The organism is Cupriavidus alkaliphilus, assembly GCF_900094595.1.
Taxonomy (GTDB): Bacteria; Pseudomonadota; Gammaproteobacteria; order Burkholderiales; family Burkholderiaceae; genus Cupriavidus; species Cupriavidus alkaliphilus.
Genome location: NZ_FMAD01000011.1, coordinates 1 through 56,058, shown reverse-complemented (window position 1 = coordinate 56,058; position 56,058 = coordinate 1). Strand labels below are relative to the sequence as shown.

Here is a 56,058-nt window from a genome sequence, read left to right as displayed (position 1 = left end):
AGCCGTTCATAGACCAGCGCCACGGTCGTGCTGGGAAACTTGTAGGACACGCCCGCCTTGATCGCATCGTCATTGCGCCCAGCGGTCTGGTAGTGCTGGTGGAGTTCGTACGCCAGCACCACGTTCAGCGGACCGTTGTCATACGCCGCGGAGAAGGAATACAGCCCCGGATTGCGCGGCACGCTGAGCTTTTCCTCGTTGACGCCCCAGGCCGCGGCACCGCTGAACCCTGCCAGCGAGGGCGTCTTGTAGACGATGATGTTCTTCTGGCGACGGTCGAAGGCGCTGGTGTCCTGCACGTTGTCCGTGCTCGACGCCGACCCGTTGCCCATCAGCGCCATATATCCGGCGGTGGTGGGGTAATACGGGTCATAGCCCGCGGTCGCCTCGGTATAGGGCGTCTGCCAGTGGCCCATGAACAAGGTGCCGGCCTTGCCCTGCAGGCCGATGCGCGAATTGCGGCCAGCGATCTGGCCCTGGCCGTTATCCAGCGACAGATTGCTTTCGATCTGCCAGATGGCCTTCAGGCTGCCGCCCAGGCCCTCTTCTCCGCGCATGCCGAAGACAGAGCGGTTGTTGGTCAGCCGGCCGGTGCCGCCGAGATGCGTGCCATCGGTGGCCGTGCTGGCGCGGGCATATTCCAGTGCCGTGTTAAGGCGACCATACAGGGTCACGCTGGACTGAGCGCCAGCCTGCCCGGCCCAGCCGGCCGCGGCGCTGGCTGCCAGCAGCCAGGCGCGTCTGCGCATGGGGGCGATTGTCATTGTGTCTCCCTTCCTTGTGGTGGTTGTCGTGGATGTCCTGGCTGTCGTGATCGCTGCGCCCGGCAAGCCGGACACTTGTTTCTGCAATCGTTTGCAGACCAGCATCAAAAAATCAGCCTGTCGGGAACGGCATCGCCAGCAGCAGCATTGCCGGGCGATTCCCCGGATTCGATACCTGGCGCGCTTCTCCGGGCGCAAGCCGGACCGAATCGAACTGTCCCAGCAATGCCGCTTGTTCCGGCGTGCGGATGCAGACCTCGCCCTCCAGCACGACGTAGTGCTTTTCCACCGCCGAGGCATCCAGCGCGGTATGCCCTCCCGGCAGCAGCACCGAGACGCCAAGCCACAGGGACGCCGCGGGTCCGGCTTCATGGCCCTGCAGGCGCAGGCAATGCATGCCCTCATGGTTGGCCGGAAAGTAAGCCGGCGCCTGAGCGAAGCGGGTGATGTTCATGGCTTGAGCACCACGCGTTCCGTCGCGCCCTGCAGCACGGCACGATAGGCGTCGCTGGCCTGCGCCAGCGAATAGGTGTAGTCGGGCAGTACCGGGAACGGCCGCAGCAAGCCGCTTGCGAACATCGGCGCGAGCTGGTCCAGGATGCGGGCGCAGGCGTTGCTGTCGAGCGCCAGCGTGTCCACGCCGACATAGGTGTGCTGGCCGCGATAGAAGGCGAAAATATCGAACGGCACCGGCTTCTCGATCGTAGAGATAAAGATCTGCGTAGCGCCGATCGCCATGCTCCGGTTGGCCTGCTCGAAGTACGGACTGCCGACAGTGTTGTAGACGATATCCGCGCCATGCCCGCCGGTCTCGCCCAGCACGACCTCAACAATCGGCTCGCGGCTGGCATCGATCATGCGGACCTGGCCACTCGCATGGCCGCGGTAAGGCTGCGCCGTGCGTTCCACGGCAAAGACACGTGCGCCCAGCGCTGTGGCGATCTGGATGGTGGCCTGTCCCACCTTGCCGTTGCCGCCGCACACCAGCACGGTGCTGCCGGCCTGCGGCATGCCCGCGCGGCGCAGGCCTTCATAGGCAGTGATGAACGGCACGCCCACCGCGCCGGCCTCCAGCAGCGATACCGATTCCGGCTTGGCGCGCACCGCGGCGGCGTCGATGCGCAGGTACTTGCCATGCGTGCCGTCGCGGCGAATGCCCAGCTCGCCGCCGCTGCCCCACACCTGCAGCCCCAGCAGTTGCGACGGGCCGTCGACCACCAGGCCGGCATAGTCGCGGCCGGGTGTGCGCGGCCAGACCGCATGCGGCATCAGGCCCAGCGTGGCTTTGACGTCGCTGGGGTTGACCCCGGCACTGGCGACTTCGATGATGCACTGGTCAGCCGCTGCTTGCGGACGCGGCATGCCTTGCAGTTCCAGCTGCAGGGTCTCGATATCGTTGGCTTTCTGGTTGACTCGGATAACGTTCATGATGGCTACGGTTTGATTGAAATCTGTTGCGGCAGTTGCTTCAGGCCTCGCGCAGGCCCAGGGTGCGGCGCGCCTCCGCCGGCGAGGCCAGCTCGCCGCCAAGCGAGCGGACGATACCGCGCGCCTTGGCGACCAGCGCGGCGTTGTCGGGCGCGAGCACGCCCTTCTCCAGGTAGATGTTGTCTTCCAGTCCGACACGCACATGGCCGCCGGCAAGCCACGCCTGCGCGACGATAGGAAACTCCGCGCGGCCGATGCCAAAGGCGGACCAGTGCGCGCCCGCGGGCAGCATGTTGCGGGCGTAGAAGATCGTCTCCGGCGTGGGCGCAAAGCCATACTTGACACCCAGCACGAAGGTCCAGAGCCCGGGGCCGTCCAGCACCCCTTCGCGGATGAAATCGACGGCCATGTTGAGGTCCCCCGAATCGAAGATCTCCAGCTCCGGCATCACGCCCGCGGCACGGATGATGCCCGCCATCTTGCGCACGTTGGCCGGCGTATTGATAACCACGTCGGCACCGGAATTCATGGTGTTCAGATCGAGCGAGCATACGTCCGGCCGCAGCGCGGCAATGTGCTCGACCCGCTTCGACGGGTGCAGCAGCGTCGTCCCGGGCGCGGCCACGCGCGGCTCGTGCTCGCTCGGCACAAAGCGCCCGCCAGGCCCGGTGGTGAGGTTGATGATCAGCGAGCGGTTGCGCTTGCGAATCCGGTCCATGACGTCGGCGTAATAGTCGAGCGACATCGACGGGCGCCCGGTTTCCGGGTCGCGCACATGGATATGGGCGGCGGCGGCGCCGGCTTCGGCAGCCTCCAGTGCGGCATCGGCGATCTGTGCCGGGGTGACGGGCAGGCCCGGGTGCTGCTCGGGGGTGACGATGTTGCCGGTCACCGCGCAGGTGATGATGGTCTTGCGTGCATGCATGTCGTTGTCAGGAGTTGTGTGATTGGTGTGGCTACGGCCTAGCCCAGCTGGCGGCCGCCATCGACGACGATGGTGGTACCGGTGGCGAAGCGCAGCGAAGTGGCACAGGCGGCGATGGCATCGGCCACGTCTTGCGCCTGGCCGATGCGGCGCAGCGGCGTGGCCCTGGCAGCGCGCTCGTTGAAGCTGTCATCGCGCCCCGGCACGAATCCTGTGTCGACCACGCCCGGGGAGACATTGAGCACGCGGATGTCGGGCGCCAGCGCGCGTCCCAGCGACATCGCCATGACGTCCAGGCCGGCCTTGGCCGCGCAATAGGCCACGTTGCTGCCCTGCCCGGTGCGGCCCGCGATGGAGCCGACATTGACCACCAGCCCGTCGCCGTTGGCACGCAGCAGCGGCGCGAATGCGCGGATCGCGGCGAACGGGCCGCGCCAGTTGATAGCGAACAGCGCGTCGATCAGGGCGTCGTCCAGTGCGTCGAGGTCGGCATGCGGAATGGCTCGCGTAAAGCCGGCGCTGTTCACCAGGATATCTACCCGCCCGTAGTGGTGGCTGGCCGCGTCGGCCAGCTGGCGCAGCGATGCGCTGTCACCGATCTCAGTCACCGCGGCGAGGTGGTTGCCGGCCGGCAGCGCGGCCGCGGCGCTGGCCGTCTTGTCGGCATCGCGGCCCGCCAGCACGATGCTGGCGCCCAGGCGCGCCAGCGCCTCGCCGGCCGCAAGGCCAATGCCACCGCTGCCGCCGAGGATCACGGCTACCTTGCCGGAAAGAGAAGATGCGCTCATGGTTTGGATATGGGTAGTCAGGGATGATGCGGAAGCCGCGCTCAGTCGATGGGCGGCTTGGGAAAGGTCTGCTCGCCCGGCTCGAGCGTGAAATCGAACGCGAGCGTAAAGAATGGAGCCGGCACGTTGCCCCAGGGGCTGTACCCGTGATCGTGACGCTGCAGTTGGCCGACCAGCTGCCGGTGCACGCCAAAGGTGACATCGGATTCCAGCTGGGCCGGTTCGTCGGCGAATACCTGCGTCACCAGCGTGCGGTAGCCCGGCGCCGCGACGATGAAATGGATATGCGCCGGCCGGTACGGATGGCGCCGCTGCGCGGCGAGCAAGGTGCCTACCGGGCCGTCGGTCGGCACCGGATAGCCCGCCGGGCGCACGGAGCGGAAATGGTAGTGACCGCCTTCGTCGGCATGGAAGCAGCCGCGCAGATTGCGGTCTGGCTGGTTCGGATCCTGGTTGTCGTAGAGCCCCACCGGCGAAGCCTGCCAGACCTCGACCAGCGCCCCCGGCAGCGGCGTGCCATCGGTGGCACGCACGGTGCCGCTGACGAACAGCGGCAGGCCGGGCGGGTTGTCCTGCACCACGCAGTCGCCGCACGCATAGCGCGGCGCGTTGGCGCGATAGAACGGACCCAGCAGCGCGCCCGGCGTGCGTCCGTGCCGTGTGCCGTTGTTCATCACGGTCACCAGGGTCGACAGCCCGAGCACGTCCGCGGCCAGCACGACTTCGTTGTGCGTGGCATGCGTGGCTTGACCCAGGCGGGCGACGAACTCGAGCGCGAACTCGTATTCCGCATCGGTCAGTCGCGCCTCCCGCAGGAAGGCATGCAGGTGCCGCACCAGCGCCCCCATGACAAAGCGCAAGCGCGGATCGGACGTATCCGCCATCGCGCCCTCGACGATGCGCGTGACCGACTGCTCGTCGTCGACCAGTGCAAGCGGACCGTCCGAGGATCGCTGCCCGTGTTCTACGTAGGTTTCCATTCGCCCTCCCTTGCAAACGTTTGCAGTGCTTTGCATTATCGTCGCCGGGGAAATCCGGTCAAGGCGGATTTCCCTGCGCAGTACGGGCCGGATGGCACGACGGCCGCGGTTAGCTCAATAGATTCAAGGCACTACGGCGCGGAGCTAGGAGATACCCGTAGGCATACCAAAGTGCGGAGATAGCAACCGGTTTGCGACCCGCTGTTAGCCGTCTTGCCGAACCGAAGCAGCAACAGGCTGTTCCGCCCGCCGTGCCAGGTACGCGGCGGCAAAGTCCGCGAAAACGCGACACGCCGGGTTGTGCGTCGCTTCGCGCCAGATCAGATGCAATTCGGCGCGCACGTCGTCGCGCCAGATCGGCCGGAACAGCACGTGCGGAAAATGAAGATGGCGCGCCGACGCTGGCACCAGCGCCACGCCAAGGCCCGCGCGGACCAGGGCGATCACGCTGTGGGTCTGGCTCATCTGCTGAACGACCCGCGGCGGCCTGGCCGTGCCCGCCAGCACCGAACCGATGAGGTCGTGAAAATACTTGCCCTCGGTAGCGGAGTACTGGATGAACGGCAGGCCCGCCAGGTCCTTGCTGCCGATTTGCTTGCGCTGCGCCAGCGCGTGCCCCGCCGGCATTGCCAGGTGCAACGGCTCGCTGACTGCCAGGCGCCATTGCAGTTCGGGGTCCATGTCAGCGATGGGCCGCATAAAGCCGAGGTCGATGGTGCCCGCTTGCAGCGCACTGACCTGCGCGACCGTGACCATTTCATGCAGGGTTGCCTCGATCTCCGGTAGCGCCTCGCCGGCCTCTGCGATGAGGTTCGGCACGAGATCGTAGCCCGCTACCGCGGTAAAACCGATCCGCACCTTGCCGCTCACGCCTTTGTCGATCCGGCGCGCCGTGTCGACCGCGTGTCCCGCCAGCGCCAGCAGGCGCCGGGCGTCGTCGAGCAGCGCGGCGCCGGCGGCGGTAAGCCGCACCGCGCGGCTATTGCGCTCGAACAGCCGCACGCCGAGGGTCTCCTCAAGCAGCCGGATCTGCCGGCTCAGCGGCGATTGGGTCATGAACAGCCTGGCGGCTGCACGGCCGAAATGCAGCTCTTCGCCCACGGCGATGAAGCAGCGCAACTGGTTAAGGTCGGGAACCATGGATCATGCCAATTATTGGATTGATCATTGCAAATTATAGCTTAGACATGCATTGATCGCGTTTCTATACTCGGCCCATTCCAACCCGACTTCATGCCCGCCAGTGAAACGCGCCATTCTGCTGACACAGCCCGTCGTGCCCAGCCTGGAAACCAGGCTGCAGGCCGACTACGAGATTCACCGCCTGTATGGCGCCACCACGCCCGACGCACTGCTCGACGAGATCGGCCCGCGCATCGAGGCGGTCGTCACCGGCGGCTCGCTCGGCCTCAAGGAAGCCCAGATGCGGCGCTTGCCGGCCCTGAAGATCGTGGCGGTCGCGGGCGTCGGCACCGACGCGGTGGACCTGCCCTATGCACGCGAGCGCGGCATCCACGTGACCACCACGCCCAACGTGCTGACCGCTGACGTCGCCGACCAGGCGCTCTGCCTGCTGATCGCCGTGTACCGCCGCCTGACGCAGGCCGAGCGCTACGTGCGTGCCGGCCAGTGGGGCAAGGCCCCGCTGCCGCTGGCCCATCGCTTCAGCGGCAAACGCGTCGGCATCGTCGGCCTCGGCCGCGTGGGCCGGGCCATTGCCGTGCGCGCGGCGGCCTTCGACTGCGCGGTGTCGTACACCGACCTGCGCGCCTTCTCCGACGTGCCTTACACCTTTATGCCGGACATCGCCACGCTGGCTGCCAACTGCGACGCCCTGGTCCTGGCCGCGTCCGCCGATGGCGCGAAGCCGGTGGTCGATGCCGCCGTGCTGGACGCGCTCGGGAAGCACGGCGTACTGGTCAACGTGGCGCGCGGCAGGCTGGTGGACGAGCCGGAACTGGTGCGTGCGCTGGCATCCGGTCGCATCGCCGGCGCCGGACTGGATGTCTTCGCCGATGAACCCGCCGTGCCCGCCGCCCTCCTCCAGATGGACAACGTGGTCGTCCAGCCCCATCGCGCCAGCGCCACCTGGGAAACCCGCGACGCGATGGGCGAGATCGTGCTGGCCAATCTCCGCGCCAGCCTGGCCGGCCAGCGCCCGCCTGACACCGTGCTGGCCTAGGCCCCGCCCGTGCGCGCCGACGACCGTCGCTTCATGCAACAGGCGCCAGCCAAGAGCGCCATGAAAATTTCCCGGAGACACTCATGCCATACCGCGTTCCATTCGCCCGCTCCCTTTCAATGCTTGCGCCAGGCTTGCTGGCAGTGACAGCTGTCGTTGCCGTCGCGCCGCAGGCACACGCGGGCACTTATCCCGAGCGGCCGGTCACTATCGTCGTGCCTTTCCCGCCGGGCGGCGGCACCGACACCGGCGCACGGCTGATCGCACAGCGCCTGGGCGAACTGTGGGGCCACGCCGTCATCATCGAGAACAAGCCAGGCGCTGCCGGGCAGATCGGCAGCGCTTACGTGGCGCGGGCGAAGCCGGATGGCTACACCCTGCTGATGGGCAACATCGGTACGCATTCGATCAACCCTTCGCTGTACAAGACGGTGCCCTACAACGCCGTCAAGGACTTCGCGCCGGTGTCGCTGGTGGCAGAACTGCCACTGGTGATGGTGACCGCCAGCGGCAACGCCGCCAACACTGTGCCGCTGGCCATCGCCGCGGGCAAGCGCGAACCGGGCAAGGTCACCTACGGCAGCTCCGGCAGCGGCAGCTCGATGCACCTTGCCGGCGCCATCTTTGCCCGCCAGGCCGGCGTCGACATGCTGCACGTTGCCTACAAGGGAGGCGGCCCGGCGGTGGCGGACGTGATGGCGGGGCACGTGAACTACGCCTTTGCGACGCTCTACGAAACCATGGGCCTGATCAAAGGCGGCAAGCTCAAGCCCGTGGCCGTGACCAGCGGCAAGCGCGCACCGCTCATGCCCGAGGTGCCGACCGTGGCCGAAGCCGGGCTGCCGGGCTACGAGTCGATCTCGTGGATAGGCATGCTGGCCCCCGCCGGCACGCCGCCTGCCATCGTCAGCAAGATTGCGCAGGACGTGCGCACCGCCTTGGCCGATCCGAAGGTGAAGCAGACGCTTGCCGATCAGGGTGCCGTGCCATCCGGCAGCACGCCAGAGGCGTTTGCGTCGGTGATGGCACGGGATACCACACGGTATGCCAAGGTCATCCGCGAGCAGAGCATCAAGGCGGAATGATCGACACAGGCAAAAACGAAGCAAGGAGACACCATGACCGCACTGCTTTCCCGGACCCTGCGTACGCTGCTGCCTGCCCTCGTCGTGGCGACATCGCCCGCGCTGCACGCACAGACATTGGACGCCCCCCAGCAACTCGCCGCGGCCAACGAAAGGCTTCGCGCCGCCATGCTCGCACCCGACGCGGTACAGCTCGACGCCTTGCTGCATGAGCAGCTGAGTTACGGCCACTCGTCGGCCAGGGTCGATACCAAGGGCAGCCTCGTGAAGGCGCTCCTCACCGGCACCTCGAAATTCACACGGCTTGACTTCACCGACCAGAAGATCGACGTGGCCGGTCAGGTCGCAACCATCCGATATACGTTCGACGCCGATACCCATCCCGCCGGCAAGCCCCCCACCGCCGTGCATCTGCAGGTTTTGTCGGTGTGGCTGCATCAGCCGTCGGGCTGGCAGCTGTTTGCCAGGCAGGCGGTTACGCAGCCGAGGTGAACGACCGGAACCAGTAACGCAAGGCGGAGCCAGAACGGACCGTGCGCGTCCGTTGCCCCGCCTCGCGCTGGCGCGCTAGCGCGCCAGCGCTTCCGCTACCGCGCGGAAGGCCCGGAACGTGATCGCGTTGTTGGCCCCATTGCCGGCCACCGGATGCGAGGCGTACCGCACGATGGTCAGCTCGGCTTGCGGGTCGATGTAGATGCGCTGGCCATGGATGCCGGCGGCCTGGAACATGCCGTGGCTGTCGTGCGAGACCCACCACATGTCGCGGTAGCTCCAGCCCGGCAACGCCGCCGCGCTGCCGGACCTGGCAAACAGTTCGCGGCTGCCGCCGCGGCGGATATCGGCCACCACCGACGCCGGGATGATCTGCTTGCCATTGAAGCGCCCGTTGCCGCGGATGGTCTCGCCAAAGCGCGCAAGGTCGCGCAGGGTAGTGTTCAGCCCGCCGCCCCCGGATTCGGTGCCGATGCTGTCGACGGTGAAATACGCGTCCTGCTCGGCACCCATCGGCTGCCAGATCCGCTCGGACAGCAGCTTCGCCAGCGGCTGCCCCGAGGCACGGCGCACGATCCACGCCAGCACCTCGGCATTGACCGTCTTGTAGGCAAACGCGGCATCGTGGGTGCCGTCCTTCTGCAGCGTCTTCAGGAAGTCATAGAAGGTGCCGGGGCCGTTGTAATTCGCCGGCCGGGCCAGCATGCCGCCGGCGCGCGCGTAGTCCCAGACCTCGGCCTTGGGATCGGCATAGTCTTCGGAGTAGCGCACGCCGATGGTCATGTCCATGACCTGCCGCACCGTGGCATCGCCGTAAGCGGTACCAGCCATCTCCGGCAGGTAGCGCGTCACCGGCGCGGCCGGGTCAAGCTTGCCTTCTGCGGCCAGCATGGCGGCCAGCGTGCCGACGAACGACTTGGTCACCGACATCGCGATATGCGGCGTATGGCTGTCGAGCGCGCCGAAATAGCGTTCGTAGATGACCGTGCCCTTGTGCATCACCAGGATGCCGTCGGTATAGGTCAGCGCCAGCATCTCGTCGAAGGTGCGGCGCGTACCGTCGGCATCGGTGAACGGAATCGCGCCGATGGCCTGTTCCGCGCGCGGCAGCGTGCTGGCCGGGCCGGGACCGCGCCATACCGAGGCGGTCGGCACCAGTTCGCGCACGTGCGAAAACAGCCACCGATTGCGCGGAAACTTGTTGCCCCCGGGTACGTGGGTGATCAGCTTGTCCGGAGGCGGGGGAAAGCCTTGCATCCAGCCCACGACGTTCGGGTCGGTGGCCAGCGCCGCGGCCACCGTCGTCGCCGGTGCGGCGGGCGCGGAAGCGGCGCGGGCGGCGGGCTGGCTCCACGCCGGCAGGCTCGCCGCGACCAGGGCCACGCCAGCCAGGCGGCGCCATGGCCGCGGGGATTTCCGATGGGGCTTCAACGACATGCTGTCTCCTTCATGATTTTTGTCAGGGATCGCCGCCCTCGCCTCAGTCCGTCGCTGCCTCCGCGCCCTGCTGATGTGCGATCAGGGCTTGGGTGAGCTTGTCGATGCAGCGATCCAGCGTTTTCACCTCGGCCTCGGTCAGCACCGACAGGAACATCTTCTCCAGCATGTCGCCGCGCTGGTAGGTCTGCGCCACCAGCGCTTCGCCGGCCGGGGTCAGGTAGAGGTTCAGCTGCCGGGCATCGGCTTCGCCCACTTCACGACGCAGCAGGCCGCGCTTTGCCAGCGCGGTGACCAGCTTCGATGTCACCGTTTTTTCCAGCAGCACCAGTTCCATCAAGCGCGTCAGCGTCAACCCCGGCTCCAGCCCGGCGAAACGCAGCACACGCAGTTCGCGCAGGCCGATGCCGAATTCACGCTCGTAGAAGCCGGAGGCCGAATTCTTCGTCATTTCGCAGAGCCGGTTCAGGCGGAACGACATGAACTCGAGGATCGAGTGGGTGCGGGTGGCGTTGGACATAGGGGCTGTAGGTGGAGCGGCAAATGGATTCTATGGGCAATAGTTTCCATTGGCAACTATATGGGCCGATCACTTTGGGGCAGGCAGCGCGCCGCGCATCCGATCAAGCCGAGGAGCCGGATGCTTGCTGCGTGCCGGCATGCGGCGGGGCCAGCGCATGACGCGGCACCGGCACCGTACGCCGATACCAGTCTTCCACCCAGCCGTCGACCAGGCTGAAATCGCGGACCTGCTCCGGGCGGCGCAGCAGCACGCCCAGCACACGCAATTGCAGGAAGTCCGGTGACGGCCTGGTCCGCCATGCCGCCGGCCCATAGAGCGTGAGTTCGACCTGGAAGAAGCCGTCTCCGGGACAGGTCACCGTCATCACGCGAGACATTTCCTCGCCGACCCCGCTCCATCCGGTATGCACGCTGAGCAGCGTCGGCGAGCGCACGAACTGGGTCAGCTCAAGCTCGCCGTCCGTAAACGAGATGCCGTTGCCGTCCTCCATCGGCACGCCGAACGTCGCAGGGCGCCAGGCGTATTCGATGGCCAGCACATCGCCCTGGCACAACTGCAGGTAATAGCGGAAGACGTGGCGCCGCTCGGCCTCCCAGTCCGTGTGCGTCGCAGCGCCAGCTGGCGCCGCTCTCCTGCTGTGGCGCGTTGCATTGCGCCAGGCGGTCGGGCGAGTCCGTCTCCAGCCACGCCTCGATCTGGCCGTGCTCGGTCCCGGACGGGTCGCCCTGGCCCACGCCGATCTCGTAGACGCCGTCATGCAGTATGGGGATGCACGCGAAGCGCGCGGCACTCACCCTGACCTCCCGGCGCGGCAGGCCGCCATCGCGCCAGCGTCCTGAGACGTCGCAGTACCAGGATTGCCCGGCCGGCGTCGCGGCCGCGGGAGCGTAGCGCAGCAGCAGGCGGTCGCCGGCACGCAGGAAGTACTCGCGGGTGGCGCAGATGTCCGTACGCGGCCAGCGTTCGTTGAACGAAATGCCGAAGACGTCGAGTGGCAGGTGCCAGCCGTTGCCATGGGGGCCGGGTGTGGCGTTGCGACTGCCGTCCCGGACGGCGCTGAACCCTGTACCACGCCAGGCGCGGAGGGCTGCACGGCGACGCGGCGAGCCGTGTCGCAAGACCCCGGGGAATCCGCCGAGACCGGAAGCCGCTTACCCTCGGCGTCGCCGAGCCACCGGCCCGCCAGAACGACCAGCAGCACCTCGCCAGCCCAGATCAGGACCGCCAGCACAGCCACCTACCAGCCCGACACAACCTGGCTGGCAACCAGCACGGCAATCGCGGCGAGTATCCAGAACATGGGGTCGGCGAAGAAAAAAGACGCGGGAGCCTGGGCGAGCTGCCAGATCAGGCTGGCTCAACTGGCGTGGCCTGCCCCTCGGCCACCGGGCAGCCACCCGCGGCGGCGCTTAGTCCAGCAGATGCCCCATCCGCGTGCGCTTGGTCGCCAGGTATTTCTCGTTTTCGGCGTTGGACGGCACGATGTGGCGCAGTTGCTCCGAGACGGTAATGCCCGCCTTTTCCAGCGCGGCGGCCTTCAGCGGGTTGTTGCTCATCAGGCGCACCGACTTGACGCCCCACTGGTGCAGCAGGTCCGCGGCAAAGGCATAGTTGCGGGCGTCGATGGCCTGGCCCAGCGCCAGGTTGGCGTCGACCGTGTCGAGGCCGCCGTCTTGCAAACGGTAGGCCCGGATCTTTTCGGCCAGGCCGATGCCGCGCCCTTCGTGGCCGCGCAGGTACAGCAGGATGCCGCGGCCCTCGGCGGCAATCTTTTCCATGGCGAGTTCGAGCTGAGGCCCGCAATCGCAGCGGCATGAGCCGAACACGTCACCGGTCAGGCATTCGGAATGCATGCGGATCAGCACGTTGTCGCCCGCCACATCGCCGACGCTGAGGGCCAGGTGCTCGATGCCTGAGTCGGCGCCCTTGAAGGCGTGCGCCGTGAAGTCGCCGAATCGCGTCGGCAGGCGGGCCGAGTCGATCAGCTCAATTTCTGTGTCATTCATACCGGAATTCTTGGTCAAAAGGCGGGGGCGCAGCCCGGCACCGCCGACATTATGAGCGGAATCGGTCGTTCGCGCTGGAATTCCCCCGCCAGGGCTGGCTTCGGGGGTGGTCGGCCAATTCCTACAAGCGCAAGCGCCGTCGACTTATGCAGCCGCTTCAAACGGGTCCCTAGACTCGGTATACAGGACACTGGCCGTCCCCGGCGGGCGCGGAAACAATGCGCAGCACCCGCCTCGCGGCACGGCCGCAGCAGGAGTTCGCCATGACAGCCAATCCATTGAGTGCCGAGGCCGCAGGCACCAAGCTCGCAGCATTGTTCGACACCAAGCTCGCCGCCAGCAGCGCCGCCGAGCGCGTTTGCTACGAGGCGCACCTGAAGCGGGGGCAGGTACGGCTGGTGCACCCGTACGAGGCCCATTTCGGCCGCAAGCTCGAGCCCGAAAGCGACGGCATCGTCCACACCGCGGTGCGCTCGCACCTGAGCATGGCAGCGTTGGGCGCCATTATCGGCCTCGCCGTGGTCGGCATCCTGCACCGGCAGGAAGTCGACGCGGTGATGCAGAGCCCGGGCCTGGCGGCCGGTGCGGCAATCTTCCTGGGGGTGATGTTCGGCATGCTGCTGGCCGGCCTGATGACCGCGCGGCCGGACCACCAGCTGGTGATCACGCCGGTGCGCGAGGCGGTGCAGCATGGCCGCTGGGCGGTGCTGGTGCACCCCACCACGCCGCAGCAATGCAACGAGGCCCTGCGCGCCCTGCGCAATACCACCAGCGAAGTGCTCAGGACCGCCTGATCACGGCTCGACCGAGGTCTCGCGCTTGAGCGTGCGCAGCACGAAGGTCGAGCGGCTGTGGCGCAGGCCGGGCAGCTTGTAGAGCTTGTGCCGCAGGAATTCCTCATAGCCCTGCGTGCCGGCCACCGCCACCTTGATCAGGTAGTCGTATTCGCCGGTCAGCAGGTAGGCCTCCATCACCTCGGGCAGTTCCGCCAGGGCCTTGCCGAAGCGGTACAGCATGTCGTCGTCGTGCCGCTCCAGCGTGACCTCGATCAGCACGGTGTCGGGCAGGCCCAGTGCCTTCTGGTTGAGCAGCGCGGCGTAGCCTTCGATCACCCCGCTTTCTTCCAGCGCGCGCACGCGGTTCCAGCATGGCGTGGCCGACAGCCCCACCTGCTCCGCCAGTCGCGCATTGGACAGGCGGCCATCGCGCCGCAGTTCGCGCAGGATGCGGCGGTCGGTGTCGTCGAGTTTGGGTGACTGTGCCATCAAACACCATAGGAAAAGAATAATCTTCTTTTCATTCTATCAAATCAAGTCAGTCATCCTGATATTTCCACGAAAATGGAGAAAATCAGGAAACCAATTCTGCGGCACCGCTGGTAAATTTACCTGCATAGATCGACTGCCGGAAACGACACATGCCAGCCTCCCGCCCGCTCCCCACCCTGCGCTTGTCGCTGCGACTTGCCCCGTCCGACCTGTTCAGCACCATGGAATGGGTGCTGGCCAATGCACGCCGTACCGGGCTGGCGCCGCAGCAGCTGGGCTTCGACGCCGCCCCGCAGGCCGTGCTGCATGCCACCCTGACGGCAGATGACGCCGGCCTGCTGTGGCTGTTCCTGCGCCGCCTCGATAACGGCTTCGACGTGGAACTGCTGGTGGCCGACGTGGAGGATCCGGACGATGACACCGTGGCGGAGCCGGCGCCGCGCGCCGCCATGCGCCGCGACCGGGCCGCCGAGCTGATGCTGACGGCCTGAACCGATCCGGGCGCCGCTACGCGGCCGGCGCCAGCAGCTCGATGCCGTCGAGCTGCGCTGCGCAGGTATCGCGCACGATGGCGACAAAATCCGCCACGTAGGGCCGCCGCGCCATCGCCGACGGCACGGTCGCGTAGAGTTCGCTCCACAGTCCTTTGGCGCCGATGCGCTTGGCCAATACGTAGTCGTGGTCGACGTAGTTCTTGACGCCCCAGTTGGGCAGCGCCGCCACGCCGCGGCGGCTGGCCACCAGCTGCAGCACGGCCACCGTCAGTTCGGCGGTGCGCCGCTCCAGGTGGATGCCGGCGGGTTCGAGCACCTCGCGGATCAGGTCGATGCGTGACTCGGGCACCGGATAGGTAATCAGCGTTTCGCCGGCAAGGTCGGCGGCTTCGATGCGGCGCTTGTTGCGCAGCCGGTGTTCGTTGGCAATGACCGCGAGGATCTCGAAGCGGAACAGCGGCGCCACCTCCAGCCCGCGCCGCGCCGCCGGCTGCGACCCGATCACCATGTCGGCGCGGCCGTTGCGCAGCAGCGCGATCGGATCGGCATGGAAGCCCGCGACCAGGTCCACCTCCACTTCGGGCCAGCGCCGGCGGAACTCGTCCATCACCGGCATCAGCCAGTCAAAGCACGTATGGCATTCCAGCACCACGCGCAACTCGCCGCGGGTGTCGCCCTTGAGCCGTTCGATATCGCGGTCGGCCGCGCTGACCGCGGCCAGCACCTCGCGCGCCAGCGCCAGCAGGCGCTCGCCCGCCGGCGTAAAGCGCAGGCCCTGGCGGGTGCGGTCGAACAGCGGCAAACCGTAGTGCGATTCGATCGCCTTGATCTGGTGCGACAGCGCTGACTGGCTGACATGCACCCGCTCGGCCGCGGTGGCCAGCTTGCCGGACTCGGCAATGGCCACCAGCGAACGCAAATGGCGGACTTCGATCATGCCTGCCCCCCGCGTCGCCATCTTTCCGTCTTGATATGAAATGGATTCATATAATGTTTAAAACTTGTCGCTTGATTCATTTTATGGGCAAACCGACACTGTGCGCCAGACCTCTACCGGAGCAACATCGATGGCACGCACCCATATCCTCGGCTTTCCCCGCATCGGCGAGCGCCGTGAACTGAAATTCGCGCAGGAAGCGTTCTGGCGCGGCGAACGCACCGAGGCCGAACTGCGCACGGTGGCCGCCGGACTGCGCCGCCGCCACTGGCAGCTGCAGGCCGAGCGCGGCCTGGACACCGTCGCCACCGGCGACTTTGCCTACTACGACCAGATGCTGAGCCTGACCGCGTTGCTGGGCGCGCTGCCGCGCCGCTTTGGCTTCGACCCGGCGCAACTGACGCTGGCGCAGTATTTCGAACTGGCCCGCGGCAACCGCGAGCAGCCGGCGATGGAAATGACCAAGTGGTTCGACACCAACTACCACTACCTGGTCCCGGAACTGGACGCCGACACCACCTTCGACGGCGGCCCGCAATGGTTTTTCGAGGAGACAGATGAAGCGCTGGCGCTGGGGCTGCGTGCCCGTCCCGCGCTGATCGGCCCCGTCACCTACCTGTGGCTGTCGAAGAGCCATGTGCCGGGCTTCGACCGGCTGTCGCTGCTGCCGCGGCTGCTGCAGGCATATCGCCGCATCCTGGGCCAGCTCAAGGCCCGCGGCATCGAATGGGTGCAGATCGACGAGCCGGCACTGTGCCTCGACCTGGAACCGGCCTGGCTCGATGCCTTCGACACCGCCTATGCCGCGCTGCAGGAGGGTGGCCCGACGGCGCGTCCGAAGCTGCTGCTGGCGACATACTTCGACACCGCCGCCGACCATGCGCAGCGCGCTTGCGCGCTGCCGGTCGACGGCTTCCATATCGACCTGGTGCGCGCCCCGGCGCAACTGGCGGCATGGCAGGCCGTGCTGCCCGAGCATGCGGTGCTGTCGCTCGGCGTGATCGACGGCCGCAATATCTGGCGCACCGACCTGCGCCGCGTGCTGGACCTGCTGCGCCCGCTGCACGGCGCGCTGGGCGAGCGCCTGTGGCTGGCGCCGTCGTGCTCGCTGCTGCATGTGCCGGTGTCGCTGGCGCAGGAAGCGCGGCTCGATGCCGAGCTGAAGTCCTGGCTCGCCTTCGCCACCGAAAAGCTGGACGAACTGGCGGTGCTGGCGCGCGCGCTGAACCAGGGCGACGGGACCGTCGCCGATGTCCTGGCGGCTTCGGACGCCGCGCAGGCGTCGCGCCGGGCCTCGCGGCGTGTGGTCAATCCGCGCGTGCAGCAGCGCCTGGCTGGCGTGGATGACGCGATGGCGCATCGCACCAGCCCCTTCGCCGAGCGCATCGAGCGCCAGCGCGCGGCGCTTGCGCTGCCGCTGCTGCCGACCACGACCATCGGTTCGTTCCCGCAGACCGCCGCGATCCGCCAGACCCGCGCCGCATTCAGGCGCGGCGAGATCGGCGCGCTGGAATACCTCGAGCGCATCCGCGCCGAGATCGCGCTGGCGGTGCGCAAGCAGGAAGCGCTGGGGCTCGACGTGCTGGTGCATGGCGAGGCCGAGCGCAACGACATGGTCGAATACTTCGGCGAGCAGTTGTGCGGCTATGGCTTTACCGAGAACGGCTGGGTGCAGAGCTACGGCTCGCGCTGCGTCAAGCCGCCGGTGATCTACGGCGACGTGTACCGTCCGGAACCGATGACGGTCGACACCGCCCGCTACGCCCAGTCACTGACCGAGCGGCCGATGAAGGGCATGCTGACCGGCCCCATCACCATGCTGCAGTGGTCCTTCGTGCGCGACGACCAGCCGCGCGCCACTACCGCGCGCCAGCTCGCGCTGGCGATTCGCGACGAGGTCTGCGACCTCGAGCAGGCCGGCATCCGCGTGATCCAGATTGACGAACCGGCGCTGCGCGAAGGGCTGCCGCTGCGCCGCGCCGACTGGGACGCCTACCTGGACTGGGCGGTGACCGCGTTCCGCCTTTCGGCCAGCGGGGTGCGGGACCAGACCCAGATCCATACGCATATGTGCTATGCCGAATTCAACGACATCCTGCCCGCGATCGCGGCGATGGATGCCGACGTGATCACCATCGAGACCTCGCGCTCGGCGATGGAACTGCTGGAAGGCTTCGGCGACTTTGACTATCCCAACGAGATCGGCCCGGGCGTCTATGACATTCACTCGCCGCGCGTGCCGTCGGTGCAGGCGATGGAGCGGCTGCTGGACCGCGCCTGCCAGGTGGTGCCGCCGCAGCGGCTGTGGGTCAACCCGGACTGCGGGCTGAAGACGCGCGGCTGGGAGGAGACCGAAGCGGCGCTGGCCAACATGGTCAGCGCGGCCCGCGCGCTGCGCCAGCGCCTGTCGGCCCCGGAAATCGCGGCGTGGAAGCGCGTCGAGCGCGCTGCCGCGGCCGGCACCGCCCCCGCGCCGCACGCGGCCGGCGCCTGCACCGCGTGCGCCACGCACGCGCACTGACAAACCGGCCTCAGGCAAAACGCCGCGGCGTAAACAAAGCAGGCCGCATGCCCGTCGGGCATGCGGCCTGTTTGCCTGCCGGCGTCCGGCGGATCAGTTCACGCGCATCACCGGCGGCGGCATCCAGCTGCCGTCCAGCAGCGCCTGTTCCGGCCAGTACGCGCGCAGCATCATGTTCAGGCCATCGGGCGGCGCCGGCAGCCAGTTGGCAGCCTTGGCGCCGGCCGGGCGCTCGTGCTGGATGTAGATGTCGAGCGAGCCGTCGCGGTTGTAGCGCAGGCGGTCGCGGCTGCCGATGGCGTAGCGCCGGATCGGGTTCGGGACAAAGGCCTGGCGCTCGTTGTACAGCGTCAGCGACCAGAACGCGCGCGCCGGCGGCAGCTGGTCCTTGTCGAAGTGCAGCACGTAGCGTGCCCCGCCCTGCAGCGGCTTGCCGTTGGCATCGGTGCGGGTGGAGGCGTAGATCGCATCCTCCGGCAGGTTGGCGCCCAGGCCCACCCATGCCGTGACCGCGCGGCGGCCATAGCTGGTGCCGTAGGTGCCCAGGTCGCGATGCATGACCCAGCCATTGCCGGCATCGGCGTTGCCCTTGCGCGCCGCCTGCTCGATCGACGCCAGCGCGGCCGTGGCCCCTTCCTGCACGGCCCGCGCGGTGGACGGCTCCATCACCGTGGTCTTGAACGGAACGCCCGGGCGGATGCCCATGCGGCGCATTTTCTCGACCATGGCGCTGTCGGCCGGTGCCGGCGGATTGGCCGGCAGCAGCGCGGCAAACCGCGTGAAGAACGCCTGCGCGTCCATGGCCGCGACCTGCTCGACCGGGGCGCTGTTGGGATCCAGCGCGGGCCGCGCCGCGACCTTGTCCGGCACGCGTCGGCCGCCACCCCAGGCCGACAGCGGCGTCAGCCGGTACTGGTCCTGCAGCCGGTGCACCACCGGCAGGTCCTGCTTGCCGTTGGCCTGCGTGCGGCCGATCAGCCAGACCATCGACGTGGGCGAGCGGATTTCCTGCACGCCCTTGGGCAGCGTGCCGCGCCAGTCCGGACCGGTGATGGCGAAATTGCCGCGGCGGGTGCCGGTGGTGCGCTTGCCCGGTGCGGCGAACACATTGGTCCAGGCGTCCATCAGCGGCATCAGGTAATAGCGCCCGCGCGTATCGGGCACGGACAGGATCACCGGCTCGCGCGACAGGTCGAGCCACGCCGACGAGTACAGCGTGTCGGCGTTGGGGCTGACCACATCGGTGAAGGTGGCGTCCGGGAAGGTGCGCTTGTGGCTGAAGGTGTTGGCGGGCGTGCGCAGCGTCATCAGCTCGCGCGTCACGTCCATCAGCACCATCGGATAGGCAAAGGTGAAGACTTCGGCGGACAAGGCCTTCATGGCCTGGTCGGAAGGCGGCTGCTCGGCGGCCGCCGGGTTGCCGGCATAGTCAGGCCCGGTGGCGCAGCCGGACAGCATGACGGCGAGCGTGACCGCGCCCGCCAATTGACGAAAGATAGGCTTCATGACCCCGATTCCCAAAGTTCTTGCGTGTTCTCCGGGCATTTCGGCTATGACTGCCGGCATGTCGTCCCGGAGGCGCATCTGTCGGTCGCATCTTGTCCGCGTGCTACGACCCTGTCAATTACTCGAATGCGGGGATCCGAGACCGGGCGCACCGACGGCAGGACACTACGGCGAAGGGGTGCATGATAAGCCACGCGGCCGGGCTACGGAAAGGCCCGGCACGGCGCGGCCCAGCGGCTCAGCGCGCCAGGAAATCGACCACGACCTTGCTGAAGGCCTGTGCCTGCTCCAGGTTGGAGATATGCGCGGCTTCCAGCTCGACGTAGTGCGCGCCGGGAATCGTCTGCGCCAGGTACACGCCATCGCGCGGCGGCGTGGGCAGGTCGCCCGAGCCGGCGATCACCAGCGTGGGCATGGCAATGCCGGCGATCCCTGCGCGCAGGTCGGCGTCGCGCACCGCCAGGCAGTTGGCGGCATAGCCGGCGGCCGGGCTGGCGCCGAGCATGGCGCGCAGCGAGGCCACCAGTTCCGGATGCGCGGCGGCGTAGGCCGGAGTCAGCCATTTGTCGACCACGGCCGCGGCGATCGACGCCACGCCGTCGCGTTCGACCGCCGCGGCGCGGTTGGTCCAGTTCTCGGGCGGGCCGATATACGCCGCGGTATTGCACAGCACCAGCTTGCGCAGCCGCGGCGCGTGGTTCAGCGCCAGCCACATGCCGGTGATGCCGCCCATCGACAGGCCGCAGAAGCTGGCCTGCCCGATGCCAAGCTGGTCGAGCAGCCCGATCACATCGCCGCCCAGCTGCGCGATGCTGTAGGGACCGGGCGGCACCGACGACTGCCCATGCCCGCGCGTGTCATAGCGCAGCACGCGGAAATGCTGGCTGAAGGCATCCACCTGCGGTGCCCACATGTCCAGGCTGGTGCCGAGCGAATTGGACAGCACCAGCACCGGCAGGTGCTCGGCGCCATCGAGGCGGTAGTGCAAACGAACGTCGGGAAGATCGGCGAAGGGCATGGTATCGGTCAGTCAGGGATCGCGGGCGGTATTGCGGATCGGTCCGGCTCAGTTCTGCGCGATGGCGGAACCGTGCTGGGCCAGCGGCGTGACCTTGATCTCCATGTATGGGTACAGCGGCAGCGCGGTCAGCAAGGTGTGCAGTTCATCGTTGTCGCTGACGTCAAAGATGCTGACGTTGGCGTACTGGCCCACCACGCGCCACAGGTGGCGCCACTTGCCTTCGCGCTGCAGGCGCTGCGACATGGCCTTTTCATCGGCCTTGAGCTGCTCGACGAATTGCGGGTCGAGCGATGCGGGAATCCTGACGGTCATTTCGGCCATGAACAGCATGGGGTCTCCTGGAGTTGGGTAGCGATGGGGCAGCGTGCGCGGCCCGGTTTACAGACGCGGTTTACAGACGGCAGGTGCCGTCGAGATAGGCCTTGCGCCAGCGCACGATGCGCACCTCGGCAAACAGGCCCGCCGCGGCGAACGGGTCGGCGTCGATAAAGCGCTGCGCGGCCTCGCGGCTGTCGACATCGACGATATAGACGCCGCCGCCGGCATCCGAGCCGTCATCGTTGAGCTTGGCGCCGCAGGCCAGCAGCAGCGCCTTGTTGGCGTCGAGGTAGTCCAGGTGGCTGGCGCGGGTGGCCTGGCGCACGTGCTGGTGGTCGGGCTTGTCGACGGTTTCGATCAGATACGGCATGCGTTTCTCCTGTCAGCCTTGCGGCCGGGCATCAAAGTCAGGCAATCTGCGCGCCCCACATCAGCATCGCAGCGATATAGATCAGGCCTACCCAGAACATCATGATCACGGTGTAGCCCATCACGTCCTTCAGGTTCAGCTTCGACAGCGCCAGCGCGGGCAGGATCCAGAACGGCTGCACCAGGTCGTTCCAGGCGTTGCCGAGCATCACCGACATCGAGGTCTGGCTGACCGAGCTGTTGATGGCCTTGGCCGCGTCGACCATGAACGGACCCTGGATCACCCAGTGGCCGCCCCCGGACGGCGCGAAGAAGTTGATCACGAAGGAACTGACCAGGCCCCAGAACGGCAGCGTCTGCGGCGTGGCGATATCGACAAACACGCGCGAGATGGTATCCACCAGCCCAGAGCCGGCCATGATCGCCATGATGCCCGCATAGAACGGATATTGGAGGATGATGCCGGAAATGGTCTTGATGCCTTCGTTGAGCTTGGCCACGTAGTTGACCGGCGTGCCCAGCAGCAGCACCCCGCCGAACAGGATCAGGAAGTTGATCAGGTTCAGGTCGAGCGAGCCGCCCTGGGTGAAGTAGATGACGGCATAGGCCATGCCGCAGAGACCGATCGCCAGGCTCAGGATGCGGCTGTTGTTCAGGCGCCCGGCCAGCGTGTTCTCGCCGCCGATGCTGTGTCCCGGGCCGGCGTCGGCCCGGGCCGGTTCCTGCTCGCGGCGGATCTCGACCACTTCGGCCGGATGGCGCGGGTGCAGCCAGGCATTGAGCAGCGGCAGCGTGACGATCACCGCCAGGCTGGTCAGCAGCATCGGCGTCGAGAAGATGGTCTCTGACAGCGGGATCACCCCCATCGCCTTTTCCATCGGATGCCCCGGGGTCGAGATCAGCACCGGGATGCTGGCCGACAGGCCCAGCCCGTAGAGGGTGAAGCCGCTGTATGCCGAAGCGATGATCAGCGGGTAATGCACGCCGCGGACCTTCAGCGCCAGCTTCTTCGCGATGATGCCGCCGATGACCAGCCCGAAGCCCCAGTTCAGGTAGCTGCCGATGCCGCCCACCAGCGTGGCGACGATGATGGCCGTGCGCGGCGTATGCACGGCGCCGACGATGCGGTCGAGCATGCGGTCGGTCAGCGGCGCGGTGGCCAGCACGTAGCCCATCGCCAGGATCACGGCCATCTGCGTGGTGAAGGCCAGCAGGTTCCAGAAGCCCTTGCCCCAGCTGGCGATCACCGCCGGGGCCGCCTGCCCCTGCACCAGCACCGCCAGTGCCATGGTCAGCAGCGTCAGGCCGATGGCAAACACAAAGGGATCCGGCAGGTACCGGCGCATGAGTTCGGTGAAGAACCCGGCGATCTTGTTCATGACTTCCTTGTCTCCAGAGTCGGCAAAAGTTACGCCATTAGAACTACAGTTCTATATGCGAACTTCGCGAAGGCGCGTGGCTATGCTAATGGCCGTTCAACCGGTAGGTCAAGGAAATGGGAAGTCGCGATTACCGCCATTTAGCGCAATAGTTACGCGCTTGCGCCCTCGGTATTTTCGGTGAAGCGACGGCGTAGCTCAGTATCGCATCTGCACATCGTCGACCTTGCCGGTACGCGCGTTGTACAGGCAGGCGTAGTGGAAGCCGATCGAGGATGAGCTGTCGTCCGGCTCGAACACGCCTTCGCCGTTGACCGAGGTCTGCGCGTTGGGGCGCTGGAAGTACTGCTCGCGGTCGGCCATCAGCATGACGCTGCCGGGTTGCGGATAACGGCGCTGGAGCGCTTCCGCCACCGCCGGCTCGCAGGCCGCGGATGCCGCCCGGGACATGGCCTGGGGATCGACGGTGATGCGGGTGGTGGGCGGCGGCACCGGGCGCGGCGCCCGCTGCGGCGGCGTCTCGCAGGCCGCCACCAGGCACGCAACCGTCAGGCACAGGTAAGAAGCTCGGATCACGCGGACCTCCTCCGATGGGAGCGCCGGCGGTGGCGCTCCGGAAAGTGAAGCGGAGCTATCAGGTTACTGCCTGTGGCCGGAAAAGCCAAAGCCCGCCCGCGCCTGCCGCCGGCCCGGACCGGCGTGGCCGCGGCCGCGGCGCCTGGAGTCAGCGGACTTTCGAATCCGCGAACGCGGCTAAACTAGCGCACGCGGCCGTGCCCTGCCTGGCCCGACCTTGCCCCCCGGCGCGCCGCGCGTACAACCCACGATGCCGACACAATGACAACCACAGAGACAAGCGGCAACCGCCCCGCCAATCCCACGCCACTGCTGCGCACGGCCGCCAGCCTGCTGGTGGTGCGCGATGCGCCCGCCGGCATGGAAGTGCTGCTGGTGCGCCGCGTCGAACGCGCCAACGACCGCAGCAGTGGCGCCTATGTTTTTCCCGGCGGCACCCTCGATGCGCAAGACCGGCACCTGCACGCGCACGCCCACGGCCTCGATGACGTGCTTGCCAGCGAGCGCCTGGGCCTCCCGGCCAGCGGGCTGGACTTCTACCTCGCCGCGGTGCGCGAATGCTTCGAAGAGGCCGGCCTGCTGTTCGCCTGCGACCATCAAGGGCGCCTGCGCGCGCCGCACGAGCTGGACGCCGCCCAGCAGGCGCTGCTGCGCGAGGCCGTGCAACGCGGCGGTCCCGGACTGGCCCACGCCTGCGAGCAGCTCGGCCTGCGCCTGGCGGCGGACCGCCTGGCCTATCACAGCTACTGGCTGACGCCGCCCGGCCTGCCCAAGCGTTTCGATACCCGCTTCTTCGTCGCCATCGCTCCCGAGGGCCAGTTGGCCGTACCCGACGGCACCGAGATCGTCGAGCACCGCTGGGTGCGCCCGGCCGAGGCCGCCGACCCGGCCAGCGGCCTGCCGATGATGCATGTCACGCGCCGCACGCTGGGCTCGATCGCGCAGTTCGAGACCGCCGCGGCCTGCTTTGCGTATTTCTCGCAGCTGCGCGGCATCGCCTGCATCATGCCGCGGCTGGCCACCGGCGCGGCGGGAGTGCGCCCGGTGATGCCGAACGAGCCCTGCTACGCCGAGATCGGCCGCATCGATCCCGACGGCAAGGTGCACGGCCGCTACGAACTGGCACCCGGCGTGCCGGTGCAGTTGTCGCCGCGGGTATGGCGGGTCACGGCCAACAACGGCAGCGTGATGACTGGCCCGGGCACCAACACTTACCTGGTCGGCGGCGGCGCGCGCAATGAATGGGCCGTGATCGATCCGGGCCCGGACGATGGCGAACATGTGCGCGCCATCCTGGAAGCGGCGCCCGGGCCGATCCGCTGGATCCTCGCCACGCATACGCACCTGGACCATTCGCCCGCGGCGGCGGCATTGCAGTCCGCCACCGGCGCCACCGTACTGGGACGCGCCGCACCCGCCGGCCCCTGGCAGGACGCCACCTTCACGCCGCAGCGCGAACTGCAGCACGGCGAGCGCCTGGCCTTGTCCGACGCTTGCACGCTGCGCGTCTGCCACACTCCCGGCCATGCGTCCAACCACCTCTGCTACCTGCTCGAGGAAGAAAAGACGCTCTTCACCGGCGACCACGTGATGCAGGGATCGACGGTGGTGATCGGCCCGCCCGATGGCGACATGCGCGCCTACCTCGACTCGCTCGCGGCGCTGCAGGACGAAGACCTGGAGTGGCTGGCGCCGGGACACGGCTTCCTGATCGCGCGCCCGCAGGACGCCATCCGCATCCTGGTGCGGCACCGCCTGCAGCGCGAGGCCAAGGTCGCCGGCGCGCTGCGCGAACTCGGCCCGGCCGCGCTCGGCGAACTGGTGCTGCGCGTCTATGACGATGTGCCGCCGCGCATGCACCCGGTGGCGCAACGCTCGCTGCTGGCGCACCTGATCAAGCTGCGCGACGAAGGCAAGGCGCGGGAGGCGGATGGCGTCTGGTCGGAAGCCGCAGGCTGAGGCTGTCAGCGGCCGTTGAAGATTTTTCGGCGGGGGGCTTGCGCAAATCAATAATTGCGATACAATTGCGCCTCTCGTGTGCGGCTGTAGCTCAGTTGGATAGAGTACTTGGCTACGAACCAAGGGGTCGTGGGTTCGAATCCTGCCAGCCGCGCCACCTATGCAGAAAGAAAAAGGGCTTCCGGAAACGGAAGCCCTTTTTTGTTGCCGCGCGCCTTGCGCGCGACTGCCCCCCACCACCCTTACCACCGATAGCGCGCACCGACAGTGCCGCTCGGGTTGCGCCCCGCCCTGACCTTGAACCACAGCTTCACGCCGGTCTTGGTATTGCCATGCGCGCCGATATTGAACGAGAACAGTCCGCGCAGCAGGTCGGCATCGATCTTGGTGCCGTTGATATTGATGACCTGCTTGCGGCTCTCCTGCCACCAGTCAGCCTCGACGAACGGATAGATGCCGGCCAGCCGCGTCGGCTGCGCGCCGTACAGGCGCACGCCGATGCCGGTGGCGCTGGCATCGCCGGGCATCGGCTGCGACAACTTGTTCGGGTCCGCGCTCATGCCGGGCTGGTAGGCGAGTTGCAACCGCGGCTGGATGGTCAGCCCGCCGGCACGCGGCACCACGGCATCGACCGCCAGCGCCATGGTGCGTACGCGATTGTCGGCAAAGCCGCTGGCGGTGGTGATGTCATCGAGATGCAGCGACAACCGGCGCGCACGCTCGGGCATGGCCGCTGTCTCGCGGTCGACGGCGGCGAGGCCCGGGGCATCGTCATCGGGCCCGGCGCCGCTCGCGCGCGGCAATGCGGAAGAAGATCGGGATGAAGATGGCGGGGACACCGCCGCGTATTCGACCACCACCGGCTCCAGCGGCTGGACCATCCAGCCGCTCGCTTCGGAGTTGTCGGCCAGCGGCCCGGAAACCTGCGCCGGCTCCGCCGGACCGGCTTGCGCCAGGCTTGCCTGCAGCGGTGGATCAGAGCCGGAAGCGCCGTGGAAATCCGGCAAGGCTTCATCTGCGTGGGCCAGCGCACACATCAGCATGGCCAGCATGGCGCAGTAGTGCAGGTGATGGCGGACGATGCCGGGATGCGCGGCACAGCCGCGCCATCCGGGGCTCGCCCCCGCCTCCCTCTCTCTCGATGATGACAAGACCAACGTCATGGCAACCACCTTCGGGACGTTATAAATGCCTGCCCGATGAGCTTGAGCATAGGTCAAATGCCCCGCCAGCGTTAGCCGCGAATGTTCGGCTGCGCGCGCCCGCGAAAGCCTGCCGGACAGCGGCCGGCGCCGCTGTCGCCGGCGCGAATCGCGGACGATTTGGACAGGTGCCGCGGCCTTTTCGTCAATAATGTCGGGATTGACAGAATCTTCACGCATGGCCCGGCCACTGGCAGCCGGGTGGAGACAGCATGGCCCTGCGGCAACGCGCCCGACAGCTTGATCCCGGCAACGGCAGTGCGCCGAGCGCCGGCAACGGACCGCGCCGCAGCCTGCAGCGCAAGCTGGCGGTGGCGACCACGGTGGGCGGCCTGTGCACAGTGGTGCTGGCGGCACTGGTGATCGCCGCCTCCTACGGCGACTTCGCCGCGGCCCGGCAAAACCTGTACGACATCTCGGCGTACCGCGACGTGCTGGACGCCGCCAACACGCTGTCCGCCGAACGCGGCCCGGCCAACAGCGTGCTGGGCGAACCGCCCTCGCCGCACAGCGCGGCGCGCGCGCGCCTGCAGGTGTTCCGCGCCCGCAGCGACGCCGCGCTGGCGCGCCTGTCCGCGCCGCCGCCGGCCCCCTTCGGCCTGCACAGCCACCACCTGCCGCCGCTGATGGTCGAACGCGTGCGCGAGCGCCTGGCGCGGGCGCGCACCGAGATCGACGAACTTGCCGGGCGCGCGCCGCAGCAGCGCGACATGGACGAGATCCGCCACGCCATCGAAAGCATGTTCGAGGTCGTCGACGCGCTGCAGCCCGCCATCGCCTGGCAGGTGCGCGAGCTTTCCGTTTGCGATGACGGCCTGGCCGCGCCCGCACTGACCGGCAAGATGCTGGGCGACCTGCGCGAGTACGCGGGGCGCATGGCATCGCAGATCATGGCGCCGGTGGCGGCGCGCCAGCCGATGCCGGTGCAGAGCCTGGTCGACGCGACGCGCTCGCGCGGCCGGCTGCTGGAGCTGTGGCAGCTGGCCGGGCCGGCTTACAACATGTTCGGCGCCGCGCCGGCGCTGGAGCAGGCCTATGCCGACGCCGGCCACCAGTTCTTCGGCCGCGGCGTGGCCATGGTCGACAGCCTGGTCGCGCAGGGGCGCAACTCGGGCAACTACTCGATGACGCCCACCGAACTGACCAACCGCTACGTGCCCACGCTGGAGCCGCTGGAGCGGCTGCGCAGCGTGTTCCTGGACGAGGTGGTGGCGCATTTCACCAGCACGCGCGAGCGCGCGCTGCGCCGGCTCGCGGCCGCGTGCGGCACCTCGGCGCTGATCCTCGCGGTGCTGGGCTACATGCTGGTGTTCGCGCGGCGCGCGGTGTTCCTGCCGCTGCTGCGCGCGCGGGCCGAGGTGATCGCGCTGGCCGAGGACCGCGTCCAGCCGCACGGAACACCGCCATCCGAAACGACCATGCAGGCTAGGCGCATGGGCCAGGCCGCGGAGATGCGGCGCCTGTTCGATGCCATCGACATCCTGCGCCGCAAGCTGCGCGAGCGCGCCGCGCTGACCGCGCAACTGGAGCAACAGGCCCGCACCGACAGCCTCACCGGCCTGCTGAACCGGCGCGCGCTGGAACTGGTGGCGACCCGGTACGGCGCGCACGAGACCGCCAGCCTGGTGCTGGTCGACGTCGACCGCTTCAAGCAGATCAATGACCGCCACGGCCATGCGGCCGGCGACCAGGTGTTGCGCAATATCGCCGCGCAGATGCGCGCGCTGGTGCCGGCCGAGGGGGTGCTGGCCCGCTTCGGCGGCGAGGAATTTGCGCTGTGGCTGCCGCACGGCCGGCCCGGCGAAGCCGCGGCGCTGGCCGAAACGCTGCGCGCGGCCATCGCGTCGCGGCCGGTCTACCTGTCCGGCACCACGCAGCTTGGCGTGACCGCCAGCTTCGGCGTGGCCGTCGGCCATGGCGGCGCGAGCCACTGGCAGCGCCTGTTCGGCGCGGCCGACGCGGCCATGTACCGCGCCAAGGCGGAGGGCCGCAACTGCGTGCGCGAGGCGCAGGACCTCGACGGAATGCCGGCACGCTGAACCCCTGGGTCAGGCGATGTCCGAAAGCCGCGGACAAAAAAAAGCCCGCTCGCGCGGACGTGGTTGCCATGGAGCATGGCCTGAAACGAAGAAAGGCTCGCTTGCGCGAGCCTTTCCGAATTTTGGTGCCCAGAAGAGGACTCGAACCTCCACAGTGTTGCCACCGCTAGGACCTGAACCTAGTGCGTCTACCAATTCCGCCATCTGGGCTTCGTATTGCTGCTGCGATGCTGCTACATTGCTGCTGCGATGCGAAGAACGAAATTATGCCGAGTGCCGTGGGTACTGTCAACACCCGCCTGCAAAAAATTTTGTGCACGCTATGCCGCACCGCCGTCGCGTCGGAAATCCACCTGCGCCGGCCGTCCCGGCAGCGCCAGCGCCGCGGCCGCCGCCGGCATGGTGGCGATGGTCTTGCCGGCGCGCAGCACGCGCAGCCGCGTGGCGCGCAGCCGGATCGCCTCGACCGGGTCGCGCGCCTGCAGCAGCACCAGGTCGGCCCGGCAGCCCGGCGCCAGGCCATAGCCCTCCAGCCCCAGGATGCGCGCCGGCGTGGCGGTGACCGCCTCGAAGCAGGCGCGCATCGCTTCCTGCCCGGTCATCTGCGCCACGTGCAGGCCCATGTGCGCCACTTCCAGCATGTCGCCGGAGCCCAGGCCGTACCACGGGTCCATCACGCAATCGTGGCCGAAGGCTACCGGCACGCCGGCCGCCATCAGCTCGGGCACGCGCGTCATGCCGCGGCGCCGCGGATAGGTGTCGTGCCGCCCCTGCAGCGTGATGTTGATCAGCGGATTGGCGATCGCCGCCACGCCGGCCTCGCGCATCAGCGGGATCAGCTTGGACACGTAGTAGTTGTCCATCGAATGCATCGAAGTCAGGTGCGATCCCGCCACCCTGCCCTGCAGGCCCAGCCGCACGGTTTCGCTGGCAAGGGTCTCGATATGGCGCGACAGCGGATCGTCGCTTTCGTCGCAATGCATGTCGACGCGCAGGCCGCGTTCGGCCGCCAGCTCGCACAGCAGCCGCACCGACTCCGCCCCTTGCGCCATGGTGCGCTCGAAATGCGGAATGCCGCCGACCACGTCGACCCCCAGCTCCAGCGCGCGCTTCAGGTTGGCGAGCGCGCCGGGCGCGCGCAGCACGCCGTCCTGCGGGAACGCCACCAGCTGCAGGTCCAGGTAGGGCCGCACGCGTTCGCGCACGTGCAGCAGCGCCTCCACCGCCAGCAGGCGCGGATCGCACACATCCACATGCGAGCGGATCGCCAGCAGCCCGCGCGCCACGGCCCAGTCGCAATAGGCAAGCGCGCGCTCGACGATAGCTTCCTGCGTCAGCAACGGCTTCAGTTCGCCCCACAGCGCAATGCCTTCCAGCAGCGTGCCCGACTGGTTTACGCGCGGCAGCCCGTACGACAGCGTCGAGTCCATATGGAAGTGCGCATCGACGAACGGCGGCGTCACCAGCTGGCCGGCGGCATCGATCTCTTCGCCCGCGCGCGCGGCCAGGGCCGGCCCGACTGCGGCGATGCGCCCGTCGGCGATGCCGATATCGATGCCGGTGCGCCCGTCGGGCAGGTTGCAATGCCGCAGGATCAGGTCGAGCATGGGTCGCGTCGTGGTATCCGGTATGGGTGAATTCAGGCCCGCGTTATCGGCGCCAGGCCGCAGCCGCGCAGCAGCATCACCACCACGTGCTCGGTGGCGTGCGCATAGTCCTGCGGCTGCAGCCGGCTGATACCCAGCACCGCGCAGACCTGCGATTCAAAGTCCGCGTAGGTCTGGGTGGCGGCCCAGATGGTGAAGAACAGGTGCTGCGGATCGACCGGCGCCATCTGCCCGCGGTCGATCCACTGCTGCACCACCGCCGCCTTGCGCGACACCAGCTCGCGCAAGGCGTGGCGCAGCACCTCGCCGATCTCGGGCGCGCCGTGCAGCAGCTCGTTGGCGAACACCCGCGACGCATCCGGATGGCTGGCCGACAGCCGCATCTTGGCGCGGATGTACTGCTCCAGCGCCACCTGCGGCGGCAGCTCGGCGCGGATCACGTCGGCTTCCGACAGCCACAGCTGCAGCGTATGCGCCAGCACCGCGCGGTACAGCGCCTGCTTGGTGCGGAAGTAGTAATGCAGGTTCGACTTGGGCACCCCCGCGCGCATGGCGATCTCCACCATGGTGGCGCCGGCAAACCCGGCGCGCGCAAACACATGCTCGGCCGCGCGCAGGATCATGGCCTGGTTCTCCTGCCGGATGCGGCCGCCCGCCACCGCGCGCGCGGGCGGCGCGCGCGGCGTCGGCGCAAGGCCAGCGCGCGAGTCCATCAGCGCGTGCCGTAGAGGCGGTCGCCGGCGTCGCCCAGGCCGGGCACGATATAGCCGTGCTCGTTGAGGGTGTCGTCGATGGCCGCGGTGACGATGCCGACGTCCGGATGCGCGGTGCGCAGCGCGCGCAGGCCCGGGCGCGAGGCGATCAGGCACACATACTTCATGGTCGTGACGCCGGCCTCCTTCAGCCGGTTCAGTGCCGCGATGGCCGAATTGCCGGTGGCCAGCATCGGGTCGACCACGATCACCATGCGCTCCTGGATGTCCTCGGGCATCTTGAAGTAATACTCGATCGGCTCCAGCGTCTCGGGATCGCGGTACAGGCCGATATGGCCGACGCGCGCCGCCGGCAGCAGGTCGAGCATGCCATCAATAAAGCCGTTGCCCGCGCGCAGGATCGACACCAGGCACAGCTTCTTGCCGGACAGCACGCGCGACTGCGTGGCCGCGATCGGCGTGCGGATCGCGATGGTTTCCATCGCCAGGTCGCGTGTGGCCTCGTAGGTCAGCAGCTGGCTGATCTCGCGCACCAGGCGGCGGAAGTTGTCGGTGGTGGTCTCCTCGCTGCGCGCCAGCGTGACCTTGTGCTGCACCAGCGGATGGTCGACCACCATCACGCCGGAGAGGCCGGCAAGGTCGGCGGGATCCGGCCCGCCGGGCTCGACTGCGGGAACAGCGGTCATGTCGTTCATGGTGACGCTCCTGAAGCCACGTTGCACAAGCCTTGCCTGCCTGCAACGCCGCCCGCGGCGCGGGCGGCGCGTTCAGAACACCGTGCCGTCGCTGGTGATGGCAAACGGCGGCGCGCCGCCCGGCCGGCGCTTGGCGGCGATGCGCCGTCCTGCCGCCCAGGTGCCGCCTTCCAGCACGCGCGCCAGCGGGAACTGCGCTTCCTCTAGCCCCAGCGCCTGGCGCACGCAATCCGCCACCAGGTCCAGGCCGCTGACGGTCAGCGCGCGCCATTCGACGATGACGGGCTCATCCACCGCATGCGGTTCGGCGGCAAAGCCGGGATCGCGCGGCACCATCAGCTCGAAGTCGTACAGCAGGCCGCCGTTGCGGTACTCGGGCAGGCCGGTCAGCGCATCGAGGCCGGTCACGGTCAGGCCGGCGTCCTCGAGCGGCTCCAGCAGCGAATAGGTCAGCCACTGGGTCAGCTTGTGGAACGGCACCAGCCCGCCCGGCGCGGCTGGATGGCGCCAGCAGTCGCCCAGCGACACGCCCTCGACCACGATGCGCCCCGGCCACACCGGCCCGAGGCCCACCAGCAAGGTGCGCAGCAGGAAGCCGGCCTCGAGCTGGCCGCCCACGGCGTGCGCCTTCAGGTAGTCATAGAGGTTGCCCAGCCGCGCCGGCCGGCCGAACAGGGCCGGGGTCGCGTCCATCACCTCGCCCAGCCGGCGCAGCAGCCCGGCGCGGCCTTCCAGGCCCACCAGCGGGTTGTGCTGCGCGACCTGGAAGGCGTGGGCAATGCTGTCGGCGTCGATGCGCTGCAGGCGCTCGGCATCGGCGCGCAGGGGATCGCCCGGCGCCGCGGAGAAGCCGCCGCGCGCGAACAAATCGAAGCTGGCCGCGCCCAGACCTTCCGAACGCGTCAGCACCAGGTCGCTGGCCGGATCGCGGTAGCGCCATTCCGGGCCGGCGCCGGCATCCAGCAGCACGCTGGGGATCACCAGGTCGATGCCGATGCGGGCACGCTCCTCGCGGTGCTCGGGACCGCTCAGCGCGGCGCGCTCGCACAGCACCTGCCAGCGGTCCGTGCGCTGGTCGCCCGCGCCGCTTTCGAAATGGCGCCAGCGGCTGTGATACGGCACCTGCAGGTCCGGATAGCGCTGGCGGATGGTGCTGGCGACGTAATCCGCAATCGCATGCACGCGATCCGGGTGCCAGGTGAAGCGTTCGGACGACCCGCTGGCCACGTGTTCGGTGACCGCCGCGCAATGGGTGCGCACCGCCTCGGCGCACAGCAGCGCCGCCGCGGGATGCCCTTCGGGCACCGGGCTCAGCCAGCCGTTGCCATGGCGCTCGTTGCCGGCGCTGTCCTCGGGATACCTCGTCATTCGTTCAACCCCCTGCCCTTTGCCAGGGCCAGTTCGTTCGCATCCGGCGGCGTGTAGTGCGTGAAGTAGCCGGCGGCCACCTTGGCGTCGATCTCGACACGGGCGTCGGCGGGGATCAGCGCCTCGGGGATCGCCACCTGCTCGACCACCTCGATGCCCTGCGCCACCAGCGCGCCATGCTTCATATTGCTCATCGACGCCCAGCGGTCGATGCGGCGGATGCCCAGCCAATGGAACACATCCGGCATCAGCTCCTGGAAACGCATGTCCTGCACGCCCGCCACGCATTCGGTACGGGCAAAATAAGTCTCGGCGCGGTCGCCGCCAACCTGGCGCTTGCGGGCGTTGTAGACCAGGAACTTGGTCACCTCGCCCAGCGCGCGGCCCTCCTTGCGGTTGTAGACCACCAGCCCGACACCGCCCTGCTGCGCCATTTCGATGCACACCTCGATGCCGTGCGCCAGGTACGGCCGGCAGGTACAGATGTCTGACCCGAACACATCCGATCCGTTGCATTCATCGTGCACGCGGCAGGCCACGCGGGTCTCGGGCTTGCCCAGCTGGCTGACATCGCCGAAGAAATACAGCGTCATGCCGCCGATCGGCGGCAAGAAAACCTTCAGGTCCGGCCGCGTCACCAGTTCCGGGAACATGCCGCCGGTCTGTTCGAACAGGCTGCGGCGCAGCACGCTTTCCTTGATGCCGAACCGGGCCGCCATGCCGGGCAGGTACCACACCGGGTCGACCGCCGCCTTGGTCACGCGCACGTCGCCATTGGCATGCAACAGGTTGCCGTCGGGCTTGAGCCGGCCCGCGGCAATGGCCGAGACCAGCTCCGGCATGTTGATGTGCGCGCGCGTCACCGCGATGGTCGGGCGGATATCGACGCCGGCGGCGATGCGGTCGGCAAAGACGGTGGAGACCAGGTGCCCCCAGGGGTCGAGCGAGACGATCTTGCCCGGCTCGCCCCACTGCGGATGCGGGCCGATGGCCTCGGCCGGCGCGGTGTCGGTCAGGTCGGGCCGATGGTCGCGCTGCAGCGTGCCGGAGGCGACCGCCAGCGCGCGGTAGATGGCGTAGGCGCCGGCGTGGGTGCCGATCACATTGCGCTGCGCCGGATTGCCCAGGCTGGCAATCACCGGGCCGCGCTCCGCCGCCGTGGGTGCGCCCCAGTGGATCGGTTCGGCCGGCTTGTCGCGGCGCGCGTGCGAAGTCAGGACGATATGGTCGGACATGACACCCTCGGTTCCCGATGGAATCCTGACCAATCGGTCAGGTTTACGATTCCATACTAGGCAACCTTTGTGCCATCGCCCAATGCCCGTTTACGCCAGTGTGGCGTCCATGTGTGTGGCGCCCAACGCAAGTCCGCGGCAGCGCTATGCACGCCCGGCGTGCCGACGGCACCACGCCCGCGGCACCCATGCACCACGCGGATGCCGCGCACGACCACGCAACGCAAGCGCGCCCCGGGTAGTGCCGCGCGGCGACGCGTGCAAGGGTTACATGGTCGGGCGGCTCGCCGAGCCTGGGCCCGAGTCGCCTGCCGCGTCACGGCGGCCGCCCAGCAACGCCCGCAGTGCCGCGAACGGCTGCGCACTTTCGACGAAGCGGTAGAACACGGCGCCCGCCACATTGCTCAGGGCCCACGCCGCCACCATGCCGAGCGCGTTCAGCACCGGCTGCCCCGGTGCCAGGTGCGACACCAGCGCATTGACCACCAGGCACACCGGGAAATGCACCAGGAACACGGAATAGGAAATCCGTCCGAAGTAGCCCACCACGCGCGCCCGTGGCCAGCGTTCCAGCCATTCGCCGCGCCGCGCCAGGGCCAGCAGCAGCGCGGTGGCCAGCGCCACGGCAATCCGCAGCCGGAAGTCCAGCACCAGCGCGCCCAGCGCCACCGCGCCGATCAGCGCCAGCGGCAGCAGCGGCCGGCCGGGCGCCGACGCCCAGTAGGCCAGCGTGCCCATGCCATAGGCACCGAAGAAGTACACCGCCCAGATATCCCAAGCGGCATCGCGGTTGAACCAGAACAGCGACGCCACGGCCGCAAGCGCCACCAGGCCGATGCTGGCCGCCACGCCCGCTGGCGCCCTGCCGCGCGACACCGCGCGTGCGGCCCACAGCGTGCCCAGCAGCAGCGCGAACAATTGCAGGTCGATGGCCACGTACCAGACCCCGGCCGACAACGCGTCGACGTCGACGATGTCATGGAGCAGCGTCAGGTGCGCAAGCAACTGCCCCAGCGTGGGCGACGCCGGAATCGAGTCATGCGTCATCCAGTGCCGCGCCACGGCGGCACCGGCAACGCTGAGCAGGATCGCCGCGGCAAACGGCACCACCAGTTTCTGGTAACGGCGCCACAGCAGCGACAGCGGGTGCTGGCGGATCTCAAGCCGTCCGTCGGGTGCCAGACTGCGCGCCGCCAGGAAGCCGCTGATCACCAGGAACACCTGCACCGCGATGCGCGCGTAGTCAAAGAGCCAGTCCAGCAGCCCCGGCGCCAGCCGGTACGCGGCGTCGGACATCGGTCCATAGAAGGCGAGGTGATGCAGGACGATCAGTTGCGAACTGACGGCTTTCAGGGCGTCGATGCACGGCAGGCGCGACGGGCGGGAGCTCATTGTTATAGGGAGAATGCAAAAGGCACGGAAGGCGCGATTCTACCCGTTGCGCCGGCACTCAATGTGCCGCAATGCATACATTTTGCAGATTGGTTACACAGTGCCCGCGCTTGTTGCCAGTTCGACCGCCGCTGTCCTGTGGCAACGGCAGGGGGTGCGTTATTGGCACAGCGCCATCAGCGCAATCCACGCGTGGGCATGGGCCGGGTCCAGCCACCCTGCCAGGGCCACCGCGCACAGCGCGGCGAGCCCAAGCACCGACAGCCAGGCGCCCAGCGCGGGCATAGCGGGCTTCATGGCCGTGCCGGCGCCAGGCCGCTACGGACGACCTGGCGGTCGTCGATCGGCGAGTGCAGCGCCGCGGCGACGATGCCCAGCGCCATGGCGCCGTACCAGACCGCGTCGTACGAGCGGGTCAGCTCGAACACCAGCCCGCCCAGCCACACCCCCAGGAACGAGCCGAGCTGATGGCCCAGGAACACGAAGCCGAACAGCGTGGCGAGATAACGCACGCCGAACACCTGGGCCAGGATGCCGTTGGTGAGCGGCACCGTGCCCAGCCACAGCAACCCCATCGCCGCACTGAAGGAGTACAGCGTCGCCTGGCTCAGCGGCAGCAGCAGGAACAGCGCCATCGCCGCGGTGCGCGTGAGGTAGATCCCGGCGAGCAGGTACTTCTTGCTGTGACGCCCTCCCAGCAGCCCGCACACATAGACGCCGGCCACATTGGCCAGCGCGATGATGGCGAGCGCCGCCATGCCATCGGCCGGACGCATGCCGCGGTCGAGCAGATAGGCAGGCAGGTGGCTGGCGATAAAGGCCAGCTGGAAGCCGCACGCAAGAAAGCCCAGGTTGAGCAGCCAGAAGCCCGAATGGCCGAAGGCCTCGCGGACGGCGGCGCTCAGCGGCTGGGCCCCGGCCGCGTCCGGCGCGTGGTGGTCCGGCGCCGCCGCCGCGCCGCGGTCCTGGAACGGCAGCGCCAGGGGCACCAGCACGGCCAGTACCAGCGCAAGCAGCAGCAGCGCACCCGCCCATCCGGCCCTGGCAAGCAGCGCCTGGGCGCCCGGCACCAGGGCAAACTGGGCGACGCCGCCGACGGCGCCGGCCAGCCCCAGCGCGCGGCTGCGCTGCGCCGCCCCGGTCATCCGGCTGAGCGCGCCGTAGACCACGCCGAAGGTGGTGCCGGACAAGGCCACGCCGACGCAAAGGCCCGCCGACCACGCCAGCGCCGTCGACGTATGCGCCTGCGTCATCCCATAAAGCCCAGCGGCATACAGCGCCAGCCCGCCCGCCATCACCTTCCACGAGCCGTAGCGGTCGGCCAGCATGCCGGTGAAGGGCTGCGCCAGCCCCCAAGCCAGGTTCTGCACCGCCATGGCAAAGGCGAAGGTCTCGCGGGTCCAGCCGCGCTCGGCAATGATGGGCAACATGAACAGCCCTTGCACATGGCGCACGCCCAGCGCCATCCCCATCAGCACGCCACCGGCCAGCACCAGCACCCAGAGTTGCCGCCACCAGGGCGTGGCGCCGGAAGCGGACGAGCGTGGCAGATGGATGGTCATGACAGCCCCTTGTCGAACGATGGCGCCCGCAGGCGCGATGGCTCTATTGCACGCGACGGCAGGTCTTACTTCAACCGATCTTTCGGTCGTTCTGCCATGCGCACCACGCATGCCAGGACCCTCCCGGATCGTGCTGTAATGAGGTCTCGCGCGTCTGCCCGGAGCTCACTCCATGTCCACCCCGCTGGTTCGCCTGTTCTCCCTCGACCTGCTCAAGGGCTTCGTCGCCGTCGGCCGGCGCATGAGCATTACGCAGGCGGCGGACGACCTGTGCCTGACCCAGTCGGCGGTGAGCCGCCAGATCCATGCGCTGGAGGCGCAGCTAAAGGTGCAGCTGTTCGTACGCAAGCATCGCGGCGTCGCCTTCACCGCCGAGGGGGAACGCTTGTTTCGCAGCGCCGACAGCGCGCTGCAGCAGCTGCAGGACGTGGTGGCCGAGGTGCGCCGCAGCGAGGGCCGCCAGCCGGTCACCATCACCGCCAGCATCGGCGTGACCGGCCTGTGGCTGCTGCCGCGGCTGGGCAGCCTGCAGAAGGCCCACCCGCACCTGGATGTGCGCCTGTCGGCCAGCAACCGTATCAGCGACCTGCGTGAAGAGGGGATCGACCTCGCGGTGCGCTATTGCCGCGACGCCGCGGCGCCGCCCGACGCCGTGCGCCTGTTCGGCGAGCATATCGCCCCGATCGTGCACCCTGCCCTGCTGGGCGCGGCCAGGCAGGACGGCGACCCACTGCTGCAGCTGCCGCTGCTGGAATTCGACGATCCGCGCCCGTGGCTGCAATGGCGCAGCTGGCTGGCGCCGCGCGAATTCCGTCATGCCAGCCAGCGCGGCATGCTGCGTTTCAACCAGTACGACCAGGTCGTCCACGCCGCGCTGGCGGGGCAAGGCATCGCGCTCGGCCGGCTGGAACTGGTGCGGCCGCTGGTCGATGGGGGCCAGCTGGTAGTCGTGCCGACGGCGCGGCAAGCTGCTCCCAGCCCGAATTCATACTGGCTGGTTCACGCCGCCGCGCATCCGCGCGACGAGGTCAGGCGCGTGGCGGCATGGATCTGCCGGGAAGCCGCGCAAACGGCCATGATGCCAAGCCCCGCAGCCACTTGAACCCGGGGCCCCGGCGTTGCCGCGGCGCCTCGATCCGGCACAGCGCCGGTCCTGCGCCATGCAGCGCGGCAAGGAAGACCTCGGCGTCGCCTTGCAGCCGATGGCGCTCGCCACGCGCAAGCAACAGATCCGGCGACGCCCGTCCCGGCGCCTCGATGGTCACCCACACGGTGCCGCCGCGGCAGACCAGTTCCGTGCCGGCCGGCAGTCGCAGCCCGACGCATTCCGCTTCAAGGGAAAGAGTGCATGACATGAAAGGCTCCGGTTGACCCTTCCATTGTGTGGCTCGCCACGGTGCCCTGCCATGAGCATTGCGCCGGCCGGGCATGCGCGGCCGGCATGACAGCCTGGCTAGCGCCGCCCCGTGCGCAGCCCCGTCTGGAGCAGCGCCTCGCCAGGCGGCGCCACGTTCAGCGTCGCCAGCAGCAGTCCCGTGCCGGCCAGGATGCGATACTGGCTGGCCAGTTCGGTGTACTGCCCGGTCACGTACGCGTTGCGCGCGCTGAAGTATTCATTCTCGGCATTGAGCAGATCCAGCAGGCTGCGCTGGCCGATGCGGAACTGCCTGCCGTAGCTGATGCGCGTGGCATCGCTCGCCTGCACATACTGCTGCAGGCTCGCCAGCCGTTCCTGCGCGGTACGGTAGGCGTTGTAGGCCAACGACACGCTCTCCTGCACCTGCCGGCGCAGCCGCTCCAGGTTCTGCTCGGCCTCCTGAATCTGGAAGCCGGCCTCATTGATGCGCGCCTTGTCGGCGTTGCCGCGGAACAGGTTGTAGCGCAGGCGCAGCATCACCCTGCGCTCGTCGGTGGTGCCCAGCACGCGATCGCGGTCGCGCCCGGCGCCGGCCTCCAGGTCCAGCCTGGGCCACAGCTCAGACCGCGCCAGCGAGCGCGCGGCCTCGGCTTCGGCAATGTCGGCCTGGCCGGCGCCCAGCGCAGGATGGCTGGCGCTGGCCAGCTGTTGCGCCTCGCGCTCGCTCGCCGGCAGCATGGCGGCGAGCGACTCCGGGCGGGACAAGCCCTGCGGCGTCGCCCCGACCACGCGCTGGAAAGCCGCCACGGCATCCTGCAGCGCGCCTTCTTCGGCGCGAAGGCTCGCCTGTGCCAGCGCCAGCCGGCTCTCGGCCTGGAACAGGTCGGCGCGGCGCAGTACGCCGTTGTCGGCGCCGAGCCGGATCTGGTCATAGATGTGCTGGTGCGCCTGCAGGTTGGCGACGCCGATGGCCACCGTTTCCTGCCGGCGCAGCACCTCCACGTACACCCCCACCGTGCGCAGGGCGATGTCCTCGGCGGTGGCGCCAACCCGGTAGGCCGCGCCTTCGATCCGGGCGCCCTGGCGCTGGACATCGCTGCTGACCCCGAAGCCGTCGAACAGCATCTGGGTGATGGTGACATCGGCGGCGTGGCGCGCATATGACGAATCCGAACCGCCGATCGCGCGCGAACTCTGGCTGTCCAGGCGCACCCGGCCGCCGGCACCGCTGATATCGACGCGCGGCAGGTAGCCGGCGCGCGCCTGCCTCAGCCCCTCGTCGGCCGCCAGACGACGGCTGCCCGCCGCCAGCACTTCGGGATTGCTGCGCACGGCCTGCTCCACGGCCTGCGGCAATGCCTGTGCTAACGCAGGCTGCGGCACCAGCATCGCCGTCCATAGCAGTGCGGGTGCCAGCCGGCACCATGTCGTCGTCATGCTTCCCCCTGCCCGGGTACACCGCGTCCGTACGCTGCACGCGCCGGACGCGGCGCCCTACCCGCTTCTTATGGTTATATGCCCTGCCGGCAGCGATGCCGCCGTCCTGCATTGCCGCGTGGCCGCGGCATCCTCCCCTCTTTCCCGTCCGCGCTCCCCGCGTCAGACCATATGGATATTGCCGTTGCTCAACAGCGTATTCAGATCGAGCCCCACCATGCCCTGCAGTACCGCGACATCCTGGAACGCGGCCGCCGTGCCAGTTCCGTCGCGATCCAGGCTGACCACGGTATTGCCGTCGACCTCGGCCAGCCGCACGAACTGCGCGGCATTGTCGCTGCTGACGCCGACGCCAGACAGCAGGTCGGACAGGTCCAGCACATCGCCGCCGCTGGCCGCGGGCGCCAGGTTGAAGTCAGCGATCGTGTCGACCGAAGCGGCATCAGAACGCAGGACGCGGAAGATATCGCTGCCGTCGCCGCCGGCCAGTGTGTCGGCCCCGGCGCCCCCGACCAGCAGGTCATTGCCGGCAGCGCCTGCCAGCACGTCATCGCCGGCGCCGCCGCGCAGCACATCGTTGCCGGCGGAGCCCGAGATCGTGTCGTTGAACGCCGAGCCGACCACGCCTTCCATCTTCGTGTAGCTGTCGGTGCCAAGGTTGACGGCGCCGAGGTTGGCCGCAGTCACGCCGCTGCCCTGGACCAGCGTGAAGCTGATCGCACCGGTCGCATCGGAGAAATCCAGCAGATCGATGCCGGCGCCGCCGTCGAGGGTGTCATTGCCGGCGCCGCCGCGCAGGACATCATTGGCGCCGCTGCCGGCCAGCGAGTCATTGAAGCGCGAACCGATCACGCCTTCCATATTGCTGTAGGTATCGCTGCCGAGGCCCACGCTGGACAGGTTTACCAGTGTGCCGCCGCCCTGCACCAGCGCAAAGGTCAGCCCGCCGCTGGCATCGGAAAGATCCAGCATATCGATGCCGCCGCCACCGTCGAGCGTATCGTCGCCGGCGGCCCCGCGCAGCACGTCGTCGCCGGCGCCACCGCGCAGCGTGTCGCTCGCTGCCCCGCCGATAAACACATCGCCGGCGGCGGCGCCGGTCAGCGCATCGTTGTTGCTGCCGCCATCCAGATAAGAGGCCTGGTAGCTCTGGCCGGCCAGCGACACCGTGGCCGCGCCATTGGTTGACGAGACATTGACTGTCACGGTCGCCGTGCTGGTGCCGCCTGCGCCATCGGCAACGGTATAGCTGAAGCTGCCCGTCGCCGCGTTGCCCGAGTCGAACAGGATGTAGCTGTTGTTGGTGTCCGGCGCGAATCTCAGGTTGCTGATGGCTCCGCTGGTCCCGCCCAGAGCGGTGATCGAAAGCGCCAGGCCGTCGAGGTCGCCGTCATTGCCGAGCAAGGCACTGACCGGTATCAGGATATTGCTGGTGTTGTTCGAGACATAGACCACATCCCCGGCGGCCACCGGTGCGTCATTGACGGGATTGAGGGTGATCGCGACCGAGTCGGTGTCGGTGCCTGCGCCGTCGCTGGTCTGCATCTGCAGCGAGGCGCCGCCGGCATAGTCCTTGTCGCCGGTGAACTGCAGGCCATCGAGCGCGGCATTGATGGCCGCGTCGCTGCCGGTGAAGGTCATGGTGCCGTCCGCGCTGCCGTCGCCCGCAAGGAACTGCAATCCCGCGGTGCCGTTCAGGGTAATGGTGCCGGCGCTGGCCGTCAGGGTCACCGTGTGGCTGGTGCCGTCCACGTCAGCGATGCTGAGCGCATTGCCGGTAGCGGCGCTGAATACCAGCGGCGTGTCCTCGTTGACGACCTGCGCCACCGGAACGCTGTTGACGACGGTGTCGTTGGTGCCCGCGATATTGACCTTGATTTCCCGGCTCGCGCTGAGGTCCGCCGAATACACCGTCAGCGAATCGCTGGCCTGCTGGCCTGCCGCCAACGCATCGGCCTTGTCGTTATCGAGCGTGTAGGTCCACGCGCCGGTGCTGCTGTCGAAGGTGAAGGTACCGTACTGGCCCGCCAGGCTTTCCGGCGCCACGGCGGCAAAGTGCGCTTCGCCGCTATCGACATCACTGACCGCCAGCGTACCGCTGGCCGAAGCGTCGCCCGCCGTCGCGTTCGCCACGCCGCCGGCCTCGGTCACCGCGGTGTCTTCGCTCGTCGATGCGGTGATGGTCGCCGCATCGTTCGTGCCGGTGATATTGACCGTGATGGTCTGCTGCGCGGTCTGGTCCGCCGATGACACCAGCAGCGAATCGCTGACCTGTTGGCCGGCTGTCAGTGAGTCGGCCTTGCCGTTATCCAACGTGTAGGTCCAGGCCCCGGTGCTGCTGTCGAAGGTGAAGGTGCCGTACTGGCCCACCAGATTCTCCGGCGCCACCGCGGCAAAATGCGCTTCGCCGCTGTCGACATCACTGACCGCCAGCGTGCCGCTGGCCGAAGCGTCGCCCGCCGTCGCGTTCGCCACGCCGCCGGCCTCGGTCACCGCGGTGTCTTCGCTCGTCGATGCGGTGATGGTCGCCGCATCGTTCGTGCCGGTGATATTGACCGTGATGGTCTGCTGCGCGGTCTGGTCCGCCGATGACACCAGCAGCGAATCGCTGACCTGTTGCCCCGCGGTCAGCGTGTCCGCCTTGCCGTTATCCAGCGTGTAGGTCCAGGCCCCGGTGCTGCTGTCAAAGGTAAAGGTGCCGTACTGGCCCACCAGATTCTCCGGCGCCACCGCGGCAAAATGCGCTTCCCCGCTGTCGACATCGCTGACCGTCAGCGTGCCGCTGGCCGACGCGTCGCCCGCCGTCGCGTTCGCCACGCCGCCCGCTTCGGTCACCGTGGTGTCTTCGCTCGTCGATGCGGAAATCGTCGCTACATCGTTGGCCCCGTTGATGCGGATGCTCAGTGTCGATGCCGCCGCTGCCTGGCCGTCCGTCACGCTATAGCCGAACGATTCCTCGACATGGTCGCCGAGGCGCAGCGACTGGACCAGCGGATTGCCGTTGTCCAGCGTGTAGCTGTAGCTGCCGTCGGCGTTGACCTGCAGCGTGCCGTACTGGCCGACATAGGTGCCGGGACTGGCTACGGCCAGCACATTGCCGGCATCGACGTCGCTGTCATTGGCCAGCACGTTGCCGGTAACCGGGTTCGGATGGTTGTCTTCGCCGATGGCGCTGGTATCGACCGCGGCGGCAGGGGCATGGTTATCGTAGCCGGCAAAATCGGATTTGGTCAGGTCGTGCAGGCCGTCCAGGCGAATCACCATTTCGGCCGTCGCGGGATTGCCGTCGACATCGACGTAGACATAAGTGTTGCCGCCCGCTTGCTGGTACCAGGCCCCATGGGCCGTCGGCGTCAGGCCGCCCCACTGGAAGCCGGTGTCGCCCAGCACCGGGCGCAGGTCCAGGCGATCGGTGCCGCGCTCGAAGCCGGCGATGACGTCCATGCCGGCCGCGGTGGAATCAGAGACCGCGTGGTAGACAAAGGTGTCGCGGCCGCTGCCCCCGCTCAGCATGTCGCCGCCGCCCCCACCGGCGATGGTATCGTTGCCGCCTTCGCCGGAGATGGTGTCCTTGCCATTGCCGCCGGCGATGATGTCGTCGCCGCCGACGACGGCGCCGTCGCCGTTGTCGCCAAAGATCAGGTCGTCGCCGTTGCCGCCCTGGATGCGATCATTGCCTGGCTGGGCCGATTCATGCCCGCGCCCGCGCAGATAATCGGCATAGCTGTCGTAGCCGTCGCCATAGAGCGTATCGCCGCCGTTGTCGCCGGTGTAAAGCGTGGACGCGCCGTCGGCGCTGCCAATCACGTCGTCGCCGCTGCCGCCGTAGACCGCGTCGGTGCCGTTGCCGCCCGACACGCTGTCGTTGCCACGCCCGCCGAACACGCGATCCTTGCCGTTGGCGCCCAGCAGCGTGTCGCTGCCATCGCCGCCCTCGACGATATCGTCGCCATTGCCGGCATCGACATAGTCGCTGCCATCGCCCGCGCTGACATAGTCGTTGCCGTTGCCGCTCAGAACGGTGTCGCTGCCTGCGGTGCCGATGAGGCTGTCGCTGCCGTTGGTGCCAGTCACGGTTGCCATGGTCGTTCTCTCTCCGTCCTGAATGCAGGCCCCGCGGCCATGCGTTGCTTGTTATCGTTGCAATAGGCCCGCGCCAGGGCCGGCTGGGTGCTACCGTTCACGGAACGCCATGTCCCGGGTCTTGATGATGGGCTTGAGCAGGTAATGGAGCACCGTCTTCTGCCCTGTCAGTACATCCACCGTGGCGACCATGCCGGGCAGGATCGGCACCTGTACGGTGCTTCCTGCCGGCCGGTTGTCGCGGGTGCGCACGCGCACCAGGTAGTAGCTCTCGGGGCGCTCGCCGGGCCGCTCCGGCGTGAGCGTATCGGCGCTGATATGTTCGACGGTGCCGGCAAAGCCGCCATAGACGGAGAAGTCGTAGGCCGACAGCTTGACCACCGCGGGCTGCCCCGGCCGCAGGAAGGCGATATCGGCCGGCCGCACGCGTGCCTCGACCAGCAGCGTGTCTTCCAGCGGCACGATCTCCACCAGGTCCATGCCCGGCTGGACCACGCCCCCCACGGTATTGATCTTGAGCTGCTTGACGATCCCGGCCAGCGGCGCGCGCACCAGGGTGCGGTCGACCCGGTCCTGCAAGGCGGTGTTGGTGGCGCTCAGCGCTGCCTGCTCGGCCCTGGCCTGGTTGAGCTCGCGCATGGCCTCGGCGCGGAAATGCGCACTCGCCTCGGCGAGCTTCTGCTGGCTTTCGCGATAGGCCGCCTCCAGTCGCGGCATCGCCAGCCGCGACGCGTCGAGCTCGCCCTTGAGGTCATTGGTCTGCCGCTCCAGCCGCAGCACATCGACATCGGACACCACGCCCTGCGCCACCATCGGCCGCATCATCGCCAGCTCCTGCGCCACCAGGCGATGGCTCTGCCGCAGCTGCTGCTCGCGCGAGCGCTTTTCGGCCAGCTCCTGCCGGCGCTGCTCCGACTGCTGGCGCAGCACGGCCAGGTTCGCTTCCAGCGCGTGCCTGCGCGAGGCGAACAGCGAGCGTTCCTCGGCCACGAAACGGCGCGTATCGCCGTCGCCGCCCGCGCTGGCGACGAAGTCGGTGCCGGCGGCCTCGGCGCTCAGGCGCGCGATGCGTGCCACCAGCGCATCGTCCTTGGTACGGCCCTCCTGGTACGAGGCGGTGAAGCGCGTATCGTCGATGCGCATCAGCGGCTGGTCCTTGCTGACGACCTGCCCCGGCCGCACCATGATCTGCGCCACGATCCCGCCTTCCAGGTTCTGCACCACCTGCACCTGGCTCGACGGAATCACCTTGCCCTCGCCCACCGCCACCTCATCGACCCGCGCCAGCGCCGCCCAGGCCAGCGCCACGCCGACGAAGCCCACGGCGCACCACAGGATCCAGTGCGCGAACCAGCGAGGCCGCGACAGCGCCGCCGCGTCGCGCGCATCCATGAATGCGGTGTCATCGGCGTGCGGCCTCAGCGCGGCAGCCACGCGTCGCGCAAGGGTACGGGGCTCAGGCCGAGGCGACATGGAGCTTCCTCCCCGCCAGCGCGTTCAGCACCTCGGCCTTGGGCCCGTCCGCGACGATGCGGCCCTGGTCCATCACGATCAGGCGATCGACCAGGCTCAGCAGCGAGCCGCGGTGGGTCACCAGCAGCAGCGTGCGCTCACCCAGCGCTGCCGCGAGCCGCGCCTTGAACTGCTCTTCGGTGCGGTTGTCCATGGCACTGCTGGGTTCGTCGAGCAGCAGCAGAGGCGGCTGCAACAGCTCCGCGCGCGCGATGGCGATGGCCTGCCGCTGGCCGCCCGAGAGCCCCTCGCCGCGCTCGCCCAGGCGCAGGTCATAACCCTCGGGCAGGCGCTCGATGAATTCGCTGACACCGCCCAGGCGCGCGGCGCGGAGCACGGCGGCATCGTCGGCGTAGGGCGCGCCCATCACGATGTTGTCGCGCACGGTGCCGCTGAACAGCATCACGTCCTGCGGCACATAGCCGATACCGCGCCGCAGCGCCGCCGGGTCGAGCTGGCGCACCTCGGTACCGTCGACCAGCACCGAGCCGGCATCGGGCGGATACAGGCCCAGGACCAGCTTTTCGATGGTGGTCTTGCCCGAGCCGATGCGGCCGATCAGCCCGACCCGCTCGCCGCTGGCAATGCGGAATGACACACCGTCGAGCGCGGCACCGTCGCGGCCGGGGTAGCGGAAGCTGACCGCGCGGAATTCGATCTCGCCGCGCAACGGCGGACGGTGCAGGAAATGCTTGCCGGGCGGGCGCTCGACTGGCAACGCCATGGTCCGGTCGAGGGCGGCCAGCGCGGTGCGCGCCTGGTGATAGCGCGTGGTCAGTCCGGCCATCTGCGACAGCGGGGCCAGCGCACGCCCGGCCAGGATGGTGCAGGCGATCAGGCCGCCCATGGTGAGGCGGTCGTCGGCAATCTGGTAGACGCCCATCACCACCACCGCCAGCGTGGCGGCCTGCTGCGCGAACAGCGCAGCGTTGATGACGCATGCCGACAGCCAGCGCGAGCGCAGCGCCAGCCGGGCCATCTGCCCGACCACCTGCTCCCATTGCCGCTGCGCGACACCTTCCGCGCCCGTGGTCTTGATGGTCTCCAGCCCCACCAGCGTCTCCACCAGCACCGCCTGCCGCTGTGCCGCGCAGGCACTGCCGGCCCGCACCGCGCGCGACAGCGGTCCCTGCAGCGCCAGGCTGAGGCCAAGCACCAGCGGCACCGTCAGCAGCGGCACCCATGCGAGCGGACCGCCCACCCAGAACATCGCGGCGATGAAGACCGCGGCGAACGGCAGGTCGACCAGCGTGGTGATGGTGGCGGAGGTCAGGAAATCGCGCACCGATTCGAATTCCTGCAACTGACTGCTGAGGCTGCCGACCGAGGCGGGCCGTGAGCGCGTCTCGATGCCCAGCACTTTCTCGAACAGCGTGGCGGATACCGTCACGTCGATGCGCTTGCCCGCCACGTCGACAAAGTAGCCGCGCAGCATGCGCATGGCGAGCTCGAACAGCAGCACCAGGCCGACGCCCACGGCAAGCGCCCACAGGGTCTCCAGCGCATGGTTCGGCACCACGCGGTCATAGACGTTCATGGTGAACAGCGGCATTACCAGCGCAAACAGGCTGAGCAGCAAGGAAGCCACCAACACCTCGCCATAGACCGGCCAGCACTGACGCATCACGCCCCAGAACCATGCACGCGGCCCTTGATCCGGCGCTTGACCGGGCGCTTGATCGGGCGCGGCATCGACAGCAGCCCGGGCGGCATCCGGACGGTACGCGGGCCGGGCAAAGATGGCGTGTCCGGTGTAGCGCGCGAGCAGGTCTTCGCCGCGCACGGCCTGTTCGCCGTCGCCGAACTCGGGCAGCACCACCACCAGCATGCCCTCCTCGGCGCGGCGCACCAGGATGCAGGCCTCGCCCTGGTCCAGCAGCAGCATCGCGGGCAGCACGCGGTCAGGGATCTCGTCGGGCCTGCGTCGTACCAGCCTCGCGCAGAGGCCCGCGCGCGCTGCGGCACGCGCGCACAACGCGGGGGTAAGGCGATGGCCCTCCAGCGGCAGCCCGGCGACCAGAGCCTCGGCGGAGGCCGGCTGGTGGAAGTGCCGGGCCAGCCAGAGCAGGCAGTCCAGCAGCGCATCGTCCGGACGCGCGTGGCCGGACAGACCCGGCGCGGCATGCCGGATCTCGCGCGCATGCGTGGCGGCTGCGTGCATGGCACAGGTCCCGGTGTTAGCGCGACGGTGGACCAGGCCGCTGCCGGCCGATGGCACCTGCGGCCACCGTCATGCGCCCGCGATTGCTTGCTGCCATCGTGCCTCCCGTCCCGTTGCCATGTCGTTTTTTGCAAGCGTAGGTGAGGCGGTCGTTGGCGCCCATCGTCCGGATGGCGCAACCGGCGCTTCCAATGGTCGGGGAACCTCATCCGTTTGGCGTTTCACCAATGCAACCGATGCGGGGAAACGAGTCGTACCTGGGAATTTGCTTATGACGACAATGTCCTTCGCCGCACGCAGGCTGGGGGTATACCCTAGCGTCTTCGCCGGATTGCCGGCTGCTTTCCAGTTTCTCCCCGCATGACCGCCTTCGCCTTGTCTGCCCTGACCGCCCGCCTTTCCCGCGCCCGCCGCCCGCTCGCGGCAATCCTGCTCGCCGCCGGCGCCGCCGCCATGCTGGCCCCGGCCGCGGCACGCGCCCAGAGCCCGGTGCTCGACAAGATCCGCGACTCGGGCACCATCGTGCTGGGCTACCGCGAATCCGCGCTGCCGTTCTCGTTTGCCGACGACAAGGGCCAGCCGGCCGGCTATGCCGTCGACCTGTGCCTGCGCGCGGCCGAGGCGGCGCGCCAGAAGCTCGGCCTGAAGGACCTGAAGGTGCGCTGGATGCCGCTGACGCCGCAGAACCGCATCCCGGCAGTGGTGAACGGGCTGGTCGACCTCGATTGCGCCCCCAACACCAATTCGCTCGAGCGCCAGAAGCAGGTTGCGTTCAGCGTCTCGCACTATGTGTCGACGGTGCGCATGCTGGTGCGCGCCGACTCGGGCATCCGCTCGTTCGGCGACCTGCGCGGAAAGACCGTGGTCACCAGCGCGGGCTCGACCGGCGACCGCCACGTGCGCCGCTTCAAGGGCCAGTACGGCTATCACGACGTCTACGCCAAGGACCACGGCGAATCGTTCCTGCTGCTGGAATCGGGCCGGGCCCAGGCCTTCGTGATGGACGACGTGCTGCTGGCCGGCCTGCGCGCGCGCGCCAAGGATCCTTCGCAATACGTCATCGTGGGTCCGGCGCTGTCCGTGGAGCAAAACGCGCTGATGCTGTCCAAGGCCGATCCGGAATGGAAGCGCCTGGTCGACCAGACCCTCGCCACCACCTTCGCCGGCCCCGAGGTCAAGGCGCTGCAGCAACGCTGGTTCCAGCAGCCCATCGGCAGCCGCGGCATCAACCTGGCGCTGGCGCCTTCGGGCGAGGTGCGCGCGGCCTGGAAGCATCCGTCCGACGCGGTCACCGAATAAGGCGTGCCGGCGGCGCCATGCGCAATCGCGCTGGTGCCGCAATTCAGGGTTTCCATGAGGTTGCCGTGCCGGGCAAGCCCCAAGTTGACAGTCGTGAATGATGTTGGCGACACTGGCCCGAGCCATCCCTTTGCAGGGCAGGCCATAGACACGACCGCCCGACGGCGGCATATCTCAGGAGAAACCATGAACAAGTTCGTCGCGACCGCGATCGCACTCTGCCTTGGCGCCGCTTCGCTGGCCGTGCAGGCACAAACCGGCGGCAAGCAGCAGTTCGATCCGTATTCGCAGGGTGCCAAGTCGGGCGAGAAGTTCGACCCGTACAGCCAGGGCGCCAAGGCCGGCGACAAGTTCGATCCGTACAGCCAGGGCGCCAACAAGAGCACCCGCACCGACCTGGCCGACCCTGCCGCTCCGGCCGCCGACAAGAAGCCGGCCAAGCAAGGCACCAAGAAAAAGAACGACAAGAGCAGCAAGAAGAAAGCCACCCCCGCTGCGGCTGCCAGCTGAACCACGGCTGCCGCCTGATACAAGAAAACCCGCCGCGGCGGGTTTTTTTGCGCCCTCGCGGGCGAGGAGGCCATGGCGCCGGCTACGGCGCCTGCGTATCGCGCTCCAGCGCGGTGACATCGACGCGCTGCACCTTGTCGTCCTGGCGCACCTCGGTGCGCAGCACGAAAGCCTCGGCCGGGCAGTACCAGTCGGTGACGTGCATCACGGTGGGCTCGACCTGCACCAGTTCGCCACCGATCATCAGCGGCCCCAGCGAGGTGCGCTTGTCGTAGGAAATCGGGTGGCATTCCTTGCGCCCCATCAGGGTGTCGATCATCTGCAGCCTGCCCACGTGGCGCGAGCCGATATGGATGGTGGCACGCTGCGCGTCCATGGTGCTGACCGCTTCATCGGAGCCCAGCGGATAGACCTTCAGCGAGACGCTGGAGCGGAACACTTCGCCCTCCAGCGTGGTGCCTTCGCGCAGGTCCAGGCCGGCGTAGTTGAACACCCCCTTGCCGCGGAACGCTGCCTCGCCATACATGCGGGCATAGCGCGCGCGCGCGTTGATGACCGCATGCTGGCTTTCGATGCTGGTCTGCGCCTCGGGCGCACTGCGTTCGATCACCACCTCGTGGACCTGGTTGGTGATCACCGGCGGCCCCATCAGCGCGGACAGCGCCGACTTGGAATTGACCTCGAGCTGGGCGCGGCACCCGGTCGGGCTGCGCTGCACGTCGCGCAGGGTCATGCGGATCGACATCGGCATCACGCCGTCGCCTTCCATCTGCACATGGGATCCGGAGCGGAACCACGGCGCATTGCACAGCACCGCCGCGGCGGCGGCCTGCGCCTGGCTGGCCGCCGCCTGGGCGATGCCGCCGGTGCCGGGCAGCACCGCCATGCCCTGGGCGCCGGCGGGTTGCGCCAGCAGCGACACAAATAGCGCCCCCAACGCCGCCGCGCACGCCACCAGGCCGGCCTGCCGGATTTGCTGAACCTCTGTGTTCACATCGATCCCCGTCTAAATTGTCCCGCCCACGGTTCCGCCGATATCTGACGGCATCCCATCAGAATTATGGCGTTTTTGTTGCGCATGTAACCGGTCATTTCACGCCGTCGTCGGTCTAACAGGCATGCCGACGATGATGCCGGGCTCCTTCACGGGCTCACCCGGCCACATATGCTTTATACACCTCATTTGTCGCGCAACTGGCCCTCCCGCCACTCCCGGGATCCGTCCGGAGTGACTTGGCCGCCGTGCTACCATTGCGCGCCTCGCGTATTCCAGCGGTTGTGGCGTTCCGGGCGCCTGGCGGCCATGGCGTGCCTGCGGCGCGCCCGCGCGGACATTCCGGTCAGGTGTCCACCGCCAGGCCCGGCTCAGCGTTGTGATGGCTTGCCCATCGCCGCGCGACGCCCGAGACCTCGTCCGCCGCGCTTTTCCAGGAGATCCATGCGTAGTTCATCGACCTCGCGGGTTGTCGCCGCGCCGTCCATCGGAGCCACCGCAAGTACCGTCATGCTGGTTGGCCTGCTGATCCTGCTGGTCTGGTTCGGTACCCTGGACATGCGCCACCTGCTGCGCTCCGATGAAGGCCGCTACGCCGAGATTGCCCGCGAGATGGTCGCCACCGGCGACTGGGTCACGATCCGCTACCACGAACTCAAGTATTTCGAGAAACCGCCCTTCCACATGTGGGTGACGGCGCTGGCCTACACCCTGTTCGGCGTGGGCGACTGGCAGGCGCGCCTGTGCGTGGCGTTGTCCGGCATGCTGGGCATCGGCGTGTCGATGCTGGCCGCGGCCCGCTGGTACGGCCGCCGCGTGGCGATGCTGACCGGCCTGGTGCTGGTGTCGACGCCGATGTGGAATGTCGCCGGGCACTTCAATTCGCTCGACATGACGCTGTCCGGGGCCATGGCGTGCGTGCTCGCCTGCATGCTGCTGGCCCAGCATCCCGCGGCCACGCCGGCCGTGCGGCGCAACTGGATGCTGGCGTGCTGGGCCGCAATGGGGGTGGCGGTGCTGGTCAAGGGGCTGGTCGGCCTGGCCTTGCCCGGGCTGGTGCTGGTGGTCTACACGCTGGCGACGCGCGACTGGAAGCTGTGGGGCCGCCTGCATCTGCTGGCCGGCATCGCGGTGCTGCTGGCGGTCACGGTGCCATGGTTCTGGCTGGTCTCCGAACGCAACCCGGAGTTCCTGCGCTTCTTCTTTATCCACGAGCACTGGCAGCGCTACACCTCCAATGTGCATCACCGCGAGGGCGCGCTCTGGTTCTTCGTGCCGCTGCTGCTGGCCGGCTTCCTGCCGTGGCTGGGCCTGGTGCCGCAGATGTGGCAGGCGGTGCGGGAACGCGCCGGAGTGGCGCGCGGCAATGCGCCGCGCCCGTTCCAGCCGGCGCTGCTGGCCGGGCTGTGGGCGGCGGCGATCTTCGTTTTCTTCAGCCTGTCCGGCTCCAAGCTGCCGGGCTATATCGTGCCGATCTTCCCGGCGTTGGCCTTGCTTGCCGGCGTAGCTTTGGAAACCACCACGGAACGCGCGTGGCGCTGGCAGGTCAATGCCATGGTTGCGCTCGGCGTGATCGGGCTGCTCGCGATCCCGTTCGTCGGCATGATGGAAAAACCGGGCACGCCCAACGCGGTGTATCGTGAGTTCGCCGCATGGCTCGCGGTTGCCTTTGCCGTGATGCTGGGCGGCGCGCTGCTGGCTCGCAGGCTGCTGCGCACGCGCGGCGTATTCCCCAGCGTGGTGGCCTATGCGCTGGCCATGTTCGTCTGCGCCACGGTCGGACTGCGCGCCCACGAAGTGATGGGCCGGCCCAGCTCCGGCGCGGACCTGGCGCCCGCGATCAGCGCCGTGCTGGCGCCCGACATGCCGCTGTACAGCGTGCGGCTGCTGGACCACACGCTGCCGTTTTACCTGCGCCGCAGCACGATCCTGGTCGAGCATCCGGACGAACTTGAATTCGGCATCAGGCAGGAACCGCAGAAGTGGATCCCGAGCGTCGACCAGTTCATTGCGCGCTGGCAGGACGGCCAGCGCGCGGTGGCGATCATGGCGCCGCAGACCTACGCCGCGCTGGCCGCGCGCGGCGTGCCGATGCACAAGATCGCCGGCGATCGCCGGCGCGTGGCCGTGGCCAATTTCGCGCTGCCCGGACAGCCAGCACAGACGCAAGCACCGTAATCCGCCAACCGCCTTGCCATGACGCTTTCCACTTTTGCTTTCATCCTGACCGGCGTGCTGCTCAATGCGGCGGCGCAGCTGCTGCTCAAGGCCGGCGTCAACGCCGTCGGCGCGATCACGCTGGATCGCGGCACGCTGCTGGTGACGGCGCTGCGCGTGCTGACGCAATGGCCGGTGCTGGCCGGGCTTACGCTGTACGTGGTCAGCGTAGGGGTCTGGATCGTGGGCCTGTCGCGCGTCGATGTGTCGATCGCCTATCCGATGCTGTCGCTGGGCTACGTGGTCAATGCGCTCGCGGCCTGGTGGCTGTTCGGCGAGATCATCGGGCCCTTGCGCGTGGCCGGCATCCTGCTGATACTGGCGGGCGTCTTCCTGATCGCCCGCTCCTGAAGGCTGTCCGCGCCTTCGCCTGGCCTGACCGCCGCTGCCTCCTTCGCCTGCCATGACCGCCTCCGCTCCCGCCTTCCTGCCGTTTGTGCGGCCCGAGATCGACGCCGCCGCCATTGCCGAAGTCGGCAAGGTGCTGGCCTCGGGCTGGATCACCTCCGGACCGAAGATGCAGGCCTTCGAGGCCGCGCTGTCCGACCTGTTTGGCGGGCGCCCGGTGCGCACCTTCGCCAACGGCTCGGCGACCATGGAGATCGCACTGCGCATCGCCGATATCGGCCCCGGCGATGAAGTCATCACCACGCCGATCACGTGGGTCGCCACCGCCAACGTGGTGGTGGCCGTGGGGGCGAAGCCGGTGTTCGTCGACATCGACCCGCGCACGCGCAACCTGGACCTCGACGCGGTCGAGGCCGCCATCACGCCGCGCACGCGCGCCATCATGCCGGTCTACCTGTCCGGCCTGCCGGTCGACATGGAACGGCTGTACGCGATCGCCGCCAGGCACGGGCTGCGCGTGATCGAAGACGCGGCCCAGGCGATCGACTCGCGCTGGCGCGGCGAGCGCATCGGCGCCTTCGGCGACCTGGTCAGCTTCAGCTTCCAGGCCAACAAGAACATCACCACCATCGAAGGCGGCTGCCTGGTGATGAACACGCCCGAGGAAGCCGTGCGCGCCGAGCGCCTGCGGCTGCAGGGCGTGATCCGCTCCGGCCTGGACGGCATGGATGTCGAGGAGCCGGGCGGCAAGTTCAACCTGACCGATGTCAACGCCGCGGTCGGCCTGGCCCAGCTGGAGCGGCTCGACGCCATCACCGCGCGCCGCGCCGAACTGGCCGACACCTACTTCCGCTGCGCCGCCGACAGCGGCCTGCAGGCCCTCGGCATCGAGCTGCCGCAGGCGCTGGACCCGCAGGCGGCCACCACCAACTGGCACATGTTCCAGGTGGTGCTGCCGACCGAGCGCATGCAGGGCGGCCCGGCACAGGCGCGGCAGAAGCTCATGGAAGCCATGCGCGAGCGCGGCATCGGCACCGGCGTGCACTATCCGCCGGTCCATCTTTTCACTTACTACCGCTCACTCGGCTGGCGCGAAGGCATGCTGCCGCACGCCGAGCGCATCGGGCGCGGCATCGTCACGCTGCCGCTGTTCCCGGCGATGCAAGCCTCGGACGTGGAGCGGGTCTGCGCAATCCTCAGCGAAACATGCAAACGTCTTTCCCAATGAGCCCGGTCCAGGTCTCGGTCGTCATTCCGGTCTACAACGAAGAAGACGGGCTGCAAGCCCTGTTCGATCGCCTCTATCCGGCGCTGGATGGCCTCGGCGAAAGCTACGAGATCATCTTCATCAACGACGGCAGCGTCGACCGCTCCGCGCAGCTGCTGGCGGCGCAGTTCCACAAGCGCCCGGACGTGACCCGGGTGGTGCTGTTCAATGGCAACTTCGGCCAGCACATGGCGATCCTGGCGGGCTTCGAGCACACCCGCGGCAAGATCGTGATCACGCTCGACGCGGACCTGCAGAATCCCCCCGAGGAAATCCCGCGCCTGGTCCAGACCATGCGCGCCGGCCACGACTACGTCGGCACCATCCGGCGCCAGCGCAACGACACCGCGTTCCGCCGCTATGCCTCGCGCGCGATGAACCGGCTGCGCGAGCGCATCACCAGGATCCGCATGACGGACCAGGGCTGCATGCTGCGCGCCTATGACCGCACCGTGATCGACACCATCAACGCGTGCCGCGAGGTCAATACCTTCATCCCGGCGCTGGCGTACACCTTTGCCTCGAATCCGGTCGAGATCGAAGTTGGCCACGAGCAGCGCCACGCGGGGGAATCCAAGTACTCGCTGTACCAGCTGATCCGCCTGAATTTCGACCTCGTCACCGGCTTCTCGATCGTGCCGCTGCAGTGGTTCTCGGCCATCGGCACCTTGCTGTCGCTGCTGTCGGGGGTGCTGTTCGTGGTGCTGCTGGTGCGGCGCTTTGTGCTGGGCTCCGAAGTGCAGGGGGTGTTCACGCTGTTCGCCATGAACTTCTTCCTGATCGGCATCCTGCTGTTCGGCGTGGGCCTGCTGGGCGAATACGTCGGCCGCATCTACCAGGAAGTGCGCGACCGCCCGCGCTACCGCATCAAGGCCATACTCGAGGCCGACCCGGCCCGCACCGTGGAGCCGTGATGCGCGCCGTCGTCTTTGCCTACCACAATGTCGGCGACCGCTGCCTGCGCGTGCTGCATGCGCGGGGCGTGGAGGTGGCGCTGGTGATCACGCACCGCGACCGGCCCGACGAGAACATCTGGTTCCGCCGCGTGGCGGACACCGCCGCCGAGCTGGGTGTGCCGTTCCTATATGGCGAGGACCCGGCCGATCCCGCCATCGCGCAGGCCGTGCGCGACGCACGCCCGGATGTCATCTTCTCGTTCTACTATCGCGCCATGATCCCCGCCGGCGTGCTGGCGCTGGCACCGGGCGGCGCGTTCAACATGCACGGCTCGCTGCTGCCGAAGTACCGCGGCCGCGTGCCGGTCAACTGGGCGGTGCTGCACGGCGAGACCGAGACCGGCGCCACGCTGCACGCCATGGAAGCCAGGCCGGACGCAGGCGATATCGTCGACCAGACCGCCGTGCCGATCCTGCCCGACGATACTGCCGGCGAAGTGTTCGAGAAGGTCACCGTGGCGGCCGAGCAGACGCTGTGGCGCGCGCTGCCCGCAATGATGGCGGGACAGACGCCGCGCCGCCCGAACCGGCTGACCGAAGGCAGCTATTACTCGGGGCGCAAGCCCGAGGACGGCCGCATCGACTGGAACCGGCCCGCCGCCGAGGTCTACAACCTGATCCGCGCGGTCGCGCCGCCCTACCCCGGCGCGTTCACCGAAGTCGGCGGGCAGCGCTTCATCGTGGCGCAGGCGCGCCGGCCGCTGCCTGGTGCGGTGCCGTCGATGCCCGCCGGCACGGCAACCGGCCTGCAGCTGCGCGACGGCCATGTCCTCGGCGTGTGCGGCGACGGCGGCGTGGTCATCGTCACGCGGCTCCTGGCACCGGACGGCGCGGCCGTCACGCCGCAGGCGCTTGCCCGGCATCTCCATACCGAACAGTCCAACGAGGGAAACCGATGAAAAAGGTCCTGATTCTCGGCGTCAACGGCTTCATCGGCCACCACCTGACGCGCCGCATCCTGGAAACCACGCCGTGGGAGGTCTACGGCATGGACATGAACACGGACCGCCTCGGCGACCTCGTCGACCACCCGCGCATGCATTTCTTCGAAGGCGACATCACCATCAACCGCGAGTGGATCGAGTACAACATCCGCAAGTGCGACGTGGTGCTGCCGCTGGTCGCCATCGCCACCCCCGCCACCTA

Annotated in this window: 51 protein-coding genes and 2 tRNA genes (1 of these 53 only partly in view); 18 read left to right on the top strand and 35 right to left on the bottom strand. The window is 68.4% G+C overall.

Going from position 1 to position 56,058, the window contains the following annotated elements:
- The 7 genes from GA0116996_RS21530 to GA0116996_RS21500 all read right to left on the bottom strand — a co-directional run.
- Nucleotides 1-749: the 5' portion of a porin gene (locus GA0116996_RS21530; protein WP_092315662.1), read on the bottom strand. 346 nt of this gene lie to the left of the window's left edge; the window shows 749 of its 1,095 coding nt (coding positions 1-749); the start codon lies at nucleotides 747-749; its stop codon lies beyond the left edge, outside the window.
- A gap of 127 nt (nucleotides 750-876) precedes the next feature.
- Nucleotides 877-1,218 carry a cupin domain-containing protein gene (locus tag GA0116996_RS21525; RefSeq protein ID WP_092315660.1) on the bottom strand — a complete coding sequence of 114 codons (342 nt, stop codon included), beginning with the start codon at nucleotides 1,216-1,218 and terminating at the stop codon, nucleotides 877-879.
- A complete protein-coding gene (locus GA0116996_RS21520; RefSeq protein WP_092315658.1) occupies nucleotides 1,215-2,192 on the bottom strand; it encodes a quinone oxidoreductase family protein in 978 nt (325 codons plus the stop codon). Before GA0116996_RS21520 ends, GA0116996_RS21525 begins: the two co-directional genes overlap by 4 nt.
- Before the next feature lie 40 nt (nucleotides 2,193-2,232).
- Nucleotides 2,233-3,117: a beta-keto acid cleavage family enzyme gene (locus GA0116996_RS21515; protein ID WP_092315656.1), complete on the bottom strand. Its 885-nt coding sequence runs from the start codon at nucleotides 3,115-3,117 to the stop codon at nucleotides 2,233-2,235.
- A 38-nt stretch (nucleotides 3,118-3,155) separates the two neighbouring features.
- On the bottom strand, nucleotides 3,156-3,905 hold the full coding sequence (locus tag GA0116996_RS21510; protein WP_092315654.1) for an SDR family NAD(P)-dependent oxidoreductase: 750 nt from the start codon (nucleotides 3,903-3,905) through the stop codon (nucleotides 3,156-3,158).
- Between the two features lie 41 nt (nucleotides 3,906-3,946).
- Complete coding sequence (locus tag GA0116996_RS21505) at nucleotides 3,947-4,885, bottom strand: dioxygenase family protein (protein WP_092315652.1); 939 nt, start codon at nucleotides 4,883-4,885, stop codon at nucleotides 3,947-3,949.
- Between the two features lie 204 nt (nucleotides 4,886-5,089).
- Nucleotides 5,090-6,025, bottom strand: coding sequence for a LysR family transcriptional regulator (locus tag GA0116996_RS21500; protein WP_092315650.1), 936 nt, complete (start codon nucleotides 6,023-6,025; stop codon nucleotides 5,090-5,092).
- 103 nt (nucleotides 6,026-6,128) lie between these two features.
- Between GA0116996_RS21500 and GA0116996_RS21495 the strand changes: the two genes are divergently transcribed.
- The 3 genes from GA0116996_RS21495 to GA0116996_RS21485 all read left to right on the top strand — a co-directional run bounded on the left by GA0116996_RS21495 (nucleotide 6,129) and on the right by GA0116996_RS21485 (nucleotide 8,644).
- A complete protein-coding gene (locus GA0116996_RS21495) occupies nucleotides 6,129-7,067 on the top strand; it encodes a 2-hydroxyacid dehydrogenase (protein WP_092315648.1) in 939 nt (312 codons plus the stop codon).
- Between the two features lie 143 nt (nucleotides 7,068-7,210).
- Entirely contained in the window at nucleotides 7,211-8,152 is a 942-nt protein-coding gene (locus GA0116996_RS21490) for a Bug family tripartite tricarboxylate transporter substrate binding protein (RefSeq protein ID WP_341845117.1), read from the top strand.
- A gap of 33 nt (nucleotides 8,153-8,185) precedes the next feature.
- Nucleotides 8,186-8,644: a nuclear transport factor 2 family protein gene (locus tag GA0116996_RS21485; RefSeq protein WP_092315644.1), complete on the top strand. Its 459-nt coding sequence runs from the start codon at nucleotides 8,186-8,188 to the stop codon at nucleotides 8,642-8,644.
- Nucleotides 8,645-8,719: 75 nt separating this feature from the next.
- Here GA0116996_RS21485 and GA0116996_RS21480 read toward each other — a convergent pair whose 3' ends face one another.
- The 4 genes from GA0116996_RS21480 to ribA all read right to left on the bottom strand — a co-directional run bounded on the left by GA0116996_RS21480 (nucleotide 8,720) and on the right by ribA (nucleotide 12,610).
- Complete coding sequence (locus GA0116996_RS21480; protein ID WP_092315642.1) at nucleotides 8,720-10,081, bottom strand: serine hydrolase domain-containing protein; 1,362 nt, start codon at nucleotides 10,079-10,081, stop codon at nucleotides 8,720-8,722.
- A 43-nt stretch (nucleotides 10,082-10,124) separates the two neighbouring features.
- Nucleotides 10,125-10,601, bottom strand: a complete 477-nt coding sequence (locus GA0116996_RS21475; protein ID WP_092315640.1) for a MarR family winged helix-turn-helix transcriptional regulator — start codon at nucleotides 10,599-10,601, stop codon at nucleotides 10,125-10,127.
- Between the two features lie 103 nt (nucleotides 10,602-10,704).
- Entirely contained in the window at nucleotides 10,705-11,142 is a 438-nt protein-coding gene (locus tag GA0116996_RS21470) for a hypothetical protein (RefSeq protein WP_141693756.1), read from the bottom strand.
- Nucleotides 11,143-12,013: 871 nt separating this feature from the next.
- Entirely contained in the window at nucleotides 12,014-12,610 is a 597-nt protein-coding gene (gene ribA / locus GA0116996_RS21465) for a GTP cyclohydrolase II (RefSeq protein ID WP_062802974.1), read from the bottom strand.
- A 263-nt stretch (nucleotides 12,611-12,873) separates the two neighbouring features.
- Here ribA and GA0116996_RS21460 point away from each other — a divergent pair, with 263 nt between their 5' ends.
- The gene (locus GA0116996_RS21460) at nucleotides 12,874-13,404 is read left to right on the top strand and encodes a riboflavin biosynthesis protein RibA (RefSeq protein ID WP_092315955.1); all 531 of its coding nucleotides are present in this window, start codon (nucleotides 12,874-12,876) and stop codon (nucleotides 13,402-13,404) included.
- On the opposite strand, the gene GA0116996_RS21455 is transcribed toward GA0116996_RS21460, so the two are convergent.
- Nucleotides 13,405-13,875 carry an Lrp/AsnC family transcriptional regulator gene (locus tag GA0116996_RS21455; protein ID WP_012356231.1) on the bottom strand — a complete coding sequence of 157 codons (471 nt, stop codon included), beginning with the start codon at nucleotides 13,873-13,875 and terminating at the stop codon, nucleotides 13,405-13,407.
- A gap of 152 nt (nucleotides 13,876-14,027) precedes the next feature.
- Between GA0116996_RS21455 and GA0116996_RS21450 the strand changes: the two genes are divergently transcribed.
- The gene (locus GA0116996_RS21450; protein ID WP_092315636.1) at nucleotides 14,028-14,369 is read left to right on the top strand and encodes an AsnC family transcriptional regulator; all 342 of its coding nucleotides are present in this window, start codon (nucleotides 14,028-14,030) and stop codon (nucleotides 14,367-14,369) included.
- 16 nt (nucleotides 14,370-14,385) lie between these two features.
- Here the strand turns inward: GA0116996_RS21450 and GA0116996_RS21445 are convergent, their stop codons facing one another.
- Complete coding sequence (locus tag GA0116996_RS21445) at nucleotides 14,386-15,309, bottom strand: LysR family transcriptional regulator (protein ID WP_092315634.1); 924 nt, start codon at nucleotides 15,307-15,309, stop codon at nucleotides 14,386-14,388.
- Nucleotides 15,310-15,439: 130 nt separating this feature from the next.
- On the opposite strand from GA0116996_RS21445, the gene metE reads away from it, so the two are divergent.
- Nucleotides 15,440-17,830: a 5-methyltetrahydropteroyltriglutamate--homocysteine S-methyltransferase gene (gene metE / locus GA0116996_RS21440; protein WP_092315632.1), complete on the top strand. Its 2,391-nt coding sequence runs from the start codon at nucleotides 15,440-15,442 to the stop codon at nucleotides 17,828-17,830.
- A gap of 93 nt (nucleotides 17,831-17,923) precedes the next feature.
- On the opposite strand, the gene GA0116996_RS21435 is transcribed toward metE, so the two are convergent.
- The 6 genes from GA0116996_RS21435 to GA0116996_RS21410 form a co-directional block, all read right to left on the bottom strand.
- Complete coding sequence (locus GA0116996_RS21435; protein WP_092315630.1) at nucleotides 17,924-19,336, bottom strand: DUF1254 domain-containing protein; 1,413 nt, start codon at nucleotides 19,334-19,336, stop codon at nucleotides 17,924-17,926.
- A gap of 238 nt (nucleotides 19,337-19,574) precedes the next feature.
- On the bottom strand, nucleotides 19,575-20,354 hold the full coding sequence (gene pcaD / locus GA0116996_RS21430) for a 3-oxoadipate enol-lactonase (protein WP_092315628.1): 780 nt from the start codon (nucleotides 20,352-20,354) through the stop codon (nucleotides 19,575-19,577).
- A gap of 48 nt (nucleotides 20,355-20,402) precedes the next feature.
- On the bottom strand, nucleotides 20,403-20,687 hold the full coding sequence (gene catC / locus GA0116996_RS21425) for a muconolactone Delta-isomerase (protein WP_092315626.1): 285 nt from the start codon (nucleotides 20,685-20,687) through the stop codon (nucleotides 20,403-20,405).
- Between the two features lie 61 nt (nucleotides 20,688-20,748).
- A complete protein-coding gene (locus tag GA0116996_RS21420) occupies nucleotides 20,749-21,045 on the bottom strand; it encodes a YciI family protein (protein WP_092315624.1) in 297 nt (98 codons plus the stop codon).
- A 37-nt stretch (nucleotides 21,046-21,082) separates the two neighbouring features.
- A complete protein-coding gene (locus GA0116996_RS21415) occupies nucleotides 21,083-22,423 on the bottom strand; it encodes a short-chain fatty acid transporter (RefSeq protein ID WP_092315622.1) in 1,341 nt (446 codons plus the stop codon).
- 198 nt (nucleotides 22,424-22,621) lie between these two features.
- A complete protein-coding gene (locus GA0116996_RS21410; protein WP_092315620.1) occupies nucleotides 22,622-22,999 on the bottom strand; it encodes a short-chain fatty acid transporter in 378 nt (125 codons plus the stop codon).
- A 261-nt stretch (nucleotides 23,000-23,260) separates the two neighbouring features.
- Between GA0116996_RS21410 and GA0116996_RS21405 the strand changes: the two genes are divergently transcribed.
- Entirely contained in the window at nucleotides 23,261-24,958 is a 1,698-nt protein-coding gene (locus tag GA0116996_RS21405; protein ID WP_092315618.1) for an MBL fold metallo-hydrolase, read from the top strand.
- Between the two features lie 80 nt (nucleotides 24,959-25,038).
- Nucleotides 25,039-25,115: transfer RNA gene (locus GA0116996_RS21400), tRNA-Arg, on the top strand.
- 85 nt (nucleotides 25,116-25,200) lie between these two features.
- On the opposite strand, the gene GA0116996_RS21395 is transcribed toward GA0116996_RS21400, so the two are convergent.
- Nucleotides 25,201-26,121, bottom strand: a complete 921-nt coding sequence (locus GA0116996_RS21395; RefSeq protein WP_092315616.1) for a hydrolase — start codon at nucleotides 26,119-26,121, stop codon at nucleotides 25,201-25,203.
- A 251-nt stretch (nucleotides 26,122-26,372) separates the two neighbouring features.
- Between GA0116996_RS21395 and GA0116996_RS21390 the strand changes: the two genes are divergently transcribed.
- Entirely contained in the window at nucleotides 26,373-28,199 is a 1,827-nt protein-coding gene (locus GA0116996_RS21390; RefSeq protein WP_092315614.1) for a GGDEF domain-containing protein, read from the top strand.
- Nucleotides 28,200-28,322: 123 nt separating this feature from the next.
- On the opposite strand, the gene GA0116996_RS21385 is transcribed toward GA0116996_RS21390, so the two are convergent.
- The 9 genes from GA0116996_RS21385 to GA0116996_RS21350 form a co-directional block, all read right to left on the bottom strand.
- A tRNA-Leu gene (locus GA0116996_RS21385) sits at nucleotides 28,323-28,409 on the bottom strand.
- A gap of 110 nt (nucleotides 28,410-28,519) precedes the next feature.
- Nucleotides 28,520-29,806, bottom strand: coding sequence for an amidohydrolase family protein (locus tag GA0116996_RS21380; RefSeq protein WP_092315612.1), 1,287 nt, complete (start codon nucleotides 29,804-29,806; stop codon nucleotides 28,520-28,522).
- A 32-nt stretch (nucleotides 29,807-29,838) separates the two neighbouring features.
- Nucleotides 29,839-30,519 (bottom strand): TetR/AcrR family transcriptional regulator, encoded by a 681-nt coding sequence (locus GA0116996_RS21375; protein WP_092315610.1) that lies wholly within the window; start codon nucleotides 30,517-30,519, stop codon nucleotides 29,839-29,841.
- Nucleotides 30,519-31,214 carry a uracil phosphoribosyltransferase gene (gene upp / locus GA0116996_RS21370; RefSeq protein ID WP_092315608.1) on the bottom strand — a complete coding sequence of 232 codons (696 nt, stop codon included), beginning with the start codon at nucleotides 31,212-31,214 and terminating at the stop codon, nucleotides 30,519-30,521. Before upp ends, GA0116996_RS21375 begins: the two co-directional genes overlap by 1 nt.
- Before the next feature lie 72 nt (nucleotides 31,215-31,286).
- Nucleotides 31,287-32,582, bottom strand: a complete 1,296-nt coding sequence (locus GA0116996_RS21365; protein ID WP_092315606.1) for a URC4/urg3 family protein — start codon at nucleotides 32,580-32,582, stop codon at nucleotides 31,287-31,289.
- Nucleotides 32,579-33,817 carry a GTP cyclohydrolase II gene (locus GA0116996_RS21360; RefSeq protein WP_092315604.1) on the bottom strand — a complete coding sequence of 413 codons (1,239 nt, stop codon included), beginning with the start codon at nucleotides 33,815-33,817 and terminating at the stop codon, nucleotides 32,579-32,581. Before GA0116996_RS21360 ends, GA0116996_RS21365 begins: the two co-directional genes overlap by 4 nt.
- A 267-nt stretch (nucleotides 33,818-34,084) precedes the next feature.
- Nucleotides 34,085-35,209 (bottom strand): acyltransferase family protein, encoded by a 1,125-nt coding sequence (locus GA0116996_RS21355; RefSeq protein ID WP_092315602.1) that lies wholly within the window; start codon nucleotides 35,207-35,209, stop codon nucleotides 34,085-34,087.
- A 159-nt stretch (nucleotides 35,210-35,368) separates the two neighbouring features.
- Entirely contained in the window at nucleotides 35,369-35,506 is a 138-nt protein-coding gene (locus GA0116996_RS28320; protein ID WP_165835199.1) for a hypothetical protein, read from the bottom strand.
- Nucleotides 35,503-36,771, bottom strand: a complete 1,269-nt coding sequence (locus GA0116996_RS21350) for an MFS transporter (protein WP_092315600.1) — start codon at nucleotides 36,769-36,771, stop codon at nucleotides 35,503-35,505. The genes GA0116996_RS28320 and GA0116996_RS21350 overlap by 4 nt, the downstream gene beginning before the upstream one ends.
- A gap of 172 nt (nucleotides 36,772-36,943) precedes the next feature.
- Between GA0116996_RS21350 and GA0116996_RS21345 the strand changes: the two genes are divergently transcribed.
- Nucleotides 36,944-37,873, top strand: coding sequence for a LysR substrate-binding domain-containing protein (locus GA0116996_RS21345; protein WP_092315598.1), 930 nt, complete (start codon nucleotides 36,944-36,946; stop codon nucleotides 37,871-37,873).
- Here the strand turns inward: GA0116996_RS21345 and GA0116996_RS21340 are convergent.
- From GA0116996_RS21340 to GA0116996_RS21320, 5 genes are all read right to left on the bottom strand, one after another.
- On the bottom strand, nucleotides 37,800-38,126 hold the full coding sequence (locus tag GA0116996_RS21340; RefSeq protein WP_092315596.1) for a DUF2917 domain-containing protein: 327 nt from the start codon (nucleotides 38,124-38,126) through the stop codon (nucleotides 37,800-37,802). The two genes, GA0116996_RS21345 and GA0116996_RS21340, sit on opposite strands and share 74 nt — an antisense overlap.
- Nucleotides 38,127-38,224: 98 nt before the next feature.
- Nucleotides 38,225-39,565, bottom strand: coding sequence for a TolC family outer membrane protein (locus GA0116996_RS21335; protein WP_092315594.1), 1,341 nt, complete (start codon nucleotides 39,563-39,565; stop codon nucleotides 38,225-38,227).
- 162 nt (nucleotides 39,566-39,727) lie between these two features.
- Nucleotides 39,728-43,648, bottom strand: coding sequence for a beta strand repeat-containing protein (locus GA0116996_RS21330; protein ID WP_092315592.1), 3,921 nt, complete (start codon nucleotides 43,646-43,648; stop codon nucleotides 39,728-39,730).
- 90 nt (nucleotides 43,649-43,738) lie between these two features.
- Nucleotides 43,739-45,040 (bottom strand): HlyD family type I secretion periplasmic adaptor subunit, encoded by a 1,302-nt coding sequence (locus tag GA0116996_RS21325; RefSeq protein ID WP_244159940.1) that lies wholly within the window; start codon nucleotides 45,038-45,040, stop codon nucleotides 43,739-43,741.
- Between the two features lie 64 nt (nucleotides 45,041-45,104).
- Nucleotides 45,105-47,321, bottom strand: a complete 2,217-nt coding sequence (locus GA0116996_RS21320) for a type I secretion system permease/ATPase (RefSeq protein WP_092315588.1) — start codon at nucleotides 47,319-47,321, stop codon at nucleotides 45,105-45,107.
- 360 nt (nucleotides 47,322-47,681) lie between these two features.
- On the opposite strand from GA0116996_RS21320, the gene GA0116996_RS21315 reads away from it, so the two are divergent.
- Nucleotides 47,682-48,620 (top strand): amino acid ABC transporter substrate-binding protein, encoded by a 939-nt coding sequence (locus GA0116996_RS21315; RefSeq protein ID WP_092315586.1) that lies wholly within the window; start codon nucleotides 47,682-47,684, stop codon nucleotides 48,618-48,620.
- Between the two features lie 186 nt (nucleotides 48,621-48,806).
- Entirely contained in the window at nucleotides 48,807-49,130 is a 324-nt protein-coding gene (locus GA0116996_RS21310) for an amino acid ABC transporter permease (protein ID WP_092315584.1), read from the top strand.
- Between the two features lie 82 nt (nucleotides 49,131-49,212).
- On the opposite strand, the gene GA0116996_RS21305 is transcribed toward GA0116996_RS21310, so the two are convergent.
- Entirely contained in the window at nucleotides 49,213-50,124 is a 912-nt protein-coding gene (locus GA0116996_RS21305) for a hypothetical protein (RefSeq protein ID WP_092315582.1), read from the bottom strand.
- 444 nt (nucleotides 50,125-50,568) lie between these two features.
- Here GA0116996_RS21305 and GA0116996_RS21300 point away from each other — a divergent pair, with 444 nt between their 5' ends.
- From GA0116996_RS21300 to GA0116996_RS21275, 6 genes are all read left to right on the top strand, one after another.
- On the top strand, nucleotides 50,569-52,302 hold the full coding sequence (locus tag GA0116996_RS21300) for a glycosyltransferase family 39 protein (RefSeq protein WP_092315580.1): 1,734 nt from the start codon (nucleotides 50,569-50,571) through the stop codon (nucleotides 52,300-52,302).
- 18 nt (nucleotides 52,303-52,320) lie between these two features.
- On the top strand, nucleotides 52,321-52,692 hold the full coding sequence (locus GA0116996_RS21295) for a DMT family transporter (protein WP_012356262.1): 372 nt from the start codon (nucleotides 52,321-52,323) through the stop codon (nucleotides 52,690-52,692).
- Between the two features lie 52 nt (nucleotides 52,693-52,744).
- On the top strand, nucleotides 52,745-53,917 hold the full coding sequence (locus tag GA0116996_RS21290) for a DegT/DnrJ/EryC1/StrS family aminotransferase (RefSeq protein ID WP_092315578.1): 1,173 nt from the start codon (nucleotides 52,745-52,747) through the stop codon (nucleotides 53,915-53,917).
- Nucleotides 53,914-54,870, top strand: a complete 957-nt coding sequence (locus GA0116996_RS21285; protein WP_375790483.1) for a glycosyltransferase — start codon at nucleotides 53,914-53,916, stop codon at nucleotides 54,868-54,870. Before GA0116996_RS21290 ends, GA0116996_RS21285 begins: the two co-directional genes overlap by 4 nt.
- A complete protein-coding gene (locus GA0116996_RS21280) occupies nucleotides 54,870-55,811 on the top strand; it encodes a formyltransferase (RefSeq protein ID WP_092315574.1) in 942 nt (313 codons plus the stop codon). The genes GA0116996_RS21285 and GA0116996_RS21280 overlap by 1 nt, the downstream gene beginning before the upstream one ends.
- On the top strand, nucleotides 55,808-56,058 hold a 251-nt coding region (locus GA0116996_RS21275; protein ID WP_141693755.1), incomplete at its 3' end, for an NAD-dependent epimerase/dehydratase family protein. The genes GA0116996_RS21280 and GA0116996_RS21275, both read left to right, overlap by 4 nt.

What these genes read in the sequence shown, in the direction of transcription:
- GA0116996_RS21525 (WP_092315660.1), bottom strand. Translation starts at nt 1,218, where the DNA reads ATGAACATCACCCGCTTCGCTCAGGCGCCGGCTTACTTTCCGGCCAAC.
- GA0116996_RS21520 (WP_092315658.1), bottom strand. Translation starts at nt 2,192, where the DNA reads ATGAACGTTATCCGAGTCAACCAGAAAGCCAACGATATCGAGACCCTG.
- GA0116996_RS21515 (WP_092315656.1), bottom strand. Translation starts at nt 3,117, where the DNA reads ATGCATGCACGCAAGACCATCATCACCTGCGCGGTGACCGGCAACATC.
- GA0116996_RS21510 (WP_092315654.1), bottom strand. Translation starts at nt 3,905, where the DNA reads ATGAGCGCATCTTCTCTTTCCGGCAAGGTAGCCGTGATCCTCGGCGGC.
- GA0116996_RS21505 (WP_092315652.1), bottom strand. Translation starts at nt 4,885, where the DNA reads ATGGAAACCTACGTAGAACACGGGCAGCGATCCTCGGACGGTCCGCTT.
- GA0116996_RS21500 (WP_092315650.1), bottom strand. Translation starts at nt 6,025, where the DNA reads ATGGTTCCCGACCTTAACCAGTTGCGCTGCTTCATCGCCGTGGGCGAA.
- GA0116996_RS21485 (WP_092315644.1), top strand. Translation starts at nt 8,186, where the DNA reads ATGACCGCACTGCTTTCCCGGACCCTGCGTACGCTGCTGCCTGCCCTC.
- GA0116996_RS21480 (WP_092315642.1), bottom strand. Translation starts at nt 10,081, where the DNA reads ATGTCGTTGAAGCCCCATCGGAAATCCCCGCGGCCATGGCGCCGCCTG.
- GA0116996_RS21475 (WP_092315640.1), bottom strand. Translation starts at nt 10,601, where the DNA reads ATGTCCAACGCCACCCGCACCCACTCGATCCTCGAGTTCATGTCGTTC.
- ribA (WP_062802974.1), bottom strand. Translation starts at nt 12,610, where the DNA reads ATGAATGACACAGAAATTGAGCTGATCGACTCGGCCCGCCTGCCGACG.
- GA0116996_RS21460 (WP_092315955.1), top strand. Translation starts at nt 12,874, where the DNA reads ATGACAGCCAATCCATTGAGTGCCGAGGCCGCAGGCACCAAGCTCGCA.
- GA0116996_RS21455 (WP_012356231.1), bottom strand. Translation starts at nt 13,875, where the DNA reads ATGGCACAGTCACCCAAACTCGACGACACCGACCGCCGCATCCTGCGC.
- GA0116996_RS21450 (WP_092315636.1), top strand. Translation starts at nt 14,028, where the DNA reads ATGCCAGCCTCCCGCCCGCTCCCCACCCTGCGCTTGTCGCTGCGACTT.
- GA0116996_RS21445 (WP_092315634.1), bottom strand. Translation starts at nt 15,309, where the DNA reads ATGATCGAAGTCCGCCATTTGCGTTCGCTGGTGGCCATTGCCGAGTCC.
- metE (WP_092315632.1), top strand. Translation starts at nt 15,440, where the DNA reads ATGGCACGCACCCATATCCTCGGCTTTCCCCGCATCGGCGAGCGCCGT.
- GA0116996_RS21435 (WP_092315630.1), bottom strand. Translation starts at nt 19,336, where the DNA reads ATGAAGCCTATCTTTCGTCAATTGGCGGGCGCGGTCACGCTCGCCGTC.
- pcaD (WP_092315628.1), bottom strand. Translation starts at nt 20,354, where the DNA reads ATGCCCTTCGCCGATCTTCCCGACGTTCGTTTGCACTACCGCCTCGAT.
- catC (WP_092315626.1), bottom strand. Translation starts at nt 20,687, where the DNA reads ATGCTGTTCATGGCCGAAATGACCGTCAGGATTCCCGCATCGCTCGAC.
- GA0116996_RS21420 (WP_092315624.1), bottom strand. Translation starts at nt 21,045, where the DNA reads ATGCCGTATCTGATCGAAACCGTCGACAAGCCCGACCACCAGCACGTG.
- GA0116996_RS21415 (WP_092315622.1), bottom strand. Translation starts at nt 22,423, where the DNA reads ATGAACAAGATCGCCGGGTTCTTCACCGAACTCATGCGCCGGTACCTG.
- GA0116996_RS21405 (WP_092315618.1), top strand. Translation starts at nt 23,261, where the DNA reads ATGACAACCACAGAGACAAGCGGCAACCGCCCCGCCAATCCCACGCCA.
- GA0116996_RS21395 (WP_092315616.1), bottom strand. Translation starts at nt 26,121, where the DNA reads ATGACGTTGGTCTTGTCATCATCGAGAGAGAGGGAGGCGGGGGCGAGC.
- GA0116996_RS21390 (WP_092315614.1), top strand. Translation starts at nt 26,373, where the DNA reads ATGGCCCTGCGGCAACGCGCCCGACAGCTTGATCCCGGCAACGGCAGT.
- GA0116996_RS21380 (WP_092315612.1), bottom strand. Translation starts at nt 29,806, where the DNA reads ATGCTCGACCTGATCCTGCGGCATTGCAACCTGCCCGACGGGCGCACC.
- GA0116996_RS21375 (WP_092315610.1), bottom strand. Translation starts at nt 30,519, where the DNA reads ATGGACTCGCGCGCTGGCCTTGCGCCGACGCCGCGCGCGCCGCCCGCG.
- upp (WP_092315608.1), bottom strand. Translation starts at nt 31,214, where the DNA reads ATGAACGACATGACCGCTGTTCCCGCAGTCGAGCCCGGCGGGCCGGAT.
- GA0116996_RS21365 (WP_092315606.1), bottom strand. Translation starts at nt 32,582, where the DNA reads ATGACGAGGTATCCCGAGGACAGCGCCGGCAACGAGCGCCATGGCAAC.
- GA0116996_RS21360 (WP_092315604.1), bottom strand. Translation starts at nt 33,817, where the DNA reads ATGTCCGACCATATCGTCCTGACTTCGCACGCGCGCCGCGACAAGCCG.
- GA0116996_RS21355 (WP_092315602.1), bottom strand. Translation starts at nt 35,209, where the DNA reads ATGAGCTCCCGCCCGTCGCGCCTGCCGTGCATCGACGCCCTGAAAGCC.
- GA0116996_RS28320 (WP_165835199.1), bottom strand. Translation starts at nt 35,506, where the DNA reads ATGAAGCCCGCTATGCCCGCGCTGGGCGCCTGGCTGTCGGTGCTTGGG.
- GA0116996_RS21350 (WP_092315600.1), bottom strand. Translation starts at nt 36,771, where the DNA reads ATGACCATCCATCTGCCACGCTCGTCCGCTTCCGGCGCCACGCCCTGG.
- GA0116996_RS21345 (WP_092315598.1), top strand. Translation starts at nt 36,944, where the DNA reads ATGTCCACCCCGCTGGTTCGCCTGTTCTCCCTCGACCTGCTCAAGGGC.
- GA0116996_RS21340 (WP_092315596.1), bottom strand. Translation starts at nt 38,126, where the DNA reads ATGTCATGCACTCTTTCCCTTGAAGCGGAATGCGTCGGGCTGCGACTG.
- GA0116996_RS21335 (WP_092315594.1), bottom strand. Translation starts at nt 39,565, where the DNA reads ATGACGACGACATGGTGCCGGCTGGCACCCGCACTGCTATGGACGGCG.
- GA0116996_RS21330 (WP_092315592.1), bottom strand. Translation starts at nt 43,648, where the DNA reads ATGGCAACCGTGACTGGCACCAACGGCAGCGACAGCCTCATCGGCACC.
- GA0116996_RS21325 (WP_244159940.1), bottom strand. Translation starts at nt 45,040, where the DNA reads ATGGATGCGCGCGACGCGGCGGCGCTGTCGCGGCCTCGCTGGTTCGCG.
- GA0116996_RS21320 (WP_092315588.1), bottom strand. Translation starts at nt 47,321, where the DNA reads ATGCACGCAGCCGCCACGCATGCGCGCGAGATCCGGCATGCCGCGCCG.
- GA0116996_RS21315 (WP_092315586.1), top strand. Translation starts at nt 47,682, where the DNA reads ATGACCGCCTTCGCCTTGTCTGCCCTGACCGCCCGCCTTTCCCGCGCC.
- GA0116996_RS21310 (WP_092315584.1), top strand. Translation starts at nt 48,807, where the DNA reads ATGAACAAGTTCGTCGCGACCGCGATCGCACTCTGCCTTGGCGCCGCT.
- GA0116996_RS21300 (WP_092315580.1), top strand. Translation starts at nt 50,569, where the DNA reads ATGCGTAGTTCATCGACCTCGCGGGTTGTCGCCGCGCCGTCCATCGGA.
- GA0116996_RS21295 (WP_012356262.1), top strand. Translation starts at nt 52,321, where the DNA reads ATGACGCTTTCCACTTTTGCTTTCATCCTGACCGGCGTGCTGCTCAAT.
- GA0116996_RS21290 (WP_092315578.1), top strand. Translation starts at nt 52,745, where the DNA reads ATGACCGCCTCCGCTCCCGCCTTCCTGCCGTTTGTGCGGCCCGAGATC.
- GA0116996_RS21285 (WP_375790483.1), top strand. Translation starts at nt 53,914, where the DNA reads ATGAGCCCGGTCCAGGTCTCGGTCGTCATTCCGGTCTACAACGAAGAA.
- GA0116996_RS21280 (WP_092315574.1), top strand. Translation starts at nt 54,870, where the DNA reads ATGCGCGCCGTCGTCTTTGCCTACCACAATGTCGGCGACCGCTGCCTG.